The organism is Sphingomonas mangrovi, assembly GCF_047975845.1.
Taxonomy (GTDB): domain Bacteria; phylum Pseudomonadota; class Alphaproteobacteria; order Sphingomonadales; family Sphingomonadaceae; genus Sphingomonas.
The window spans coordinates 1-46,256 of record NZ_JBIUCZ010000029.1 but is presented as its reverse complement, the minus strand read 5'-3'; the positions used below and the strand labels follow the sequence as shown (position 1 = coordinate 46,256).

The 46,256-nt window shown below is 69.1% G+C and carries 49 protein-coding genes, 1 tRNA gene and 1 pseudogene; 23 read left to right on the top strand and 28 right to left on the bottom strand.

Annotated features, from left to right (window positions below; genetic code table 11):
- The first annotated feature begins 299 nt into the window (after window positions 1–299).
- A complete protein-coding gene (locus tag ACBY01_RS13465) occupies window positions 300–1,040 on the top strand; it encodes an SDR family oxidoreductase (protein WP_416461413.1) in 741 nt (246 codons plus the stop codon).
- A 217-nt stretch (window positions 1,041–1,257) separates the two neighbouring features.
- On the opposite strand, the gene uvrC is transcribed toward ACBY01_RS13465, so the two are convergent.
- The 7 genes from uvrC to ACBY01_RS13430 form a co-directional block, all read right to left on the bottom strand.
- Window positions 1,258–3,183: an excinuclease ABC subunit UvrC gene (uvrC, locus tag ACBY01_RS13460; RefSeq protein ID WP_416461412.1), complete on the bottom strand. Its 1,926-nt coding sequence runs from the start codon at window positions 3,181–3,183 to the stop codon at window positions 1,258–1,260.
- Between the two features lie 199 nt (window positions 3,184–3,382).
- A complete protein-coding gene (locus tag ACBY01_RS13455; RefSeq protein ID WP_416461410.1) occupies window positions 3,383–3,703 on the bottom strand; it encodes a DMT family transporter in 321 nt (106 codons plus the stop codon).
- A 94-nt stretch (window positions 3,704–3,797) separates the two neighbouring features.
- Window positions 3,798–4,457 (bottom strand): F0F1 ATP synthase subunit B family protein, encoded by a 660-nt coding sequence (locus ACBY01_RS13450; RefSeq protein ID WP_416461409.1) that lies wholly within the window; start codon window positions 4,455–4,457, stop codon window positions 3,798–3,800.
- Complete coding sequence (locus ACBY01_RS13445; protein ID WP_416461408.1) at window positions 4,450–4,944, bottom strand: F0F1 ATP synthase subunit B family protein; 495 nt, start codon at window positions 4,942–4,944, stop codon at window positions 4,450–4,452. The genes ACBY01_RS13450 and ACBY01_RS13445 overlap by 8 nt, the downstream gene beginning before the upstream one ends.
- A 79-nt stretch (window positions 4,945–5,023) precedes the next feature.
- The gene (locus ACBY01_RS13440; RefSeq protein WP_055927075.1) at window positions 5,024–5,251 is read right to left on the bottom strand and encodes a F0F1 ATP synthase subunit C; all 228 of its coding nucleotides are present in this window, start codon (window positions 5,249–5,251) and stop codon (window positions 5,024–5,026) included.
- A 37-nt stretch (window positions 5,252–5,288) separates the two neighbouring features.
- Window positions 5,289–6,080, bottom strand: a complete 792-nt coding sequence (locus ACBY01_RS13435) for a F0F1 ATP synthase subunit A (protein WP_416461407.1) — start codon at window positions 6,078–6,080, stop codon at window positions 5,289–5,291.
- Window positions 6,081–6,114: 34 nt separating this feature from the next.
- Window positions 6,115–6,435, bottom strand: a complete 321-nt coding sequence (locus ACBY01_RS13430; protein WP_416461406.1) for an AtpZ/AtpI family protein — start codon at window positions 6,433–6,435, stop codon at window positions 6,115–6,117.
- A 238-nt stretch (window positions 6,436–6,673) separates the two neighbouring features.
- Between ACBY01_RS13430 and ACBY01_RS13425 the strand changes: the two genes are divergently transcribed.
- Window positions 6,674–7,075, top strand: a complete 402-nt coding sequence (locus ACBY01_RS13425; protein WP_416461405.1) for a hypothetical protein — start codon at window positions 6,674–6,676, stop codon at window positions 7,073–7,075.
- 6 nt (window positions 7,076–7,081) lie between these two features.
- Here ACBY01_RS13425 and ACBY01_RS13420 read toward each other — a convergent pair whose 3' ends face one another.
- On the bottom strand, window positions 7,082–8,386 hold the full coding sequence (locus ACBY01_RS13420) for a cation:proton antiporter (RefSeq protein WP_416461403.1): 1,305 nt from the start codon (window positions 8,384–8,386) through the stop codon (window positions 7,082–7,084).
- A 355-nt stretch (window positions 8,387–8,741) separates the two neighbouring features.
- Here ACBY01_RS13420 and ACBY01_RS13415 point away from each other — a divergent pair, with 355 nt between their 5' ends.
- Window positions 8,742–9,053 (top strand): hypothetical protein, encoded by a 312-nt coding sequence (locus ACBY01_RS13415; protein WP_416461402.1) that lies wholly within the window; start codon window positions 8,742–8,744, stop codon window positions 9,051–9,053.
- Window positions 9,054–9,080: 27 nt separating this feature from the next.
- On the opposite strand, the gene ACBY01_RS13410 is transcribed toward ACBY01_RS13415, so the two are convergent.
- The 3 genes from ACBY01_RS13410 to ACBY01_RS13400 are packed head-to-tail and all read right to left on the bottom strand — an operon-like array spanning window position 9,081 to window position 12,877.
- On the bottom strand, window positions 9,081–9,464 hold the full coding sequence (locus ACBY01_RS13410; protein ID WP_416461401.1) for a YdbL family probable chaperone protein: 384 nt from the start codon (window positions 9,462–9,464) through the stop codon (window positions 9,081–9,083).
- Window positions 9,464–9,649, bottom strand: coding sequence for a YnbE family lipoprotein (locus tag ACBY01_RS13405; RefSeq protein WP_416461400.1), 186 nt, complete (start codon window positions 9,647–9,649; stop codon window positions 9,464–9,466). Before ACBY01_RS13405 ends, ACBY01_RS13410 begins: the two co-directional genes overlap by 1 nt.
- 21 nt (window positions 9,650–9,670) lie before the next feature.
- Window positions 9,671–12,877 carry an intermembrane phospholipid transport YdbH family protein gene (locus ACBY01_RS13400; protein ID WP_416461399.1) on the bottom strand — a complete coding sequence of 1,069 codons (3,207 nt, stop codon included), beginning with the start codon at window positions 12,875–12,877 and terminating at the stop codon, window positions 9,671–9,673.
- A 102-nt stretch (window positions 12,878–12,979) separates the two neighbouring features.
- Between ACBY01_RS13400 and radC the strand changes: the two genes are divergently transcribed.
- Window positions 12,980–13,678: a RadC family protein gene (gene radC / locus ACBY01_RS13395; protein ID WP_416461398.1), complete on the top strand. Its 699-nt coding sequence runs from the start codon at window positions 12,980–12,982 to the stop codon at window positions 13,676–13,678.
- Window positions 13,679–13,905: 227 nt separating this feature from the next.
- Here the strand turns inward: radC and ACBY01_RS13390 are convergent, their stop codons facing one another.
- Window positions 13,906–14,334, bottom strand: coding sequence for a hypothetical protein (locus ACBY01_RS13390; RefSeq protein ID WP_416461396.1), 429 nt, complete (start codon window positions 14,332–14,334; stop codon window positions 13,906–13,908).
- A gap of 234 nt (window positions 14,335–14,568) precedes the next feature.
- Here ACBY01_RS13390 and purB point away from each other — a divergent pair, with 234 nt between their 5' ends.
- Both purB and ACBY01_RS13380 read left to right on the top strand, forming a co-directional pair.
- Window positions 14,569–15,885 (top strand): adenylosuccinate lyase, encoded by a 1,317-nt coding sequence (gene purB / locus ACBY01_RS13385; protein WP_416461395.1) that lies wholly within the window; start codon window positions 14,569–14,571, stop codon window positions 15,883–15,885.
- A gap of 132 nt (window positions 15,886–16,017) precedes the next feature.
- Window positions 16,018–18,189, top strand: coding sequence for a putative bifunctional diguanylate cyclase/phosphodiesterase (locus tag ACBY01_RS13380; RefSeq protein WP_416461393.1), 2,172 nt, complete (start codon window positions 16,018–16,020; stop codon window positions 18,187–18,189).
- Between the two features lie 21 nt (window positions 18,190–18,210).
- On the opposite strand, the gene ACBY01_RS13375 is transcribed toward ACBY01_RS13380, so the two are convergent.
- Window positions 18,211–18,681, bottom strand: coding sequence for a hypothetical protein (locus ACBY01_RS13375; protein ID WP_416461392.1), 471 nt, complete (start codon window positions 18,679–18,681; stop codon window positions 18,211–18,213).
- A 136-nt stretch (window positions 18,682–18,817) separates the two neighbouring features.
- On the opposite strand from ACBY01_RS13375, the gene ACBY01_RS13370 reads away from it, so the two are divergent.
- The 6 genes from ACBY01_RS13370 to ACBY01_RS13345 all read left to right on the top strand — a co-directional run bounded on the left by ACBY01_RS13370 (window position 18,818) and on the right by ACBY01_RS13345 (window position 23,630).
- Window positions 18,818–20,155, top strand: a complete 1,338-nt coding sequence (locus ACBY01_RS13370; protein WP_416461391.1) for a glycoside hydrolase family 27 protein — start codon at window positions 18,818–18,820, stop codon at window positions 20,153–20,155.
- 197 nt (window positions 20,156–20,352) lie between these two features.
- Window positions 20,353–20,604, top strand: a complete 252-nt coding sequence (locus tag ACBY01_RS13365; RefSeq protein ID WP_416461390.1) for a hypothetical protein — start codon at window positions 20,353–20,355, stop codon at window positions 20,602–20,604.
- Between the two features lie 44 nt (window positions 20,605–20,648).
- Complete coding sequence (locus tag ACBY01_RS13360; RefSeq protein WP_416461389.1) at window positions 20,649–22,022, top strand: L,D-transpeptidase family protein; 1,374 nt, start codon at window positions 20,649–20,651, stop codon at window positions 22,020–22,022.
- A gap of 378 nt (window positions 22,023–22,400) precedes the next feature.
- Window positions 22,401–22,832, top strand: coding sequence for a hypothetical protein (locus ACBY01_RS13355; protein WP_416461388.1), 432 nt, complete (start codon window positions 22,401–22,403; stop codon window positions 22,830–22,832).
- Window positions 22,833–22,888: 56 nt separating this feature from the next.
- Entirely contained in the window at window positions 22,889–23,374 is a 486-nt protein-coding gene (locus ACBY01_RS13350; RefSeq protein ID WP_416461387.1) for a hypothetical protein, read from the top strand.
- A 79-nt stretch (window positions 23,375–23,453) separates the two neighbouring features.
- A complete protein-coding gene (locus ACBY01_RS13345) occupies window positions 23,454–23,630 on the top strand; it encodes a hypothetical protein (RefSeq protein ID WP_416461386.1) in 177 nt (58 codons plus the stop codon).
- Window positions 23,631–23,652: 22 nt separating this feature from the next.
- On the opposite strand, the gene ACBY01_RS13340 is transcribed toward ACBY01_RS13345, so the two are convergent.
- The 3 genes from ACBY01_RS13340 to dnaK all read right to left on the bottom strand — a co-directional run bounded on the left by ACBY01_RS13340 (window position 23,653) and on the right by dnaK (window position 28,111).
- Entirely contained in the window at window positions 23,653–24,693 is a 1,041-nt protein-coding gene (locus ACBY01_RS13340; protein ID WP_416461385.1) for a glycoside hydrolase family protein, read from the bottom strand.
- 190 nt (window positions 24,694–24,883) lie between these two features.
- Window positions 24,884–26,002 (bottom strand): molecular chaperone DnaJ, encoded by a 1,119-nt coding sequence (gene dnaJ, locus ACBY01_RS13335; RefSeq protein WP_416461384.1) that lies wholly within the window; start codon window positions 26,000–26,002, stop codon window positions 24,884–24,886.
- A 201-nt stretch (window positions 26,003–26,203) separates the two neighbouring features.
- Window positions 26,204–28,111: a molecular chaperone DnaK gene (dnaK, locus tag ACBY01_RS13330; protein WP_416461383.1), complete on the bottom strand. Its 1,908-nt coding sequence runs from the start codon at window positions 28,109–28,111 to the stop codon at window positions 26,204–26,206.
- 190 nt (window positions 28,112–28,301) lie between these two features.
- Between dnaK and ACBY01_RS13325 the strand changes: the two genes are divergently transcribed.
- Entirely contained in the window at window positions 28,302–28,862 is a 561-nt protein-coding gene (locus tag ACBY01_RS13325) for a copper chaperone PCu(A)C (RefSeq protein ID WP_416461382.1), read from the top strand.
- Window positions 28,863–28,866: 4 nt separating this feature from the next.
- Here the strand turns inward: ACBY01_RS13325 and ACBY01_RS13320 are convergent, their stop codons facing one another.
- From ACBY01_RS13320 to ACBY01_RS13295, 6 genes are all read right to left on the bottom strand, one after another.
- Window positions 28,867–28,998 carry a hypothetical protein gene (locus tag ACBY01_RS13320; protein ID WP_416461381.1) on the bottom strand — a complete coding sequence of 44 codons (132 nt, stop codon included), beginning with the start codon at window positions 28,996–28,998 and terminating at the stop codon, window positions 28,867–28,869.
- Window positions 28,998–29,687 (bottom strand): helix-turn-helix domain-containing protein, encoded by a 690-nt coding sequence (locus tag ACBY01_RS13315; protein ID WP_416461379.1) that lies wholly within the window; start codon window positions 29,685–29,687, stop codon window positions 28,998–29,000. The genes ACBY01_RS13320 and ACBY01_RS13315 overlap by 1 nt, the downstream gene beginning before the upstream one ends.
- A 453-nt stretch (window positions 29,688–30,140) precedes the next feature.
- Window positions 30,141–30,479 (bottom strand): type II toxin-antitoxin system PemK/MazF family toxin, encoded by a 339-nt coding sequence (locus ACBY01_RS13310; protein WP_416461378.1) that lies wholly within the window; start codon window positions 30,477–30,479, stop codon window positions 30,141–30,143.
- Window positions 30,466–30,675 carry an AbrB/MazE/SpoVT family DNA-binding domain-containing protein gene (locus ACBY01_RS13305; RefSeq protein WP_416461377.1) on the bottom strand — a complete coding sequence of 70 codons (210 nt, stop codon included), beginning with the start codon at window positions 30,673–30,675 and terminating at the stop codon, window positions 30,466–30,468. Before ACBY01_RS13305 ends, ACBY01_RS13310 begins: the two co-directional genes overlap by 14 nt.
- A gap of 42 nt (window positions 30,676–30,717) precedes the next feature.
- Entirely contained in the window at window positions 30,718–31,017 is a 300-nt protein-coding gene (locus ACBY01_RS13300; protein ID WP_416461376.1) for a hypothetical protein, read from the bottom strand.
- A gap of 167 nt (window positions 31,018–31,184) precedes the next feature.
- Complete coding sequence (locus ACBY01_RS13295; RefSeq protein ID WP_416461375.1) at window positions 31,185–31,781, bottom strand: hypothetical protein; 597 nt, start codon at window positions 31,779–31,781, stop codon at window positions 31,185–31,187.
- 218 nt (window positions 31,782–31,999) lie between these two features.
- Here ACBY01_RS13295 and uvrA point away from each other — a divergent pair, with 218 nt between their 5' ends.
- Entirely contained in the window at window positions 32,000–35,020 is a 3,021-nt protein-coding gene (gene uvrA / locus ACBY01_RS13290) for an excinuclease ABC subunit UvrA (protein WP_416461374.1), read from the top strand.
- Between the two features lie 58 nt (window positions 35,021–35,078).
- Window positions 35,079–36,722: a P-loop ATPase, Sll1717 family gene (locus ACBY01_RS13285; RefSeq protein WP_416461373.1), complete on the top strand. Its 1,644-nt coding sequence runs from the start codon at window positions 35,079–35,081 to the stop codon at window positions 36,720–36,722.
- A gap of 85 nt (window positions 36,723–36,807) precedes the next feature.
- Here the strand turns inward: ACBY01_RS13285 and ACBY01_RS13280 are convergent, their stop codons facing one another.
- Entirely contained in the window at window positions 36,808–37,044 is a 237-nt protein-coding gene (locus ACBY01_RS13280; RefSeq protein ID WP_416461371.1) for a hypothetical protein, read from the bottom strand.
- A 246-nt stretch (window positions 37,045–37,290) separates the two neighbouring features.
- On the opposite strand from ACBY01_RS13280, the gene ACBY01_RS13275 reads away from it, so the two are divergent.
- The 6 genes from ACBY01_RS13275 to aat all read left to right on the top strand — a co-directional run bounded on the left by ACBY01_RS13275 (window position 37,291) and on the right by aat (window position 41,260).
- Window positions 37,291–37,443, top strand: a complete 153-nt coding sequence (locus ACBY01_RS13275; protein WP_416461370.1) for a hypothetical protein — start codon at window positions 37,291–37,293, stop codon at window positions 37,441–37,443.
- A gap of 168 nt (window positions 37,444–37,611) precedes the next feature.
- On the top strand, window positions 37,612–37,818 hold the full coding sequence (locus ACBY01_RS13270) for a hypothetical protein (RefSeq protein WP_416461369.1): 207 nt from the start codon (window positions 37,612–37,614) through the stop codon (window positions 37,816–37,818).
- On the top strand, window positions 37,815–39,425 hold the full coding sequence (locus tag ACBY01_RS13265; protein ID WP_416461368.1) for a DUF3597 domain-containing protein: 1,611 nt from the start codon (window positions 37,815–37,817) through the stop codon (window positions 39,423–39,425). Before ACBY01_RS13270 ends, ACBY01_RS13265 begins: the two co-directional genes overlap by 4 nt.
- Before the next feature lie 137 nt (window positions 39,426–39,562).
- Window positions 39,563–39,910: a hypothetical protein gene (locus ACBY01_RS13260; protein ID WP_416461367.1), complete on the top strand. Its 348-nt coding sequence runs from the start codon at window positions 39,563–39,565 to the stop codon at window positions 39,908–39,910.
- 134 nt (window positions 39,911–40,044) lie between these two features.
- Window positions 40,045–40,428 (top strand): hypothetical protein, encoded by a 384-nt coding sequence (locus ACBY01_RS13255; protein WP_416461366.1) that lies wholly within the window; start codon window positions 40,045–40,047, stop codon window positions 40,426–40,428.
- A 109-nt stretch (window positions 40,429–40,537) separates the two neighbouring features.
- Window positions 40,538–41,260: a leucyl/phenylalanyl-tRNA--protein transferase gene (gene aat / locus ACBY01_RS13250; RefSeq protein WP_416461365.1), complete on the top strand. Its 723-nt coding sequence runs from the start codon at window positions 40,538–40,540 to the stop codon at window positions 41,258–41,260.
- Window positions 41,261–41,295: 35 nt separating this feature from the next.
- Here aat and ACBY01_RS13245 read toward each other — a convergent pair.
- From ACBY01_RS13245 to ACBY01_RS13225, 5 genes and pseudogenes are all read right to left on the bottom strand, one after another.
- Window positions 41,296–41,463: pseudogene (locus tag ACBY01_RS13245) on the bottom strand (DUF2155 domain-containing protein); the annotation flags it as partial.
- A 278-nt stretch (window positions 41,464–41,741) separates the two neighbouring features.
- Window positions 41,742–42,134: an NADH:ubiquinone oxidoreductase subunit NDUFA12 gene (locus tag ACBY01_RS13240; RefSeq protein WP_416461364.1), complete on the bottom strand. Its 393-nt coding sequence runs from the start codon at window positions 42,132–42,134 to the stop codon at window positions 41,742–41,744.
- 63 nt (window positions 42,135–42,197) lie between these two features.
- Window positions 42,198–42,695, bottom strand: coding sequence for a DUF192 domain-containing protein (locus ACBY01_RS13235; protein ID WP_416461363.1), 498 nt, complete (start codon window positions 42,693–42,695; stop codon window positions 42,198–42,200).
- Window positions 42,692–43,282: a cold-shock protein gene (locus tag ACBY01_RS13230; RefSeq protein WP_416461362.1), complete on the bottom strand. Its 591-nt coding sequence runs from the start codon at window positions 43,280–43,282 to the stop codon at window positions 42,692–42,694. Before ACBY01_RS13230 ends, ACBY01_RS13235 begins: the two co-directional genes overlap by 4 nt.
- A 27-nt stretch (window positions 43,283–43,309) precedes the next feature.
- Window positions 43,310–43,891: a regulatory protein RecX gene (locus ACBY01_RS13225; RefSeq protein ID WP_416461361.1), complete on the bottom strand. Its 582-nt coding sequence runs from the start codon at window positions 43,889–43,891 to the stop codon at window positions 43,310–43,312.
- Window positions 43,892–44,011: 120 nt separating this feature from the next.
- On the opposite strand from ACBY01_RS13225, the gene ACBY01_RS13220 reads away from it, so the two are divergent.
- Window positions 44,012–45,757, top strand: a complete 1,746-nt coding sequence (locus tag ACBY01_RS13220; protein ID WP_416461360.1) for a fatty acyl-AMP ligase — start codon at window positions 44,012–44,014, stop codon at window positions 45,755–45,757.
- 171 nt (window positions 45,758–45,928) lie between these two features.
- Window positions 45,929–46,004 (top strand) — tRNA-Trp (locus ACBY01_RS13215).
- Window positions 46,005–46,256 lie beyond the last annotated feature (252 nt).

Sequence of the window (46,256 nt, the reverse complement as noted above, 5' to 3'; positions counted from 1 at the left end):
CCGGGCAATCGCACACCGTTCCGCATACGAGAGCTGTCGGTACCTGGTTCCCATCGCAACACCTCAACCTGGTGTTGCACTTCGTTTGTGAACTCGGGGGATCTCGTGCCGCAAGCGCGCCGCCCGCGGCAGGAGATCCCAGCTTCCGCTGGGATGACGGATGGGGAAGACGATCCACCGCCCCCGCCCCTCTGGCGTCGTCCAAACGCAAGCCGGCCCGTCCCACCGCAGGCGAAGTCCCTTCCGGCCCCGCCCCTCGCCCGGCTATGGCCCGCCGGGACCGGACGAGGAACACCACCATGATCGAAGGCAGAACCGCGCTGGTGACCGGCGCCGCGGGCGGGTTGGGGCTCGCGATCACGCGCGGGCTCGCCGCGGCGGGCGCGCACGTGCTGCTCCACGGCCGGCGCGCCGAACCGCTCGACGCGCTCGTCGCCGCCATCGCCGAGGCCGGCGGATCGGCCGAGCCGCTGGTCGCCGACCTGGCCGACGCCGCGGCCCTCGCCGCCGCCCTCACCACCGCGCTCGGCGCCCGCGCGATCGACATCCTCGTCAACAACGCCGGCCACCGCGACCGGCGGCCGCTCGCCGAGCTCGACCGGGCGGCGGTGCGGCGGATGCTCGAGATCAACCTCGTCGCGCCGTTCGACCTCGCCCGACTGGTCGCACCGCGCATGGCGGACGGCGGACGGATCATCAACGTGACCTCGATCGCCGGCCAGATCGCGCGCGGCGGGGACGCCGCCTACACCGCGTCGAAGGGCGGGCTCGACGCGCTCACCCGCGCGCTCGCCGCCGAGCTCGGTCCGCGCGGCATCACCGTCAATGCGGTCGCGCCCGGCTTCTTCGCGACCGAGGCAAACGCCGCGATGGTGGCGGACCCCGCGATCGCCGCGCATCTCGCCACGCGGACGTCGCTCGGCCGCTGGGGCCAGCCGGAGGAGATCGTCGGCCCGGTGCTGTTCCTCGCCTCTCCCGCGGCGTCCTACGTCACCGGCCAGGTGCTCGCGGTCGACGGTGGCTATACGGCGCATTTCTGAGAGGGCGCACAACTGCGCCCCTGCGCTTTGTACGGGTTGGGAGGGCTCTCCAAGATTCCTCGTCATCCTGACGGAAGTCAGGATCCATTGCCGCTCCGGCCGAAAGCGCGAGCGTTGCGCGAATGGATGCCAGCCTTCGCTGGCATGACGACGGGGCGGGGTGCCGCAGATTTCCGGCCTTATCGCACCTGGACGCGAGAAACCCCGACCGAACCCCTCACCGCGCGTGGTAGAAGTCGTACACCTGCTGCGCGACCGCCGCCGACACGCCCGGCGCCTTCTGCAGGTCCGCCAGGCTCGCGCCGCGCACCGCCTTCGCCGTGCCGAAGTGCATCAGCAGCGCCTTCTTGCGTGCGGGGCCGATGCCCGGCACCTCGTCGAGCGGGCTCGCGCCCATCGCCTTGGCGCGCTTCTGCCGGTGCGCGCCGATCGCGAAGCGGTGGACCTCGTCGCGCAGCCGCTGGAGGTAGAACAGCACCGGCGCGTTGACCGGCAGGGTGAACTCGCGCCCGTCCATCAGGTGGAACACCTCGCGCCCTTCGCGGCCGTGGTGCGGCCCCTTGGCGACGCCGACCAGGCACACGTCCTCGATCCCCAGATCCTCCAGCACTGCACGCGCGGCGTTCAGCTGCCCGCGGCCGCCGTCGATCAGCACCAGGTCGGGCCATTCGCCCGAATCGCGATCGGGGTCCTCCGCCTGCGCCCGGCCGAAGCGGCGGGCGAACACCTCGCGCATCATGCCGAAGTCGTCGCCGGGGATCGTCTCCTTGTTGCGGATGTTGAACTTGCGATACTGGCCCTTGCGGAACCCCTCCGGCCCCGCGACCACCATCGCGCCCAGCGCATTGGTGCCCTGGATATGGCTGTTGTCGTAGACCTCGATGCGGTCGGGCGGCTCGGCCAGCTCGAACAGGTCGGCGACCTCGCGCAGCAGCTTGGCCTGGGTCGTCGATTCGGCATTGCGCCGCTCGAGTGCCTCGACCGCGTTGCGCGTCGCCTGCTCCAGCAGCCGCCGACGCGGGCCCCGCTGCGGCACCGACAGCGCCACCTTGTGCCCGGCGCGCTCGGCCAGCGCCTCGCCCAGCAGCTCGGCCTCGGCGAGGTCGCGGTCGACGAACACGTTCCGCGGCGGCGGCACCTCCTCGTAGAACTGCATCAGGAAGCTCGCGAGCACTTCCTCCTCCGGCACGTCGCTGGTGTGCTGCGGGAAGAAGCTGCGGTGGCCCCAGTTCTGCCCGCCGCGGATGAAGAACGCCTGGATGCCGATCGTCCCCTCGCGGCACGCCAGCGCGAAGACGTCTGCGTCGCCCACGCCGTCGGCGTTGATCGCCTGACTGCCCTGGATGAAGGTCAGCGCCTTCAGCCGGTCGCGCAGCACCGCCGCGAGCTCGAAGTCCATGTTCTCGGCCGCGAGCGTCATCTGCTCGCCCAGCTTCGCCTGCACCTTGGTCGACTTGCCGGCCAGGAAGTCCTTGGCGTCGCTCACCAGCTCGGCATAGCCAGCCTCGTCGATCCGCCCGACACAGGGCGCCGAGCAGCGCTTGATCTGGTGGAGCAGGCACGGGCGGTCGCGCGTCCGGAAGAAGCTGTCGGTGCAGCTGCGCAGCAGGAACAGCTTCTGGAGCGCGTTGAGCGTCTGCGTCACCGACCCCGCGCTTGCGAACGGGCCGTAATAGTTGCCCTTCGCCCGCCGGGCGCCGCGATGCTTCTGGATGCGCGGAAACTCGTGGTCGGCGCGCAGCAGGATGAAGGGGAAGCTTTTGTCGTCGCGCAGCAGCACGTTGTACGGCGGGCGGTAGCGCTTGATCAGCTGCGCCTCGAGCAGCAGCGCCTCCGCCTCGTTGTTGGTGGTGACGATCGTCATCGACCGCGTCTGCGCCACCATGCGCTGCAGCCGCTTCGACAGCCGCGACACCTGGGTATAGTTCGCCACGCGGTTCTTCAGCGCGCGCGCCTTGCCGACATACAGCACGTCGCCGCGCGCATCGTGCATGCGGTAGACGCCGGGCCGCACCGGCAGCGTCTTGAGCACGTTGCGGATCGCCGCGACCCCCGCCTCCAGGTCCGGCGCATCGGCACCGCCGCGCACGGTATAGGCGGCCTTGTCTTCGTTGAATCGCGTAGGGGAATTGGGTTCGGACATTGCGTGTCGATCTAGGGAGTCCCGCCCGCTCCCGCCAGCATTGAGGTCCGGCAAGCCAACCAACCGCCGACCAACCGTACCCCGGCGAAGGCCGGGGCCCAGTCGGGAAGGCCTTCGTGAGGTTCCGCACCCTCGCTTCCCTCCCCCAACTGGGCCCCGGCCTTCGCCGGGGTACATAGAGGGAGACGGAGGCGCGCGGTCAAACCCGCGCGAAAATCTTGGTACCGACGACGCCGATCACGATCAGCGCCATGAAGAACGCCTGCATCGGTCCGATGCGGTCGCCGAACAGCATCGCGCCGCCGACGATCACGCCCACCGCGCCCAGCCCGGTCCACACCGCATAGGCGGTGCCGGCGGGAATGCCGCGCATCGCCAGCGCCAGCAGCCCCATGTTCACGAACGACAGCGCGATCGGCACCGCCGATGCGGCGACGGTCGCCTGCGTCCCCGCCCATTTCAGGCTCAGCGCCCAGCAGATTTCGGTGACGACGGCGATCCCCAGGATGATCCAGGCCATGAAGACTTCTCCTGGGCTCTGGAAACGGAAAAGGGCGCCGCCGGAAACCCGAGAAGCGGCGCCCTTGTCAGGGTATCGAGGACGTGTCCCGCGATCAGTGCGGGCGGCTCGCCCCCGTGCCGAGCCCGGCGATGGTGCGGTCGATCAGCGCGCGGTCGCCCTGGCTGTCGAGCCGGTCGGCGATCAGCACCGCCGCCGCCTTGGTCGCGGCGTCGGCCGCCTTGGCACGCACCTCGGCGATCGCCTGGCGCTCGGCCGCGGCGATGCGGTCCTCGGCCATGCGCGCGCGGCGCTGGGTCAGTTCCTCGGCGTCGGCTTCGGCCTTGGCGACGATCGCCGCCGCCTCGGCATGGGCGTGCTCGCGCATCGCCGCCGCTTCGGCCTCGGCCTCGGTCGCCTTGCTGGCGTATTCCGCCTTCAGCGCCTCGGCTTCGGCACGCAGCCGCTTGGCTTCGTCGAGCTGGCTGCGGATCGTCGCGATCCGGGCGTCGAGCGTCCCGGCGATGCCCTTGTGCGCGCGCCGCCACACCAGCAGCAGGATCGTCAGCAGCGCCGCGACGGCGACCCAGCCGGTCGAATCCATGCCCCAGGCGGTGGGGCTCACCGCGTGATGCTCGTCCGCGACGGCGGTGCCGTGCAGCGGCTCGGCCGGCAGCCCGTCCCGGCCGCGGATCGGCGTCTTTTCCAGCGGCTCCAGCGCCGCGGCATGATCCAGTCGTTCGGCCACGATGCTCGATCCGTTTGCGTTAGCCATGCGCGACCACCTTGCGGACGGCAGCGTCGGCGGCGTCGCGGCTCACCTCGATCCCGGCCAGCTTGGCGACGATTCCCTGTGCGGCATCGGCCGCGACGGCTTCCAGGCTGGCGAGCGCGCTGGCCCGCGCTTGGTCGACCTCGGCCTCGGCCGCGGCGAGCCGGGCCTGCATCGCCGCATTGGCGGTCTTGGCGCGGTCGGCGGCGTCGGCGGTGGCCTTCGCCTTGGCGGCGTTGGTCTCGGCAAGCGCTGCCTGGCGAGCCTCCGCCATGCGGGTGCGCCATGCCTCTTCGGTCGCGTCGGCTTCCTGGCCGGCGCGCGTGGCGGCGGCGAGGTCCTCGGCGATCTGCGCGTCGCGCTTCTCGACGGTGCCCTGGATCCTCGGCACCATGCCGCGCCCGATCCCGAAATAGATCAGGCCGAACACGATCAAGAGCCAGAAGATCTGCGAGGCGTAGGTCGCAGCGATCTGTTCGATTTGCGGCATGGCGGTTCCCGTCCGTTCGCGTGGAGCTTTCCGTCACCGCCCCCGCCCTAAAGGCGGAGGCCGGTCACGAAAGGCCAGGTTACGCGACGAAGATCAGCAGCACCGCGACGACGAACGCGAGCAGGCCCAGAAGCTCGGCGGCGGCGAAGCCGATGAACAGGCGGCCCTGCTGGCCGTCGGCGGCACCCGGGTTGCGCAGCGCGCCTTCGAGGAACTTGGCGAAGACGTTGCCCACACCGAGGGCGGCAAGGCCCGCACCGATCGCGGCCAGACCGGCACCGAGCAGCTTTGCGGCTTCTGCGTCCATGATAAAACTCCCGTTGGAAAAATCGTTGGTGGAAAGATCAGTGCAGGTTGACGGCGTCGTTCAGGTAGAGCGACGTCAACAGCGCGAAGACATAAGCCTGGATGGCGCACACCAGCAGTTCGAGCAGGGTGATGCCGATCATCAGGATGAAGCTGGGAATCGCCACCAGCGGCGCGACCCAGAGCGCTTCCGCGTTCAAACCGTTGATGACGAAGCCGGCCAGCACCTTCAGCAGGATGTGGCCCGCGGTCATCGCGACGAACAGTCGCAGGCCGAGGCTGAACGGACGCACCAGGAACGAGAAGAGCTCGACGACCGGGATCAGCCACAGCAGCCACCACGGCGTGCCGTGCGGCACGAACAGCGAGAAGAAGTGCAGGCCGTGGCGCGAGAAGCCGACGATCAGCACCAGCGCGAAGCTGATGATCGCCAGCACGCCGGTGACGGTCAGGTGGCTGGTGACGGTGAACGGGTGGACGCCCGGGACCAGGCCGAACGGCAGCAGGCCCAGGATGTTCGCGATCAGGATGAACATGAACAGCGAGAACACGTACGGCAGGAAGCGCTTGCCCTCCGGCCCGATGTTCGCCGTCAGCATGTCGCCGATGAAGCCGGTGAAGCTCTCCACCGCCATCTGCCAGCGGCCGGGGATGGTCTGCCCCTTCATGCCGCCGAGCATGAACAGCCACAGCACGACCAGCGTCGCGACCATCCACAGCGCGGAGTTGGTGAAGGCAATGTTGTAGCCGAACAGATTCCAGCCCTGACCGAACACGGGTTCGATCAGAAACTGATGCATCGGGTCGATCTTGGATCCGCCTTGCGCCACGTGTCTTCCAACCGCCAATACGACGAACGCCCGGTTATTCCGGGCGCTCGCCAGCCATCCTGATGATGTTCCTGAACCCGGCGCCTACCCCCAGGGCAAGCAGCGTGAGCAGGAGCCACGGGGACGTTCCGAACCAGCGGTCGAGCAACCAGCCGATCAGCGCGCCGCCAGCAAGAGACCCGAGGAGCGTCGCGAGCACGCGGTTGCCGAGCGAATAGTTCCGATCGACCCCCGCCTTCGCACGCCCCGTCCGCACGGCTTCCGCCTGATTCGCTTGTTTGAGCCGCTGTTCGAGCGACACGAGGCGCGAATCCTCGGTACCGTAGGGGTCCTGCCCGGGGTCGTTTTCCGCCATGCGCCGTCCACTCCAAAATCGCTGTCGGGGGAAGGAACGCATGTACGGCGAGCAACCCCGCCAAGGCGGCGCCCGTTTAGGAAGGGGTCGCTTTCAAGTCAACCTTTGTAACAGGTTCGCATAGCCTCACGCGGCACGGGTGCAGCATCGCCGCCACAGGCCCCGCAACCGCTGGGGCGTTGCCAAGGCAGCGCCTTCGGGCGATGCTGCGCAACGGGAAACAGGGGGGAGGCACGCCGTGCGCAAACTCGCCAGGCATCTGTTCGACGGCGCCCGCATGACCGACGCGGAATATCGGGCCAACCTCAACGGGATCAACATCTTCTTCGGGGCGGTGCTGGGCTTCGTGCTGGCGGGCACCGAGACGCTGGAGACCGCCGGCTTCACGCTCGTGCTGGTTCTGTGCTCGGCGATCGTGATCAGCATCCTCTATATCTCGTCGAGCCGGCGGCGGCTCGTCTATTTCCTCTACACCGCGCTCGGGATCGCCTGCCTGCCGCAGGTCGTGACGCTGATCGGTCCGGCGGGCACGACGCTGCCGCCCAAGCTGATCCCGACGCTTGCCGTCTGGACGGCGATGACCGCGTTCGTGGAGTTCGCGCCGCGCGTCCAGCCGGAGGGTACCACCCGCCGGCCGTGATCGGAATCAGCGCGCGGTGACCGCCTCGCGCGCGCTGATGCCCTCTTCCTCGACGAGGGTGCCCAGCGCGCCTTCTCGTCGAGCACGCCGGCCATAGACCAGCTCGAACAGCGGCGACGCCATCAGCGTGGTCAGGATCGCCATCAGCACCAGGATCGCGAACAGCGCCGGGCCGATGATGCCGCGCTGCAGGCCGATGTTGATGATGATCAGCTCCATCAGCCCGCGCGCGTTCATCAGCGCACCGATGCCCAGCGCGGTGGCATTGTCCTGCCCCGTCAGCCGCGCCGCCACCCAGCAGGCGCCGCCCTTGGCCAGCACCGACGCGGCGAGGATCGCCAGCGTCACCCCCAGCAGGCCCAGGTTGTCGACCAGCGTCAACTGGGTGTTGAGGCCCGAAAAGACGAAGAACATCGGCAGCAGCAGCACCACCGTGATCGGCTCCAGCTGCCGCCGCAGCCCGTCGGCAAAGGCACCCCGCGGCATCACCGTGCCGAGCAGGAAGCCGCCGAACACCGCGTGCATCCCCACCGCATCCATCGCGAAGGCGGCGAACAGAAACAGCATCAGCGCGACCGCCAGCTCCCCCTGGCCGATCCCGCCGCGCTCGGCCGCACGCCGGCCGAGCGGCGCGAGCAGTCGAGGTCCCGCCCCCAGCACCAGCGCGGCGAACAGGATCGCGCCGCCGATCGCCTTCACCGCCACCCACGGCCCGTCGCCGAAGGTCGCGAGCACGACCGCCAGCACCGTCCACGCGCCAGCATCGTCGATCGCGCCCGCCGACAGCGACAGCGTGCCGAGCGGCGATCCCGCCAGCCCGCGCTCGTGGATGATCCGCGCCAGCATCGGGAACGCGGTGATCGCGATGCACGCGCCCAGGAACAGCGTCGCCTGCACCGGGGTGACGCCCGCACCGAACAGGCCGGGCACGCCGAGCAGCAGGGGGGTGATCGCCACCGCGACCAGGAAGGGCGCCGCCATTCCCGACAGCGACACCGCGGCGGCGCTCCCCGCCTGGCGGCGGAAATGATCGCCGCGGAACTGGAGCCCGACCAGGAACATGTAGAGCCCGACGCCGAGCTGCGCGCCGACGTAGAGCATGCCGCGCGCCTCCTTGGGGAACAGCGCGGCCTGGAGCTCGGGCGCGAGCAGCCCGAACAGCGAGGGGCCGAGGATCACGCCGGCGATCATCTCGCCCACCACCTGCGGCTGCCCCAGGAAGCGCCGCGCGAGCCACCCGACGCCGCGCGCCACCGCCACGATCGCGAACAGCTCCAGAAAGAAGATCACGCTCAACTGCGCCGGTGCCATGCCCCCTCCCCCGCGGCCCGACGCGGCGGCTGCGCCCCGGACGGCGCGAAGCCTAGAAGCTACCGCCAGCGGCGACAATGGGGAGGGCGAGCGGAAGCAGCCCGGCAAGCTCTCCGGCACTCCCGCCTCCCCCAAACGTCATCCCAGCGAAAGCTGGGATCTCCCGGTTATGTCACGCAACGTCGCCCCAGCGGCACGAGATCCTGACTTTCGTCAGGATGACGGCCGGTCTCAAGGACAGCAGGAGTTCGGGGACGTCCGACCAGGTCCTAACGATCCGGTTGCAGCCCGCCGTGGCATCCTGGACAATGGCCAGCCGGTCGTCGGTCGCGTACGCTTCACCAGGAAGAGCACCATGCAGGTCATCGATCACGCGCCCTACAGCTGGTTCCTGCTCGCTGCCGGCGACGCGCTGCTCTTCGACGCCTACTGCAACCACAGCGCGCTCGGCTATTCCTGGCTGATCGAGCTGAACGCGCAGGAGCGGCAGGCCTATGCGCGCGGCGGCCGCGCGTATCTGGACCGGCTGGCGCAGGACATCCACAACGGCGTGCCGATCCTGAAGATCAGCACCTCCCCATACCGGACCCGCAACCGCGAGGCCGAGTTCGCGGATGCCGTCACCCAGGCCATCCGAGCCTGGCGCGCGGACGCGCGCGAGGGGTGAGGGCCGGGTATCCGACCCGCCCCCCCCTCAAACGCAGCGCGGGTCGCGCTCCGGTGCGCCGCCGCCGCGGGTCTTCCAGCTGCCGTCGGGGCCCTTGTACTTCTCGCCCGGCTTGGTCTTGGCGATCAGGTTGCAGCCCGACACGAACGCGAACTGCTCGATCGTCGCGCCGTTGCCGGCACCGCGGGTATAGGCGGCCTTGCGCTGAATGTTGATGTTGGCGACCAGCGCGCGCAGCTCCGGCGTGGCGTCACCGACGATGCCGAGATAGCCGTCGGGCTGCTCGCCGACCTTGCCTGCGGCGCGCGCCGCCTCATAGGCCGGGTCGCGCTGCGCCCAGGCGGCGCCCGCGATTCCGGTGACGGCGACCGCCGCTGCGGCCGCGAACACGAACTTCATTGCCTTGCGCATCAGAATATCCCCGGGTTCTGCTGGATCAGGCTCTTCGCCTCTCCGTCCAGACGATACACCACTTCCTGCGTGATGTTGATGTTGAGGTTGATCTCGATCGGCTTGTCGGGCGCGGTCACGTTCACGCATCCGCCGCTCGCCGTCACGATCGCGGCACCGAGCGCCGCCGAAATCCACCTACGCATCTGCACGCCTCACGCTGTTGGTCATGGCCTATCCTCGCTTACCGGGGGCTGAACGGGCTTTGGGGTCGCCGCTGCGGGCGGCACCGTCGCTGGCGCGCCCTGCTGCCGCTCGCGCGCTTCCTGCGCGTCCATCAGCGCGGGCAGGTTGCGCTGAATCAGCCGGCTCGGGTCGTAATAGCTCTGCACCGAATCGATCAGCTGGCGGAAGGGCGCCTTGATCCGCACGTTGAACACGAACGGCAGCCGCGCCAGCCGGCGGATCAGGAAGTTGGAGCTCGTACCCTCGCCCTGGCTCACCCCGGCGAAGCGGATCGCGGTCACCATCTCGCCCGCCAGCGGCCCGTCCATCTCGATCGTCAGGTTCCGGTAGTCGAGGCTCTTCAGCGCCTGGAACGCCAGATTGCCCCAGACGCCGATGTCCTCCTTCGTCACCTCGCCGACATAGGCCAGGTTGCCGCCGCCCTCGCGCGCGACCAGCCGCCCGCCCTCGATCCGCCCGCCGCGCGCGTCGAACACCATCGGCAGCACCCCGTCGAAGGTGCCGCTGGCGTTGAGGTTCTCGAACGCGAACTCCTGGAGGAACAGCCCGGCGTCGACGCCGGTGACGCGGAAGGTCATCCGCCGTTCGGTCTGCGGCGCGAAGTCGAGCACCGTCGGCTCCAGCACCATCTCGCCGCCGGCGAGCGGCCAGCGCCCGCCCTCGATCTGGATGCGCTGACCCGCGATCAGCCGATAGCGCAGCTGCCCGTCCTTGAACGGGATGCCTGGATTCGCCTCGGCGATGGTGAGCAGCTGGTTGGGCGCGGTCACCAGCCCCAGCAGGTCGGTGAAGCGCACCTCGCCCGAAATGCCGGTGGCAGGGCCGAACGCCGCCGCCAGGTCGGTGCCGGCGGTGCGGAACACGCCACCGCTGGTCACGCCTTGCGCATTCCACGCGATCCGCCCCTCGCCCGACACGCTGCCCTTCACGTCGGCGATCACGCCGAAGGTCAGCGGGGTCAGTTCGTTGGGCTGGAAATCGGGGCCGAAGGCGATGCCCGGCACCTTCAGCTCGGCCTCGCCCGCGCCGCTGCCGAGTTCGTGCGCGATCCGCACCGTCGCGACGGTCACGCCCTTGGCCGGGTGCTTGAGCGTCCCGGTCGCGGCGATGGCGTTGCCCGCCAGCGTCAGCGCGACGTCGTCGCTCGCCAGCGTCTCGAACCGGCGCGACTCGGTCTGCGCGTCGTCGACCTTGAGCCCGCCGGTCAGCCGCAGCGTGCCGCCCGCAAACCGCCAGTCGCCCGCCGCGCCCGACAGCAGCAGCGGCACGTTGGCGATCTGACCCGCCCCGTCGGCGAAGCGCCCGCCGACGCCGCCGCCCGCGATCCGCCCCTCCAGCCGGCCGATGTCGAGCCGGCTCACCCGCTCCGCCGCGCCCAGCCGGGTCTCGACTCCGTCGAGCGCGAAACCGAAGTCCGCCAGCCCGAACCGACCGCCGCGCATCGCCAGCGTCACCGGCGTGCTTCCCAGCGTGCCGCCCAGCCGCGTCGCGCCCAGCCGCGCGCCGCCGGAGAGGCCGCCGCGCCCGACCGACACGAGCGCGCCGCCGGTGGGGCACAGCCGCAGCCGCGCGGCGTCGAGCACCAGCGACGACACCGCCAGCCGCTGCCAGCCGACGCCGACGCATTCCGGGTTCACCACCACGCCGGCGCGCCCGTCCCAGCGGCCCGACAGCGGCACGCGCAAGCCCTCGACCCGCCCGTCGCCCAGCGGCCCGCTCAGCGTCGCCTGCGTGTCGAAGCGCGTGCTGCCGTCGCGGGCGCGGGTGAAGGCGACCGGCGTCAGCGCCAGCCGCGCCCCGCCCGCCGCATAAGGCCGCAAGATCGCGCTGCCCGTTACCGCCCCGCCCGGCTGCGCCTGCGCCAGCTGCACCACCGCCTCGGGCAATCCGCCGCCGCCGATCGTCAGCGTGCCGTTGAGGCGCGCGGCACCGTCGGGCCAATCATAGGCCACGCCCTCGCCGGCCAGCACCACCGACGCGCCGCTCGCCGCATCCGCGCTCAGCCGGCGGACGAGCAGCCGCCCGCCCTCGCCACCGTTGGCGACGTCCAGCTGCGCGGCCGCGTCGAACCGCCGCCCCGCCGCGACCCCGGCGTTGGCGAGCGCCGCCATCAGCGGTCCGACCGGCGATCCCGCACCCGTGCTGCCGAGCTCCGCGACCTGCCGCAGCATCGCTTCGGGCAGCGCCACGCCGGTTGCACTGGCGGTGCCGGCGAACGCCTGCCGGGCGCCGATCCGATAGCGGCCGTCGATCGCCAGCCCCGCGCCGCCGACCCCGGCCGCCGCGAAGGCGCCGCTTTCGAGCGACGCGCTGCCCTGCGTGTCGCGCGCGCTGCCGGTGAAGTCGACGCGGCCTTTGAGCCCACGCACCCGCGCGCCCGCCCCGGCGGCATCGGCCACCGCCAGCTGGGCGTTCCCCTGCCAGCGGTCGAGCCGCTCGCCGAGCGTCACGTCGAGCCGGGTCGCGAGCCCCGCGGCCCGCGTGTCGCCGCACGCCAGCGACGCGGCGCGCACCGGTCCGGCGATGCTCGGCCGCGCGTCGGTGATGCGGATCGCCACCGCCGCCTGCAGCTTCGCGACGGCGCAGCCGCTGCCGACCGCCAGCCGCTCCGACACCGCCGCCAGATCGCCCGAGAAGCCGTCGTCGAGCCGGCCGCTGCCGCTGAGCTTGAGGCCGACCACCCCGCCGGGCGTCTCCAGTCGCATCCGCGCGTCGCCGATCCGCGCGTCGAGCGCCGGCAGCGCGAACGGCTTGCCCGACGGAGCCGGCAGCAGCCTGTCGATCGCACCCAGCGAGACGGTGCCGTCGACCAGCCGCCCGCGCAGCCGCACCCGGCCGACGCGCACCCCCGTCACCTCCGGCCCGGCGAGCGTCACCCGCGTGCGCAGCTCGGCCCAGTCGGCGACCAGATCGGGATTGCGCGGGTCGCCGATCACCACGTCGGTCAGCCGCTGGCGCCCGAAGCTCAGTTCCTCGATCCTGTAGCGGGCGGGCACCCCGCGGTCGGCGAGCGCGCGGCGCACATAGCTGTCGGCGATCGGCCGGCGGGCGAGCCACAGCGCGATCAGCGCCAGCAGCAGGACGAGCGCCACCCCCAGCGCGGCGCGCCGGCGGCGCGACCAGCGCCGCCGCCCCGGAATCCCGTCGGGCGTGGGGCCATCCGGCGTGTCGATAGTCTCAGACGTCACGCCGTGCACCATTCTCCCATCCGGCGATCGTTACGATACCCGTCCGGCGGGTCAAGCGTCGCGATTGCATGGCCCGTCTGCACCGCCTAGCCTCTACCCTGCATGAACGCCTCCGCGCCCGATGGACCGAGCACCGACGGCACCGGCCATCGCGCGCGGCTGCGCGGACGGCTGCTCGACGGCGGCGGCGAGGCGCTGCTCGATCACGAGCTCATCGAATATCTGCTGGCGCTCGCCATCCCGCGCCGCGACACCAAGCCACTGGCGAAGGCGCTGCTCCACGAGTTCGGCGGGCTGGGCGGGCTGCTCTCGGCCGATCCCCGCGCGATCGCGCGGGTGCCCGGCATGGGCGACACCGCGGTCGCCGCGCTCAAGATCGCGCACGCCGCCGCGATCCGGATGCTGCAGGGCGAGATCGCGGCGCGACCGGTCCTGTCCAACTGGCAGGCGGTGCTCGACTATCTCCACGCCGAAATGGCCTATCACACGATCGAGCGGGTGCGCGTCCTCCACCTCAACGCGCGCAACATGCTCGTCCGCGACGAGTTGGTCGCAGAAGGCTCGGTCGACCAGGCGCCGATCTACGCACGCGAAGTGATCCGCCGCGCGATCGAGCTCGGCTCGGCGGCGCTGATCCTGGTCCACAACCACCCGAGCGGCGACCCCACCCCCAGCCGCGCCGACATCGACCTCACCCGCATCGTCATCCAGGCGGCCAAGCACCTCGACATCGCCGTCCACGACCACGTCATCATCGGCACCAGCGGCCACACGAGCCTGCGCGCCAAGGGGCTGATGTAGGAGTTGGCATACCCTACCCTCGTGTCCCCGCGCAGGCGGGGACCCAGGGTCAAGCGGAACAACCGTCCGCGGCGCATGGGGCCCTGGGCTCCCGCCTTCGCGGGAGCACTAAAGAGCCCCTCCCCCAAACGAAAACGGCCGCCGGAACGAACCGGCGGCCGGGTCCGGCCCGGGGACGGAGGCCGGAGTTCGGAAACTTGGCGACCGCTTGCGCGGCCGGCGCTGCGTCAGCCGCTCGCCTTGGTCAGGAACGCGGTCAGCTCCGCCTTGGACACCGACTTCGACTTGTCTGTATCCGCCTGGGCGAAGGCCTGGGTGATCCAGCTCTTCATCTCCGGGCTCTCGGCGGTCGCGCTGGGATCGCTCGCCGATCGCAGCGACGCCATCCATGCGCCGAACTGCGTCTGGGTCAGCGTGTCCTTGCCGCCGGAGTATTTCGGAAACTCCTGCTCGACGATGTCGGCGATCTGCGTCGGCGTCGCCGGCTGCGCGGTGGTCGCCGTGGAGGGTTGCGCGGTGCTCGGCGTCGTGCTCTGCGGCGCGCCCTGAGTTGTCGCCGTCGGCGGAAAGCTCTGCGGCTGGGTCTGGGGCGAGCCCATCGACCCGGAGGGCGAACCCGTCATGTCCTGCGCCATCGCCGGCGCAGCAACGCTCATGGCTCCGACCAGAAGAATCTGCTTCAACATTTCCAGCCTCCATTTCTGTACTTGCGAACCCGTCGGATAGTCGGCGGGACGCTGCTGGTTATGAACAGGATATAGGCACGATGTCTTGGGATGCACCACCCTGCCACCGCCGCCAAACCTGCAACCCATCGGCTTTTCCGCTCGACTCGGGGGCCAAGCGTTGGCATTCGGCGGCCAACCGACCCTCCAGACAGGCAGACCCGCATGGTTCCCCGCTACGCCCGCCCCGAGATGACCGCGATCTGGTCGCCCGAGACCCGTTTCGCGATCTGGTTCGAGATCGAGGCGCACGCCACCGACGCGCTCGCCGAACTGGGCGTGGTGCCCAAGGAAGCGGCCGAAAAGATCTGGGCCGCCAACGAGGCCGCCGGCCCCTTCGACATCGCCCGCATCGATGCGATCGAGGCGGAGACCAAGCACGACGTCATCGCCTTCCTCACCCATGTGTCGGAGCGGACCGGGCCGGAGGCGCGCTTCCTCCACCAGGGCATGACCTCGTCCGACGTGCTCGACACCTGTCTGGCGGTGCAGCTCGCCCGCGCCTCCGACATCCTGCTCGCCGATCTCGACCGGCTGCTCGAGGTGCTCAAGCGCCGCGCCTATGAGCACAAGCTCACGCCGACGATCGGCCGCAGCCACGGCATCCATGCCGAGCCGGTGACCTTCGGCCTCAAGATGGCCGAGGCCTATGCCGAATTCGCCCGCAACCGCGCCCGCCTCGTCGCCGCGCGCGCCGACGTCGCCACCTGCGCGATCTCGGGCGCGGTCGGCACCTTCGCCAACATCGACCCGCGCGTCGAGCAGCACGTCGCCGACAAGCTCGGCCTCGTCGTCGAGCCGGTGTCGACGCAGGTGATCCCGCGCGATCGCCACGCGATGTTCTTCGCGACGCTGGGCGTCATCGCCTCGTCGATCGAGCGGCTCGCCACCGAAGTCCGCCACCTCCAGCGCACCGAGGTGCTGGAAGCCGAGGAATATTTCTCGCCCGGGCAGAAGGGCTCGTCGGCGATGCCGCACAAGCGCAACCCGGTGCTGACCGAGAACCTGACCGGCCTCGCCCGCATGGTGCGCAGCGCCACCATCCCGGCGATGGAGAACGTGGCCCTGTGGCACGAGCGCGACATCTCGCACTCTTCGGTGGAGCGCTACATCGGCCCGGACGCGACCATCACCCTCGACTTCGCGCTGGCACGGCTGACCGGCGTGATGGACAAGCTGCTCGTCTACCCCGAGCGGATGCAGAAGAACCTCGACCGCATGGGCGGGCTGGTCCACTCGCAGCGCGTGCTGCTGGCGCTGACCCAGGCCGGCGTGAGCCGCGAGGACGCCTATCGCCTCGTCCAGCGCAACGCGATGAAGGTGTGGGAATCGGACGGCGCGCTGTCGCTGCTCGACCTGCTCAAGGCCGACGGCGAAGTCACCGCCGCGCTTTCGCCGGAGGAGATCGAGGCGCGCTTCGACCTCGACTACCACTACAAGAACGTCGACACGATCTTCGCCCGCGTGTTCGGCGACGCCTGAGCTGAAACGGGCCGGTCGGCGCCCCGCGCCACCGGCCGCCCCGCCGCGCGCGCCTGCCCCGCGGCAGGCTCTAACCAAAACTTAGACAATTCCGCCGCATAGCGACTCCGATCTGGGTCTTTCGGAGATCGCATGCGCCTGCCCCCGCTCCTCCCCAACGAGGATGAACGCCTGGAGGCGCTCGCCCAGTATCAGGCGCTCGATCCCGCGGTCGACCTGGGCCTCGGCGAGCTGACCCGGCTCGCGTCGCGAATCTTCGACAGCGCGATCGCCACCGTCTCCTTCGTCGCCGCGGACGAGCAGTTCTTCCGCGCCGCGGTCGGCACCGACCTCGATGGGACGTCGCGCGCGGTGTCGTTCTGCGCTCATGCGCTCGCCGAGGAGGAGGTGTTCGTCGTGCTCGACGCGACGATGGACGCGCGCTTCGCCGACAATCCGCTGGTGATCGCCCCGCCCGGCATCCGCTTCTACGCCGGCGCGCCGCTGCGCACGCCGGAGGGCCATCCGATCGGCACGCTGTGCGTGATCGACACCCGCCCGCGCAGCCGCTTCACCGCCGCCGATGCCGAGAATCTGCGCGCCCTCGCCGACATCGTGATGGACCGACTGGAGGTGCGCCGCCTCGATCTCGCGCGCCGCATCGGCCAGTCGCGCTTCCGCAACATCGCCGCCACCTCCCCCGACGCGATCGTCTGCGCCGACCATCACGGCCGCATCCGCTTCTGGAACGCCGGGGCAGAGGCGATGTTCGGCTTCCCCGCCGACCAGGTCGAGGGCTACGGCATCGACATCATCGTGCCGCCGCGGATGCGCGGCGGGCACGACGGCGGGCTGCTGCGCGTCGCGAACGGCGGGGCGCCGCGGCTGGTCGGGCGCAAGGTCGAGCTCACCGCGATGCACCACGACGGTCGCGAGTTTCCGATCGAGCTCTCGCTGTCGATGTGGTTCGAAGGGCCGCACGCCGCCTTCGGCGCGATCATGCGCGACCTGTCGGAACGCCGCGCGACCGAGGACCGGCTGTTCCGCATGGCGCATCTCGACCATCTCACCGAACTGCCCAACCGTGCCGCGCTGCTCACCCGCACCGCCGCGCTGGTCGAGCGGGCGACGCCGTTCGCGCTGCTGATGCTCGACCTGGACGGGTTCAAGGACGTCAACGACACGCTCGGCCATTCCTCGGGCGACGCGGTGCTGCGCACGATCGCCGCGCGGCTGCTCGACTGCGTCCGCCCGCTCGATACGGTCGCCCGGCTCGGCGGCGACGAGTTCGCGATCCTGCTGACCGGCGAGGAGCCGCGCGAGCATGCGGTGGACATCGCCGAGCGGCTCGCCGCCGCCGTCGCCGCCGCGGTGCCGCTGGAGACCCAGGAGGTGCACGTCAGCGCCAGCGTCGGGCTCGCGCTCTTTCCCGGCGACGGCGTCGATGCCGAGGACCTGCTCTCCGCCGCCGACCTCGCCATGTATCAGGCGAAAAGCGAGGGCCGCCACTGCCACCGCTTCTACACGCCCGAGCTGCGCAGCGCCGCGATCCACCGCCGCGCGTTCGAGGGCGAGCTGCGCGACGCGCTCGCGCAAGGCCAGTTCCGCCTCCACTACCAGCCGCAGGTGCGCCTGCCCGATCGCGCGCTGCTCGGCGCCGAGGCGCTGCTGCGCTGGCAGCATCCCGAGCGCGGGCTGCTTTCGCCCGGCGCCTTCCTCCCCGCGCTCGAATCGGGCGGGCTCGCGCACGACGTCGGCCAGTGGGTGCTGGAGACCGCCTGCGCCCAGGCCGCCGTCTGGCGCGCCCGCGCGCCGCATCTGGTGATGGGGATCAACCTGTTCGGCGCGCAGTTCCGCGACGGCGGCATCGCCGAACGCGTCCGCGCCGCGCTCGACCGCCACGGCCTGCCGCCCACCGCGCTCGAGCTCGAGGTGACGGAGAACATCATCCTGCGCGAGGACGAGACGATGCTCGCCCCGCTGCGCGCGCTGCGCGATCAGGGCGCGGGCGTCGCGCTCGACGATTTCGGCACCGGCTACGCCTCGCTGAGCGTGCTCAAATCCTACCCGATCAGCCGCATCAAGATCGATCGCAGCTTCATCCGCGACATCGTCGACGACACCGCCGACGCCGCGGTGGTGACCGCGATGGCGTTCCTCGGCAGCATGCTCGGCATCGACGTGATCGCCGAGGGCGTCGAGACCCCCGCCCAGGGCGACGCCCTGGCCAAGTGCGGCTGCACCGTCGCCCAAGGCTATCTCTACGGCCGCCCCATGCCCGTCGAAGCCTTCAACGCCCTGCTGACGCAGAGCGCAGCCGCCTGAGGGTGCGGCCCGTCTGAACCGCTACAGCGGAATCGGAATCCGTTCGCGCTTGTCCTTCTTGCGGCCGATCTTCTTCACGCCGCGGCCGATGTCGCGCACCAGCAGGCCGACGCTGGTCGCCTCGCCCGGCTCCTCGCAGCAGCTGCCCGGATCGATCAGCTTGCCGACGCCGCGAACCAGCGCCACGCCCATGCTGCCCAGGTCGATCCCGCTCGGGCAGCCGCCCGACAGCGTCGCGCACGGCGGCGCCGACGCCTGCAGCGCGCCGATGCCGGTGAGCTCCGGATTGGAGGCCACCGGCCGGTCGGGCGGCCCGCGCTCGTCGGGGAGCGGCAGCCGCGGGGTCGGCGCGACGCGGGCGCACACCACGATGTCCTCGTCCCGCGTCCGCGCGCTCGCGCACGGCTCGGTAAGGATCGACCAGCGCGTCGGCGCCTCGGCGGGCGGCGCGGCGGCCTGGAGGGCCAGGGCGATCAACGGTGCGGCGAGCATCGGCAGGCTCCTTCGGAAACGCGCGCAGGCTCGCATCGTCCGCGCCCGCCGCCAAGCGCAAATGTCGCGCGCCGCGCCTTGGTCGCGGTAGTCGCCGCTGCTATCGCTGCGGCCTGGCGACGGGAGAGGCGAGACGATGCGGATCAATCGACGCGAGCTGCTGGCGGCGGGCTCGGCCGGAGGCGCCGCGCTGCTCGCGCCCGCCGTCCCCGCCGCAGCGGCGCCGGCGACGCTCGCCCCCACGCCGCCGATGGGGTGGAACAGCTGGAACAGCTTCGCCACCACCATCACCGAGGCGCAGGCGCGCGAGACCGCGCAGATCCTGGCCGACCGGCTGCTGCCGTTCGGCTACGACGTCTTCACCGTCGACATCCAGTGGTACGAGCCGGAGGCGTCGAGCTACACCTACAACGCCGCGCCGGTGCCGACGCTCGACGGCCACGGACGGCTGCTGCCCGCACCCAACCGCTTCCCTTCCAGCGCCGGCGGCAAGGGGTTCGCGCCGCTCGCCGCGGCGGTGCACGCGCTGGGGCTGAAGTTCGGCATCCACCTGATGCGCGGCATCCCGCGGCTGGCGGTGGAGCGCAACCTGCCGATCCTGGGCACGCGCTACCGTGCCGCCGACATCGCCGACCGGACCAGCATCTGCGCGTGGAACCCGGACATGTACGGCGTCGACATGCGCCGCCCCGGCGCACAGGCCTATTACGACAGCGTCTTCCGGCTCTATGCCGACTGGGGCGTCGACTTCGTCAAGATGGACGACATGAGCCGCCCCTACGATGCCCACGCGCCGGAGATCGAGGCGGCGCACCACGCCATCCGCGCCACCGGCCGGCCGATGGTGCTCAGCCTCTCGCCCGGCGAGACGCCGGTCGTGCGCGGCGATCACGTCCGTCGATACGCGCAGATGTGGCGGATCAGCGACGATTTCTGGGACGAATGGCCGCTGCTGGAGGCGCAGTTCGTCCGGCTGGAGAACTGGAGCCCCTGGGCGCGTCCCGGCAGCTGGCCGGATGCCGACATGCTGCCGCTCGGCCGGCTGGCGCTGGGCGCGCGCGACAGCCGCTTCACCCCCGACGAGCAGCGCACGCTGATGACGCTGTGGTCGATCGCGCGGTCGCCGCTGATCATGGGCGGCGACCTGCGCCACCTCGACGCGCCGACGCTGGCGCTGCTCACCAACCGGGCGGTGCTGGCGGTCAACCAGGCGAGTACCGACAACCGCCCGCACTTCGTCGCCGACGGCGCGCGCATCTGGTCGGCGCGCCCGCAGGACGGTGCCGGCCGCTACGTCGCCCTGTTCAACACCGGCGACGCCCCGCGCGAGGTTTCGATCGCGCTGCGGGACCTGGGGCTTTCCGGCACCCGCTCGGTGCGCGACCTGTGGACCGGCGCCACCCTGCCCCCCGTCACCGACCGCCTCGCCCGCACGATTCCGCCGCACGGCGCCGAGCTCCACCTGCTGCGGTGAGCCGCCGTGGCCGCCCCCCACTCTGCAACACCGTCGCACCGTCGCGCCTGCGCAACGATTGGCCGCTGCGCCCGGCGCACAGGCTTCCCCTTTCGTTCGGCCGCGGCGTAGCCATCTGCGGGCTCCGCTCGTTCGCGAGGGGAGCAGCACGGCCGGCGCACGTACGCGTCGGCCGGTCCTTTGAAGGGAGGATGAAGATGCGTATCCGTTCCATGATTCTCTTGGCCGCCGGCGCTGCGTCGCTCGGCGCCTGCGCCAAGAAGCCGCCTGTCGCCACCGTGCCGCCGCCCCCGCCGGGCGCCGTCTCCGGCAGCGTCGCCGCCGATCGCGATGGCGACGGCATCATCGACGGCTATTACACCGCGGACGGCATCTACCACCCGCTGGCACCGCCGGCCCCGCCGCCCCCGCCGCCGCCTGCGCCCACCCCGCTGGGAGAACGCGGCTGATCCCGTTCGCTTCGGGGATGCGGTCCTGCCGCATCCCCGCCCTGGTGCTGCTGATTGCCGCCGTCGGAACCGGGCTCGCCGGGTCCGACGGCGCGCGCGCGTTCGCCCAGAAGAAAGCCGCCGCCGCGAAGAAGGCGCCGGTCCGCAAGGCCGCTGCCAAAAAGCCACCCGCCAGGAAAGCCGCCGCCAAGCCCAAGGCGCCCGAGTCGACCCCCGCCACCCGCGCGGTCGCGGTGCAACTGCGCGAACAGGCCGGCGGCAAGGTGAAGGGCTTCTACGCCGACCGCGGCTTCTGGCCGATCTGGGCGGCGGACGGCACGCTCGGTCCGGAGGCCGACGCGTTCGTGGCGATGGTCGAGTCCGCCGATCTCGACGGGCTCAAGCCCGGCAGCTACGGCCCCGAATCGCTGCGCAAGGCGATCCGCCAGGCCAAGGGCGGGGATCCCGCCGCGGTCGCCCATGCCGAGCTGGAGCTGTCGCGCGCGCTCGTCGACTATGTCGCCGACGTCCGCCGCCCGCGCGACGTCGGCATGACCTACCTCGACGACGAGGTGAAGCCGCGCAAGCTCCGCCCGGACGACGTGCTGCGCGCCGCGGTGCTCACCAAGCAGTTCGGCAGCTACATCGCCGACATGGGCTGGATGAGCCCGCAGTACGTCCGCCTGCGCAAGCTCGCCGCCGACAAGTGGCTGAGCGGCGAGGACCGCGCGCGGCTGCGCCTCAATCTCGATCGCGCGCGGCTGCTGCCCGGCCCCTGGACGCGGCACATCGTCGTCGACGCCGCCTCGGCGCGGCTGTTTTTCTACCAGGGCGGCAAGCAGGTGGGGACGATGCGCGTCGTCGTCGGCACGCCGGAGACGCAGACGCCGATGCTCGCGGGCATGGTGCGCTACGCGATCCTCAACCCCTATTGGAACGTGCCGACCGACCTAGTGCAGAAGAAGATCGCGCCGCGCGTGCTCGGCGGCAAGTCGCTGGCGGGCATGCGCTACGAGGCGCTGTCCGACTGGAGCGCGGACGCGACCAAGCTCGATGGCAAGGCGATCGACTGGCACGCGGTGGCCGACGGCACGCAGGAACTGCGCGTGCGCCAGCTGCCCGGCCCCGGCAATTCGATGGGCCGGGTCAAGTTCATGTTCCCGAACAACCAGGGCATCTACCTGCACGACACCAACGAAAAGGCGCTGATGCAGAAGCCCGACCGCCACTTCAGCAACGGCTGCGTCCGGCTGGAGGATGCGCCGGGGCTCGGCAAGTGGCTGCTCGGCAAGCCGATCACCGCCTTCGCCAAGCAGCCGGAACAGGGCGTGCCCCTGCCCCAAGCGGTGCCGGTGTTCCTCACCTATTTCACCGCCACGCCCACCGCCAAAGGCGTGGGTTTCCTCAAGGACGTCTACGGCCGCGACACCCGCGCATGAGGCGAGGCCGGGGCGACCCGGCCTCGTTGTTCATCACGGTTTCGACTCCCGAAGATGAACTTGTCCATCGCTCGAACTTTCTTGCCAAGCTCTAGACGCCGGACAGTCGCACGCTGGAACAGCGCACACGCCTTCGGAAAAGTTGCAAAGCTCTTCAGGAGCTTGGGCGACGAGAAGCGCTTATTCTCGCGAATCTCTTGCAAAAGAACAGCCGGTTTAACTACGGTGTCAGCTGAAACTTCCTTCGCAAGGGCAGAGCACGCAATGCGGCGAGTCAGTTTGAAGGTCGGGGGAACACCAGTCGGGAAGGCAAGTACCTGGGCATACCCCAAGGGTCAGCATCTCGGCACGTTTCAGATACCGACCTACCGGATGACCGTGAGCGGGACGAACGGCGCCGGCCGCCGTGTTTCGACCGACTTCGAAGTGTTCCGGTTCGGTGTCTCTTGCAAGGATGGGCGGACTGCAAACGTAGTCGGATTAGCGGACCAGCAGACGCACGTCGTGAAGGCGTGGATCCCGACGTACCGGGTGCACAGCGCCAACTCGCCGGAAAACGGCGGATGGCAGGTCTATGGCAACTTCCTGATCCACGACGGTCCGGACAACGACACGGAGTTGTTCGCGTCCATCGGCTGCATTGAAGTCATGGGTCGGCGCGGCTTCGTTCGCTTCAACGACCTTCTCATCGCGCTGTCTGGCGTGAACGGCAGGAACCGCGACGAGCAGCTTCACCAGATCGCGCGGTCGCGTTCTCTGATCATTACCTATGATCGTGCGGCTCGACCGCCACTGGTGGCAGAACCATGAAGTTGTCGCGACACATTGCCGTAATAGCGGCTGGAGCGCTGGCGCTTGGTGCCGTCTTGGAGTTCGCGCCGCAACGCCGCGCGGTCGCGCATGCCAGCGAAGCGACAGCAGCGGTTGGAGCCGCCACGTTGCTGCGCGAGCAGATCGCCGAAGCCTATGCGCTCGCCAACGCTGCCACTGCCTTCACGACGAGCGAACACAGCGCGGCAGACCTGCGGCAGCTCCTCCGCGAGCGCGTGGACGCCAATGTGCTGGACGGCGCCCGCGCGCTGCGTGGCAGCGACCACCGCTTCAGCCCGGCCGACGGCAAGCCGCGCCACGCCGGTGTGATCGAGATTCGCTACGCCGACGCCAGGGTCGCTGCGGCCCGCGTCCGCCCGTTGCTGGGCGAGCGGCGCTTCTTTCGCGGGACGCAGATCCTCACGCCGATGGTCGCTGCGGCGCACGGCGACACCGTCGTCCTGTTCTTCACCGAAAGCGCCGGCGACGCGAAACTGCGCGCCACGCTCGCCGCCGCCGCCGCCCGCCTCCGCGACCGCTGACCGCGCGCGCCTGGCCGCGCGCGCCTGGCCGCACCGATGCGGTGGCGGTCTAACGCGGTTTGCGGCTAGGGTGTCGCCGATGGTCGCGCTCGGCTGCCTCTCGCTCCTGATCCTGCCGCTGCTCGGCCTAGTGGCGGGCGCCCTCCTCGGCGGTCCGCAGCTCGCCCGCTGGGGCGCACTCGTCGGGCTGATCGCCGGCGCCGCGATCAGCGGGGTCATGGCCTATGCGCTGGTGAAGGCGGGACGCCGCCGCTAGCCCTCCTATCCGGCCTCGACGCTCAATCGCCGTCGAACGCGGCCCGCAGCGCGTCATACGCTTGGCGGCTGATCTCCAGCATCGATCCGTGCCGCACCCCCGCCGGCATCTCGAACCGGTTCCACGCGGCGACGCCGGTGTTGCCCGACACCTGGTACCACGGCCCCTGCAGCGTCGGCGCCATCGACAGGCCATAGCTCGTGCCGGCATATTGCTCGTAATAAAGCAGCCAATCGAGCCCGTTGGGCGCGCGCACCAGCGTCGGCGCCTCGCGGAAATTGGGGCTCAGCGGCGCGCCGGGCAGCGGATAGGGGCCCAGCAGCTGCGCCGCGCAGCTCATCCGGATCGTCTTGCCGGTGGTCCACTGGTACGACGGATAGCGCTCATCCTTGACGATCGCGCAGTAGCCGCCGCGCGGATCGGGCTGCAAGACCGTGTCGATCGTCGCCATGTCCCAGCTGAACAGCCGGCGCGGCTTGCCCTCGAACGTCCGCAGGTCCTTCGACCGGACGTAGAGCGTGCGCTGGCTCGCCCAATAGCGTTCGGGGTCCCGCGCGTCGCCGTTCTCGTTGGGCGTGTGCCAGGTCAGCAGGAACGTTCCCGAGGGCGTGTCGAAGGTGAGCTTGGGCGCCCCGATCCGCTGCAGCGCATGGGGATGGCCGGGAATGTCCTTCAGGTCCGGGCGATAGGTGCCGAACGGCGCCCAGCGCACCAGGTCGTCCGAGACCCAGAAGCGGATCAGCGGATCCTCGTCGCTGTTGTTGCCGACCAGATAATAGCGCCCGTCGCCGCCGCGCGCGATCGAGGCATGGCCGTGATAGGCGTCGAACACCGGCTTGCCGCCGTTGAGCCGCGTCCAGTGCAGCCCGTCGAGGCTGACCGAATAATGGAGCACGCCGTAGCGCTCCTTGGTCATGTGCGCGAACAGATACGCCTTGGCCGGATCGACATAGGGCGTGACCGGCCCGCCGGGCACCTCTTGCGCCGTCACCGGCGCTGCTCCGGCCGCGACCAACGCGACAAGCACCAGCGCCACGCCGCGCGTCCATCGGAAGATTGCCATATTCCGCTCCCCTGTTGGGGGGAGCCTATCGACGCGCACCGATGGCCGCAATCACGCTGCAGCCGGTGCCCGTCACGGCGTTCGCAGGGGCGAGGATTGCCGCTACCGTGCTCCTGCGCCGGCAGGAGCCCAGAGTCACGGGCGCTGCGATCCGCAACCTGGGCTCCTGCCGGCGCAGGAGCGCAAGGCTTTATCCCAGCGCCGCCTTCAGCTTCGCGAAGAAGCCCTGGCTCTCCGGACATTCGTCGCCGGTCTCGGTCTCGCGGAACGCCTCGAGCAGTTCGCGCTGCTTGGCCGAGAGCCGCGTCGGCGTCTCGACCTCGACGCGCACCACCATGTCGCCGTGGCCGCGGCCCTGCAGCACCGGCATGCCGGCACCGCGCTGGCGCAGTTCGCGACCGGACTGGATGCCCGCCGGGATGCGGATCGGGTGGACGTCGCCGTCCAGCCCCGGGATCTCGATCTGCCCGCCCAGCGCCGCGGTGGTGAAGCTGATCGGCGCGCGCGCATACAGCGTCGTGCCGTCGCGTTCGAACAGCGCGTGGCGCTTGACGTGGAGGAAGATGTAGAGGTCGCCGGCAGGCGCCCCGCGCGCGCCCGCCTCGCCCTCGCCGGCCAGCCGGATGCGGGTGCCCTCGTCGACGCCGGGCGGCACGTTGACCGACAGCGTCTTGGTCTGGTCGACGCGGCCCTCGCCGTGGCACGCCGGGCACGGATCGGCGATCACCTGGCCCGCGCCGTGGCAGGTCGGGCAGGCGCGCTCGACCACGAAGAAGCCCTGCTGCGCGCGCACCTTGCCGTGGCCGGCGCAGGTGGTGCAGGTCTTGGCCGCGGTGCCCGGCTTGGCGCCGGTGCCGCCGCAGGGGCCGCAGGCGCTGGAGACGTCGACGGTGATCTCGGTCGCCTTGCCGTGGAACGCCTCGTCCAGGCTGATCTCCATGTCGTAGCGCAGGTCCGCGCCCCGTCGGGGCCCGGCACGCCCGCCGCCGCCGCGGCCGCCCATGAACTCGCCGAACACGCTCTCGAAGATGTCGGAAAAGCCGCCGAAGTCCTGCGGGCCCGCCCCGCCGCCGCCACCCTGGCGGAACGCGGCATGGCCGTAGCGGTCGTAGGCCGCGCGCTTCTGCGGGTCCTTCAGCACCTCATAGGCTTCGGATACGGCCTTGAACTTGGCCTCCGAATCCTTGCAGCCCGCGTTGCGGTCCGGATGGTACTTCATCGCCAGCTTGCGATAGGACGACTTGATCGTCCCCGCGTCGGCGGTCCGCTCGCATTCGAGCAGCTCGTAATAGTCGACTTCGGTGGTCATGCCGCTTCCATCTGCCGCCGGTCGCCGCCGGAGGTGCGCATTCCGCCGGCCGTACCCCCGCGCAGGCGGGGGTCCAGGGCCACGAACGCTGCCGCCTGTTGCTCTGGACCCCCGCCTTCGCGGGGGTACGCAGGGGCCGGGGCGCTCGCCGCGCCCACCCGCCGGACGACAGGGTGGAAGCAGGAGCGCCCCGGCATCGTCTTACGCCTTGTTGTCGTCGACCTCGGAGAATTCCGCGTCGACCACGTCCTCGGCACCGGCCGCGGCACCGCCGGCCTGCGCGTCGGGCGACGCTTCGGCCTGCTGCTGCTTCTCGTAGATCGCCTGGCCGAGCTTCATCGCCACCTGCGCGAGCGCCTGCGACTTCTCGGTCATCTGGTCGGCGTCGCCGCTCTCGACCGCGGTCTTGGCCTCGGCGACCGCCCCCTCGATCTCGGCCTTCAGGCTCGCGTCGACCTTGTCGCCGTTGTCGGCAAGCTGGCGCTCGGTGGTGTGGATCAGGCTCTCGGCGTTGTTCTTGGCTTCCGCCGCGGCACGCCGCTTCTTGTCGTCCTCGGCGAAGCTCTCGGCGTCGCGCACCATCTGGTCGATGTCGCTGTCCGACAGGCCGCCGGAGGCCTGGATGCGGATCTGCTGCTCCTTGCCGGTGCCCTTGTCCTTGGCGGAAACGTTGACGATGCCGTTGGCGTCGATGTCGAAGGTGACCTCGATCTGCGGCACGCCGCGCGGCGCCGGCGGAATGCCGACCAGGTCGAACTGGCCCAGCATCTTGTTGTCCTGCGCCATCTCGCGCTCGCCCTGGAACACGCGGATCGTCACCGCACCCTGGTTGTCGTCGGCGGTCGAATAGACCTGCGACTTCTTCGTCGGGATGGTGGTGTTGCGGTCGATCATCTTGGTCATGATCCCGCCCAGCGTCTCGATGCCCAGCGACAGCGGCGTCACGTCGAGCAGCAGCACGTCCTTGACGTCGCCCTGCAGCACGCCCGCCTGGATCGCCGCGCCGATCGCGACGACCTCGTCCGGGTTCACCCCGGTGTGCGGCTCCTTGCCGAAGAAGTCCTTCACCACCTGGCGCACGCGCGGCATGCGCGTCATGCCGCCGACGAGCACGACCTCGTCGATCGCGCTCGCCTTCAGGCCGGCATCGGCCAGCGCCTTGCGGCACGGCTCGAGCGTGCGGTTGATCAACTCCTCGACCAGCCGCTCCAGGTCGGCGCGGGTGATCGTCTTGACCAGGTGCTTCGGCCCGTTCTGGTCGGCGGTGATGAAGGGCAGGTTGACCTCGGTCGACGCCGCCGAGGAGAGCTCGATCTTCGCCTTCTCGGCCGCTTCCTTCAGCCGCTGCAGCGCCAGCTTGTCCTTGGTAAGGTCGATGCCCTCCGCCTTCTTGAACTCGTCGGCCAGGAACTGCACGACCTTCGAATCGAAGTCCTCGCCGCCCAGGAAGGTGTCGCCGTTGGTGGCCTTCACCTCGAACACGCCGTCGCCGATCTCCAGCACCGAGATGTCGAAGGTGCCGCCGCCCAGGTCATAGACCGCGATGGTCTTGTTGTTGTCCTTATCGAGGCCATAGGCGAGCGCGGCCGCGGTCGGCTCGTTGATGATGCGCAGCACTTCGAGACCCGCAATCTTGCCGGCGTCCTTGGTCGCCTGGCGCTGCGCGTCGTTGAAGTACGCCGGCACCGTGATCACCGCCTGGGTGACGGTCTCGCCCAGATAGCTCTCGGCCGTCTCCTTCATCTTCTGCAGCGTGAAGGCGCTGATCTGCGACGGCGAATATTCCTCGCCGCCCGCCTTCACCCACGCGTCGCCGTTCGGCCCGCGTGCGATGCTGTACGGGACCAGCTCGGTGTCCTTCTTGGTGATCGGGTCGTCGAAGCGGCGGCCGATCAGGCGCTTCACCGCGAACACGGTATTGTCGGGGTTCGTCACCGCCTGGCGCTTGGCCGGCTGGCCGATCAGCCGCTCGCCGTCCTTGGCGAAGGCGACGATCGACGGCGTGGTGCGCGCGCCTTCCGCATTCTCGATCACCTTGGGGCTGCCGCCCTCCATCACTGCCACGCAGCTGTTGGTGGTGCCCAGATCGATCCCGATTACTTTAGCCATATTCCCTCGTTGGCCCCCGCAGTTGAGTTCAAAGCCTTGGAAACGCGCCCCGTCGGTGGCGACGCGTCGTTACGCTGGCGCATATAGGTGGGGTTCGGCTTGCCGCAAGATTGTGCGGAACCTATCCCGTTCGCCGAGGGAACCGAAGCGGAGCGGACCCGCCGCCCGCCCGAGCCCCAGGGGAACCGCCATGTCCGCAGCCCAAGCCCGTCCCGCCGCCCCCCGCCACCCCGAATGCCGCCCCGTCCAGCGCCTCGCTGGCCGCCTCCGCCGGGTCTGCCGGGCCGCCCCGCTCCTCGCCCTTCCCCTGCTCGCCGCCTGCAGCCCCACCGACCTAGAAGTGCACGACGCCTGGGTCCGCCTCCCCGCCGTGCCCGGTCGCCCGGCGGCGGGCTATCTGACGCTGGTCGGCGGCCAGACCGATGCGACGCTGGTCGCCGTCACCACCCCCGCCGCCGCCCGCACCGAGCTGCACGAGACGATGAAGACGGCGGACGCGGGCCACGCAGCGATGCCCGGCATGGCCGGCCGCGCGAGCGCCGCCACCACCATGCGCCCGCTCGAAGCCCTCCCCCTTCCCGCCGGCCGGACGGTGAAGCTCGCCCCCGGCGCCCGCCACCTGATGCTGTTCGACGTGGACGCGAAGGTAACACCCGGCGCGAGCGTGCCGCTGCGGCTGGAGTTCGCCGACGGGCGGACGCTGGAGACGCAGGCGAAGGCGGTCGCGGCCGGGGATGCGGGGGTGGAGTAGAAGGCTAGAGCGCTAAAGAAGATAATAGCAGGCCGAGCATCAACGTGATGCCAGCGGCGCAAGCACGCGCCGACCAGCGCCCCATTTCTTCAGCGAAGCTATCCATAAAGCGCTTCCCGGAGGAACGAATATCCATCAGTCGCCCCTCTTGCTGAATGCTTCATAAGCCGCTTGCATGTCGATGGTGGCTAAGGCCATCATTTGCTTGATGGCTCCCGCGGCAGGGTTCTTCTCCCGTGACCGAACAGCAACCACCCCAACGCGGACGATGTCGTTAGAACACATGCTGGATTTTGCTTCGTAAGTGCCGATCAAACAAACCGCTTTATGAGCGCGCTCGACCTCCCTCGCCGCCTCGATAACGTCCTTATATAACCGGCGAAGTGAAAAGGAACGCTCGCGCTTCGGAAAGACTACTCCATTCTCGGCGCGGACGAAGCTCGTCAGGTCCAGATACTCACGCAGATCCTCAACTGCACAGTCAGCTTCATTGCCCTGCAAGTCCGATGTAACGACGGCGACCTCAGTATCGGCCATGGCACGCAACTGAGCCTCATGCCGCAGAGGAGACACGTTCACGGGAACGGTGTCCAAGATCCACGAAAAGCTCTGCACGAACGCAGCCAGTGCCTCCGCTTCGGACAGAGGCACCCGCTTGGCGGTGAAGGCCTCGGGCGGCTGGTTCAGTGCAAGTGCTAGCTTCTCAAGACTTGACGTGCGGACATGCTCACCCCGCTCGACGCGCTCAACGGTTGAGATCGAAACACCAGCCATCGCGGCCAGCGTATCGCGCTTCCAGCCGTAGAAGGCGCGCTGCACTTTCACGAATGCAGCGATAGCGTCGGTTGGGGGCGTACGAGGGGCAGGCGACTGATCCATACCCGGAGTATGGCTCAACCCCTTTGTAAAATGCAGAGCCTTCCGCCCTTCAGTTTGGGCCGTACGCCTAGAGCGCAGAGGTTGCGGGCGCCCAAGCCTCCTCTTACTCAAACCAGTAGAGTGCGTTTAAAGCGCGCAGGCTCGCAAATCAGTGGGAAGTCGCCTAATAGTATGATTCCCAACGATGGGAGTCGATCATGCGGCGCAAACCTTCACCGCCAGTCACGTTTGAGATGGCAGAGCAAATCCGAGCGTTGAAGTCTCAAGGCTTGTACCATCACCAGATCGCAGCACTTCTGGAAATCAACCAAGGCCGCGTGTCGGAGGTGATGACGGGCAAGCTGCATCCCCGAGAAGGGCCGACTCAACCATCCCTGGACCTGTAAGCGGCGAATTTTCTCAGGCTGCCAGCCGCTCCGCTAGCACCGTCCGAACCTCCACCATCCGCGCATCATCTAGCCGTCCCAGCGCATCCGCCACCCGCGCCTCGATGGTCGCGATCTTGGCGGTGCGCACCAGCGACGGTGCCGGCAAGCCGCACTCGGCATGCCCCTGCTCGATCGCTACGTCATCCGGCCAGCGCCGGTTGGCCGCGCTGGTAATCATCAGCACCCACAGCAACGCGCCATCCGGGCCCACGTCGCCCGCCACCACCAGAGCCGGTCGCCGCTGCCGCGTCTCCCGGTCGGTATAGGGAAACGGCACCCGCACGATCGTGCCCGGTTCAAAGCTTGGCATAGGCCTCCGCGTCGGCGGCACTCGCCCATTCGGTGAAGGTCGCGAACGGATCGTCTACCGCATCGGCGCGCGTCAGGATCACCCGATCGCCCTCGATCTCATAGGCGACGCGGTCGCCTTCCTTCAGCCCCAGCGCGGTTCGCACCGCACGGGGGATGGTCGTCTGCGCCTTGCTGGTCAGCCTCGAGTGGATCATGCCAGTAAGGTAAGGAACCTCCTTACCGCCGACAACCACCAGCTACTCCGAACCGGCCGCTTCCGCCCAATACTGGATCTGGCACAGCGTCGCGTCCGTATCGCGATCCGCCGCCGGTTTGGCCGTGCCGCGGAAGAAGGCGATCTCCAGCACGCGCCGCCCCTCCTGCTCTTGCACCGCAAGCTGCGCGGTCTGCGGCAGTTCGCCTCCCACGCACAGCGGGATCTCGGGGCGCTTAGGCGTCTCCCACTGAACCGAGACATAGCCGTCCTGCGGCGTCACCGCAGCGGTACCCGCGTGCGTAAACACGACGCGCGAGGAGTCGATGGTCGCGTCCCCCATTACGATCGCGCCCTTCGAGCGGGCACCCCAAGTCCCTGTAGGAAGCGGTGCGGGTGCAGTCGGTGTCGCCGCAACTGTGTCGTTCGCGGCAACCACGGCTTCGCTGCGCGACGCCTCCGGCTGGCAAGCGAGCAAGGAAAGGCTCGCGAGAGCGAGTACCGCCAACTTCATGGTTTGGTCACCTTCGATGCGCCGATAAAAAGATCATATACTTCACGGTTGCGCTGCGCGGATAGTTGCGGACGGTTCGACTGCTTCGCTACCGCTACCCAGTCGGGCCCTCCCCGCTGGTTCACAGCACGTGTGAAATTCCTGAAGACGGTATGGATACGATTGCCGAGGTTGTACGCCATATCGAGCATGGCGACCTGCGCATCCTCGGGAAACTTATCGAATCCTGGATAATTCGCACGCAACATCGTTAGAAATCCGTTCAGCTTCAGGTCGAAAAGCCGCTCCGCCTCCCCTCTCAACATGATGAGACTGGCGTGGCGTTGAAATGCCTGCGCCGTGAGGTTGTTGGCGCTCCCAGCGGCACTCAAAGCGCGGATGGCTTGCCACTCGTCTGCTTTCTCCTTCGCTGTCGCGATCTTCTGAGTCCGAGCGACGAGCATCTCTATGGAAGCGGTTGATGCGGCATTTGGCAGCATGGTGCCATATCCGACGGTTACCTGACTTACCGTGTCCAAATAGAAGTGCGCAATGAAACCCTCGCTGCTGAAGATGATTCCACGCGCTCTGGCCTTGGCATTTGCAACGCTCATACCACCATCCCATACCGTCAGAGTGCAGCCGCCTGATAGTCTAAACAGCCGCACTCCTCCACTTGCGTGAGAGTTTCGCCGTTGTGAGCGCAGCGTACGAAGCCTCAGTGCGCCAGGCAACCCAACGCGTGACGCCCCCCCCACCCTCGCAACCGCCTCCCCCGCTTCCTATCTCCCGCCTCTGGCATCCCGCACAGAACGGAAGTAGAACGCACTCCATGAGTCTGACCCACATCTCCGTCCGCGGCGCGCGGGAACACAACCTCAAGGGCGTCGACATCGACATCCCGCGCGATACGCTGACGGTGATCACCGGCCTGTCGGGATCGGGCAAGTCCTCCCTCGCCTTCGACACCATCTATGCAGAGGGGCAGCGCCGCTACGTGGAGTCGCTCTCCGCCTATGCGCGCCAGTTCCTGGAGATGATGCAGAAGCCCGATGTCGAGCATATCGAGGGCCTCTCCCCCGCGATCTCGATCGAGCAGAAGACGACCAGCCGCAACCCGCGCTCCACGGTCGCCACCGTGACCGAGATCTACGACTATATGCGCCTGTTGTGGGCGCGGATCGGCATCCCCTATTCGCCCGCGACCGGCCTTCCGATCGCGGCGCAGACCGTCAGCCAGATGGTCGATCGCGTGCTGGCCCTGCCCGACGGCACCCGCCTGCTGCTGCTCGCCCCGGTCGTGCGCGGGCGCAAGGGCGAGTATCGCAAGGAGCTCGCCGAGTGGCAGAAGGCCGGCTTCCAGCGCGTCCGCATCGATGGTGAGGTCCATCTGATCGAGGACGCCCCCGCGCTCGACAAGAAGTACAAGCATGACATCGAGGTGGTGGTCGATCGCCTGGTGACCGGCGGCGACATCGCTACGCGCCTGGCCGACAGCTTCGAAACCGCGCTGAAGCTCGCCGACGGCCTCGCCTATGTCGACCTGGTCGACGCGGTGGTGCCGCCGATGGCCGGCACCCAGCCCAACCCCGTCATCCCAGCGCAGGCTGGGATCTCCCCCGATGGCGCGGAACAGGCGCCGCACGAGACCCCAGCCTCCGCCGGGGTGACGAAGACGGCGGCGAGCGACCGCAAGATGAAGGGCGCCGGCGTGCCCGCCAACCGCATCGTCTTTTCCGAACGCTTCGCCTGCCCCGTCTCCGGCTTTACCATTGCCGAGATCGAGCCGCGGCTGTTCTCGTTCAACGCCCCCCAAGGCGCCTGCCCGGCCTGCGACGGCCTGGGCGAAAAGCTCGAGTTCGACGAAGACCTCGTCGTTCCCAACCACGATCTCACGATCAAGAAGGGGGCGATCGTCCCCTGGGCCAAGTCCAACCCGCCCTCGCCCTACTACCTGCAGGTGCTCGGCAGCCTCGCGCGCGCGTTCGACTTCAGCCTCGACACGCCGTGGACCGACCTGCCGCCGGAGGTCCAGCGCACCATCCTCCACGGCACCGCGGGCAAGCCCGTCACCCTCACCTTCGTCGACGGCAAGAAGTCGTACGACGTCAAGAAGCCGTTCGAGGGCGTGCTCGGCAACCTCAACCGCCGCATGCTCCAGACCGAGAGCGCCTGGATGCGCGAGGAGCTGTCGAAGTACCAGGCCAGCCACCCCTGCGAGACCTGCGGCGGCGCCCGGCTGAAGCCCGAGGCGCTGGCGGTGAAGGTCGCGGGCGAGGACATCGCCCACGCCACCCACCTCTCGGTGGTGGACGCGCTCGCCTGGTTCCAGGCGCTCCCCGCCCAGCTGAACGACCAGCACCGCGCCATCGCCACCGCGATCCTGAAGGAGATCGACGAGCGCCTCGGCTTCCTCAACAACGTCGGGCTCGACTATCTCAACCTCAACCGCACCTCCGGCACGCTGTCGGGCGGCGAGAGCCAGCGCATCCGCCTCGCCTCCCAGATCGGCTCGGGCCTCTCGGGCGTCCTCTACGTCCTCGACGAGCCCTCGATCGGGCTGCATCAGCGCGACAACGACATGCTGCTCGCCACCCTCCGGCGTCTCCGCGACCTCGGCAACACCGTGCTGGTGGTCGAGCATGACGAGGACGCGATCCGCACCGCCGACTATGTGATCGACATGGGGCCGGGCGCCGGCGTCCACGGCGGCGCGGTCGTCGCCGCCGGTACGCTGCCGGAGGTGCTCGCGACCGAAGGCTCGGTCACCGCCGACTATCTCAACGGCACCCGCGAGGTGCCGCTCCCGGCCAAGCGCCGCAAGGGCACGGGCAAGAAGCTTACCGTCCACAACGCCACCGCCAACAACCTGACCGGCGTCACCGCCGCGATCCCGCTCGGCACCTTCACCTGCATCACCGGCGTCTCGGGCTCGGGCAAGTCGAGCTTCACCATCGACACGCTCTTCGCCGCCGCCGCGCGCCAGCTGAACGGCGCGCGCGTGCTCGCGGGCAAGCACGACAAGATCACCGGCCTCCAGCACCTCGACAAGGTCATCGACATCGACCAGTCGCCGATCGGCCGCACCCCGCGCTCGAACCCGGCCACCTACACCGGCGCCTTCACCCAGATCCGCGACTGGTTCGCCGGCCTCCCCGAAGCGCAGGCGCGCGGCTACAAGCCCGGCCGCTTCTCCTTCAACGTCAAGGGCGGCCGCTGCGAGGCGTGCCAGGGCGACGGCGTGCTCAAGATCGAGATGCACTTCCTCCCCGACGTCTATGTCGAGTGCGACGTCTGCCACGGCGCCCGCTACAACCGCGAGACGCTGGAGGTGAAGTTCAAGGGCAAGTCCATCGCCGACGTGCTCGACATGACGGTCGAGGACGCGCACGAGTTCTTCAAGGCGGTGCCCCCGATCCGCGACAAGATGGCGATGCTCGCCGAAGTGGGCCTCGGCTACGTCAAGGTCGGCCAGCAGGCGACGACGCTGTCGGGCGGCGAGGCGCAGCGCGTCAAGCTCGCCAAGGAGCTCGCCCGCCGCGCCACCGGCAACACCCTCTACATCCTCGACGAGCCCACCACCGGCCTGCATTTCGAGGACGTGCGCAAGCTCCTGGAAGTGCTCCACGCGCTGGTCGAGCAGGGCAACACCGTGGTCGTGATCGAGCACAACCTCGACGTCATCAAGACCGCCGACTGGATCCTAGACCTGGGGCCCGAGGGCGGCGTCAAGGGCGGCGAGATCGTCGCCGAAGGCACGCCCGAGCAGGTGGCGAAGGAACCGCGGAGTTATACGGGGCGGTATCTGGCGCCGTTGCTGAAGCCCAGGAAGGTGGCGCAGGCGGCGGAGTGAGGGTGAGGTTCCGAAAGCCGTTGCGCATGCAGCCGTTTGAGGTACTTTCCTGTCAGAGATGGCGATAGGGGACGGAAGCGTGGCGCGACAATTACGGAACATTCACCTCGGGATGGTGGACGGGAAGTTCGAGTACGTCACACCACAAGATGATCGCGATAACAGTTTTTACGACGCCTTCTTAATCCCAGAGAATGTTGACATTTCTTCGCTTAACAATCGAAGACAGTACTTCGTAGAGGGTTTCCGGGGCACAGGAAAGACCTCTTTGCTTCGCTGGCTTGCGGAAATGAAGCGACGGGATGGAGCACTAACGGAGTTTGTACTCTTCAAGTCAGATCTTCCTGAAGAAAAACGTGAGGGCCTATCGAGTCAAGTTGGAATAACTTGGCTCGAAACCGATCGAAATAAGATGGAGTTTTCTCAAGACTTTAAAACGTCTTGGACATGGTTCATACTCCACAAAATCGGAGAAATTGTACAGCGCCATCCAACCGCGAGCACTACGGCATGCTGTTCCGACTTTATGCGACTTCTCGGACTTAGGAACAATGCATTCAAGAAAGTTATGGGCTTTCTTCCTAAGCTCGAGAAGCTTTCGGTAGAGATTAGCTCAGATTTCGACTTTTTCTCCGCAAAACTGGGCGCAGAGTTTACAGGAAACCCAAAAGAAAAGCGCTTCACTACTCTTTCTGCATTAAACGCAGCCTTAATAGCAGAGCTCAAGCAGTTTCCGCGTGATTTCTACGCTTATCTGTTTTTTGACGAGCTCGAAGTATTCTACGACGAAAAGTCAAAGTATGATCGTGACCAAAGGATGGTGCGCGATCTTCTTTTTAGTGTTAGCAAGATCAATGAAGTTGTCTCAAGCGAAGGCATACCGATTCACATTCTTGCAGCCGTTCGCTCGGAAGTGCTAGATGGGTTTGGAGCACTTGGACAGGAAGTCGACCGCGTAGTACACGATCGGGGCTTGAAGCTGGCGTGGCACTTCGGCAATCGAAACCTCGATCATCCGTTGTTCAAAATTGTAGCCCGCAAGATAAAGCAGTCTGACGAAGAAATGCGTCAGGTTCAAGACGCCGAAATCATCCGGGAGTACTTTCCAGCTGAGACGAGGGGCCACTCTATCGAGAAATATCTTCTCGACAGGTCTTTTTACAAGCCAAGAGACCTAATTTGGCGCCTAACGATAGTCCAAAAGCAGTTTCCAAATGAAGTTGGCTTCACGGAAAGAGCCTTGCTGGATACCGAAGGTGATTTCTCGGCGGTTATGTGGGATGAGATCAAATATGAACTCACCGCTAACTACTCTCCGCAAGAAATAGATGTGATTGAGACAGCTTTCTCTGGCTTTCGAACCGAGTTCTTTTTCGATGAGTTCGAAAGTAGGATGGCTGCGCTTGGAAGGGCTAGCGCACATGCTCGTTCTTTCATGCAAAAGCATGGTTTGTATGACGTACTAAGTGATCTTTATCGATTGGGCGCAATCGGGAATTTCTTCCGCGAAGGACCTAAGTCTTCCCAGATTAGAAACAGGTGGGCCTTTCGTGGGGACCCGACTCTCCTGTTTGATAAGAAACTTACTATTAACCCTAGTCTGACAAAACGTCTTTCGCTTGTCGCACCGCATCAGCGCAGCGCGCAACGTCGGCAGCGCCGCGCCGTACAATCAGATGCACCGCGCGACGAGGTCAGGTAGAATATGGGGAAGGCGGCGGCACTTCACCCCCAACGCCGCCGCCTTCCGCAGCACCTTGTTCATCCGCCACTACCGCTCCGGCCCACTAGGTGCGGAACCGCTCAATCGCGTCCGGGCCCATCGCAGCGTAACCTACTGCTTGGCCGCACGCCGCGACGGGGGGGCGGCCGCGCACCACGCCATGCGGGCCGAGGTAGCCCGTCGCCGGCCGGATCACCTTGTCGCCGATGCGGAACTCGGCGACGTCGAACATTTCGTCGGTCCACTCCGGCAGGTCCGGATCATCCCACTCTGGCGGCAAAACGGGCTTGCTCTCGCTCATGGCACTTCCTCAATCTAATCGCAGGCTGCGCCGCTGCACCCCGCCCGGCAAGCGGTTTCCCCTCCACCCTTGCACCCCCGTCCCCCACACCCCACATCCAACTTCAGGCGCTGACCCGTTCCGCATCCGGAACTTTCGCGCCGCTCCCGTCTTTTCCCCATCCCGCGCCGCGATCCGGCGCACTCAGGAACCGGCGGCTGCCGTCCCTCCGGGCGGCGCTTTCTCGAAAACCACAACAGGAACACCATGAACTTCATCGAAGCCATTCAGCAGACCCAGATTACCTCGCCCGCGAACGAGCCGTTCGCCGCCTTCGTGCCGCTGCATCGGCGCCTCTTCGCCGTCGGCCAGACCCCGCGTGAGATTGCGCGCGCTGCCGTTCGCGAGGTGCTCGGCTAAGGGTCCTTCCCGCCGCGGCAAAGCCGCGGCGTCGGTCGGCGCTCGCCGCGCCGCCGTCCGGGCGTGCTGTCGACGCTCGTCGTAGCTTCGCTACGCCTCGCACAGCACGCTGTCCTACAACCCCCGACTTGCGATAGATGGCCGGTCCGCCTGTTGAAGGAGGACGCCATGCCCCGCGCTTTCCCGCCCGCCCCGCCGCCGCGCCCGCTGCTCGCCCGCGCCGTCCGCGCTCCCGATCCCGACACGCCCGCCGGCCGCCGCTGGGCCGCGCACCTGGACGCCGGCCGCATCGGCACGCCGGTCGCGCCCGCACCCGTCGCCGCCCGCGGGGCTGCCACCGCGCAGTTCCGCCGCTGGACGGAGGCCCGCCCGTGACCGACGACACCACCGAAGCGGCGCTGTTCGAGGCGTTCGCCGCGCTCCACCCCGCGCCCGAGGCATCTCCCGCCCGCATCCGCCACGACGGCTGGACGCCCGATCGCCAGCGCCGCTTCCTCGAAGCCGTGGCCGAGGGCCACACCGTCGACGACGCCTGCGCCATCGTCGGCATGTCCGCCGCCTCCGCCTATGCCTTCCGCCGCCGCGCGGCCGGCGCCGGCTTCGCGCTCGGCTGGCACGGCGCCAACCTGCTCGCGCGCGATCGCATCGCCGACACGCTGCTCGCCCGCGCGCTCCAGGGCCAGACCGAGCACGGCACCCGCCCCGACGGCGGCAGCTGGAGCCGCCACCGCTACGACAACAATCTCGCCAGCCGCATGCTCGCCCGGCTCGACGCCCAGGCCGACGATCCCGCCGCCGCCGCCGCCCACCACGCCGCGCGCATCGTCGCGCAGGAGTTCGACGGCTTCCTCGACCTGCTCGATCGCGACGCCGGCCCCGCGCGCGCCGCGCTGTTCCTCGCTGCGCGCGGAGAGGATCGCCCCGACGTCGAGCGCGTCGTCGCGCTCGCCCGCGCCGATCGCTTCCTCCAGGGCGGCGGCGGGCTGCCGGACGAGGTCGACGTGTCCGACTGCGATCCCGCCCGCCGCGCGCACTGGACGCTCGACCAGTGGCGCCGGGCCGAGGCCGCCGGCCTGCTCCGCCTCGCCGAGCCGGAACCGCCCGCCCCGCCGCCGCCGCCACCACCCGCACCTCGCCCCCTGCCCCCGTTCCCGTCCACCGCCGACGCGGGTCAACTTCCTCAACTTTGCGAGCGCTACGGCCCGGTGTGGTGGGATGAGGAGGCCGACGAATGGCGCACGTCCTTCCCGCCGCCGCGCGATTTCGACGGCGAGAGCTTCGGCCGCTACGGCGACGACTACGAGCGGACGTTGAGCTTCGCGGAGGAGGAGCAGATCCGCCTCGCGCAGGAACGCGCCGGCGAACGCGCCGCGCCGGAGCGCGACGCCTGGTTCGCCGACCTCCTCGCCTCGGCGCAGCCGGCCGCGGCCGACGACGCGCGCGACACCGTCCCCGGCGACGATGAACCAGCCCCGCTCCCGCACGTTGAGCCCCCGAACCACCACGACAGGGACGACTCGATGAGCATCTTCGGCAAGATCAAGACGGCCATTTTCGGCAAGGACGGCGGCCCGTTCGGCGACGGCTACATCGGCCACAAGGGCGGCGACGCGGCGAAGGACGCCCCCGTCACCCAGACCAAGACCGTGCCCGTCCACATCCCCGATCCGGTGCCCGGCGCGAACACCCCGCCGCAGACCTTCGACGCGGAACCGACCAGCAACCGTCCGACCGACGTCGAGGCGGTGCTCAAGGCGCGCGAGGCGAAGCATCCGGGCCTCAACTGGCGCACCTCGATCGTCGATCTCATGAAGCTGCTCGACCTCGATTCGAGCCTGGAGAACCGCAAGGAGCTCGCCACCGAGCTCGGCTACACCGGTGCCAAGGACGGGTCGGCCGAAATGAACATCTGGCTGCACAAGGCGGTGATGCGCGAGCTCGCCGCCAACGGCGGGACGGTCCCCGCCGACCTGCGCGACTGACGCGCCGCCCGGCCACGCCCATCCCGGGCTGGCCGGGCCCGATGGGGCGGCCGGCGGTCGGCGCCGGCGCGCGCCGCTTCCGGAACCCGCTCCGATCCTCGGCGGTTCTCCGCCCATCCCTTTCCGAAAGGACCCTCATGGCCACGCCTTCCCGCACCGACACTCCCGCCCGCAGCCGGCTGGTCACCGCCGGCATCGGCCTGCTCGGCGTGGCGCTGGGGCTGGGCGGCTGGCTGCTCGCGCGGCGGGCCGATCCGGCGCGCACCGGCGGCGTGGGAAGTGGCGAGCACGTTCCCGTCGACCTCGCGCTCGACAAGCCGCGCCCGGGTGCCGACGATCGCGCACCCGACGCCTTCCGCCCCGATCCGACCGCGCCGGTCCCCGCCGGCGAGCGCGACGCGCTGCGTCCCGCGACCGGTCCGGCGCCGACGCTGGTCGAGGATCGCGGCGGCATGCGCAGCCAGACCGGCAGCAGCAACGCCTGAACGCCGGCTCGGGGCGGGTGCGCCCGCCCCGGATCGTTTCGGCACCGGTGTCATGCTGCGGCACGGAATCCACAGTGTGTTGTACCATAGCTCAGCTTGACGCGGCGTACCGCATGCGCGAAGCCAATCATCCTATGAAACGCTCCCTCCTCCCCACTGCCGCCGCCGCCCTCGCCTTCGTCCTCGTGGCGGGCTGCGACCAGAAGACCGAGACCGTCGACGCGCGCGCGCCCGACCCGATGGCCTCCCAGCTCGCCAACGCCGCCCCGGTGGAACTGCCCCCGGCGGTCAAGGCGACCAGCACCTTCCGCTGCAAGGACAACAGCCTCGTCTACGTCGACTTCTTCGCGGGCGACAAGCTGGCCAACCTGCGCACCGAAAAGGGCGGCACCCCCGTCGCGCTGAAGGCCGAGAAGGCCGGCGATCCGCTCACGGCCGAGGGCTATTCGCTGACCGGCGATGCCAAGGCGATCACCCTCACCCAGCCGGGCAAGGGCGCGCAGAGCTGCAAGGCCTGATCCGGCCGCCGTTCCGTTGAACCCATCCAGGGGCCGGTGGCACGCGCCGCCGGCCCCTTTTGCTTGGGGCCCTTTTCCTCGAACGGGCCGAACGGCTAGGCTGGCGGCCATGACCGACGCCGCCCCCCTCGATCCGCAGACGGTGCTGCGCGCCTATGCGATGGGCGTCTTCCCGATGGCCGACGCCCGCGACGCCGAGTCGATCTACTGGGTCGAGCCCAAGCGCCGCGGCATCCTGCCGCTCGACGCATTTCACTGCGGCCGCTCGCTGCGCCGGACGATCGCCGCCGATCGCTTCCGCGTCACCGCCGACGCCGCCTTCCCGCAGATCCTCGCGCTCTGCGCCGAATCGGCCGCCGACCGGCCGGACACCTGGATCAACGGCACGATCGAGCAGGTCTTCCTCCAGCTTCACGCGCTGGGCTTCGCCCATTCGGTCGAATGCTGGGACGGCGATCGCCTCGCCGGCGGGCTCTACGGCCTGGCGCTCGGCGGTGCCTTCTTCGGCGAGAGCATGGTCAGCCGCGCCACCGACGCGTCGAAGGTCGCGCTCGCCTGGCTGGTCGCGCGGCTGCGCGTCGGCGGCTTCCGCCTGCTCGACTGCCAGTTCCAGACCGACCACCTCGCCAGCCTGGGCGCGGTGGAGATCGACCGGGCGGATTATTCGGTGCTGTTGTCCGCCGCGCTGGCCGCCGGTGCCGGGGAAGGCGACGGCGCCGGCGCCGTGCCCGAGTTCCGCGCGCTCGACCGGCTCGCCCCGGATCCTGCCGGCACCGTGTCCGGCCCGGTTTCGGGGAAGCGCATCGTGCAGCTCTTGGGCCAGACGTCGTAGATCGGGTGCTGGACGACGTTCAGCGTCGGCCGTTCCTTGAACAGCCAGCCCGAGAACGCCCGCCGCCAATGACGATCGGTGCCGCGCACGTCCAGCTGGACGAACGCGCCGGTATACTGCTCCTGCTCCCACGGCGCGGTGCGCTCGCAGGCGCGCAGCCGCACCACCGCATCACCGATGCGCCGTGCCTCGCCCGGCTTCATCGTCAGGTCGCGGGTCTCGCCGTTGCGCTTGTTGAGGAAGCCGACCACCGCGACGCGCTCCGCCATCGGCGTGGTCCCCGCAACGGCAGCCGCATCGCTGTTCGCCTCGACGGTGACGACCTCACCGGCAGGCGCACCGCGCTCGGCGGCTTCGAACGCCACGGCAGGGTCTTCGGGCGCGTCGACAGCCCGATCGGCGCCCGGCTTCAGGAGCAGCCAGGCTCCGATCGCGACCAGCACCGCCAGCACCAGCCCCCCGATCAGGGCCAGGCGACGGTTCACGCGTCCGGGCTCCACGCCTCATAGTCGCCGGTGGCGCGCACCCGCTGCCCGCCCGCATCGAGCGCGCCCGGCGGACGCCACGCCAGCGGCGTGCCGGTCTGGTTGGCGATCGCGGGCTTTTCCCAGCTGCGCACCGGCGGCAGCGAATCGTCGGGCGCGCCGTCGATCTGATGGTGCAGCCAGCTGAACCATTCGGGCGGGACCCGGCTGGCATCGTTGCTGCCGGCGTAGATCACCCAGCGGCGCGGCTGGCCGCTCGTGTCGCGGCCGCCCTGGTAATAGACGTTGCCGAGCCCGTCGGTGCCCACCTTCGTCCTGCCGCGCAGCGCAAGCGTGGTGCCGATGGTGGCGCCTTCCCACCAGGTGAAGATCGATTTGAGCATGCCCATGCGCTGCCGCTTACCCTCGCCAGCGTCCGCCAGCAACCGCGTTCGCGCGTCCGCCGCCCGCGATTACTTGACCGCGTCCTTCCAGCGGACCGTGTCGCCCTCGGCGATGCCGAGCTCGGCCGCGCGACCGCCGCGCAGTTCGAGCACCGCGCTCACCGGCTCGCGCGACGACACCGGCGCCTCGGAGAAGGGGATGGTGTTCTCCGCCAGCGTCGCGACGGTGCCGTCGGGACGGATGAAGAGGATGTCGAGCGGCGACGGCGTGTTCTTCATCCAGAAGCTCGCCACCCGCGGCGCACCGCCGCCCGCGGGATAGGGCGCGAACAACATGCCGCCGTTCTCGGGGATGTTCGTGCGGTACATCAGCCCGTTCGCCTGCTCCGCCGCCGAGCGCGCGACCTCCACGTCGAAACGGTGGGCGCCGGTCGCGCTCTCCACCGTCACTTGCGTGCGCGGCAGCACCGCCGCCGCGTTGGTCGAGCTCGAGCCGTTGCTGGTGCACGCTCCCGACAAGGCGACCGCCGCCGCGATCAGCACCACCCGCACGCTCTTGTTGATCACTCGTCGATCCTTTCGACCACCACCGCGAGCGGCCCGCGCTCGCCGTCCACCACCCGCGCCTGCATCGCCTGGCCGGGCTCGACCTCCTCGATCCCGCCGCGGCGCAGCGTCTCCATATGCACGAACACGTCGAGCCCGTCGCGTTCGCGCACCAGGAAGCCATAGCCCTTCAGGCGGTTGAACCACTTGACCGCCACCGGCTCGAACGCGCCCGCCGTGGCGATCAGGCCGACGCGGTCGGGACGCACCGGGGTGCGCGCGCGCCGTTCCTCCACCGCTTCGGACAGGTCGATCGCGACGATCTCGCGCGCCTGCATCCCGCGGTGGCGCCGGGTGGCGAGGCATTCGACCCGCGCGCCTTCGGGCAGGGTCCGCCGCCCGTGCGGCTGCAACACCGAAAAATGCACCAGCACGTCGCCGTGCGCGGGATCGTCCGACACCACGAAGCCGAACCCCCGCGTCACGTCGAACCACTTCACCACGCCGGAAACGGCGACGGCCGCATCGGCGGCGCCGGTCGTATCCTCCATATCTTCGCGCGCCTCACCTTCGCGGTCGAGGTCTGCGCGCTGCGGTTCCGCACGCATCGATATCGTTCCCCCGGCGACGATGTATCACAGCTCCCAATCCGATGGCGACGGTTTGTTTCGCCCCCCGTCCTCGATCAGGACGCTCGGGTCGGCACCGGGCGCGAGCCGCGCGATCGTCCAGGCGATCGACGGCGCATGGCCGGCGCGGACGAACGCGGCGACCTGGCGGCGCAGCAGGTCCGGATCGGCGGCGCTGGCGGAAAACGGCCCGATTCTCCGCCGCTTGGCGAAGCGCAGCGCGCTCTCCACCGCATCTTCGGCGCTGTCGGCGGCAACCGCCTCGCGATCCGCTTCCTGGACCCCGGCATGGCGCAGCGCCTCCCCGACGCGGCGCGCGCCGAGGCCGCGCCGGCCCATCGCCGCCGCCTTGCTCTCGGCGAAGGCGCGGTCGTCGACGTAGCGAAGCTCGGCCATCCGCTCCGCCAGCGAATCGACCGGCGGCGGCTCGGCACCTTCCCAGCCGCGCTCGCGCAGCTTACGGGCGAGATACTGGCGCAGCCGCGCGCGGGTGGTCGCGTACCGCTCGACGTAGCGCAGCGCCAACCGTTCGAGCGCCTCGGCATCGAGCGGTTTGGGCGGGCTGGTGGCGCGGCGGGCGTAGGACATGCGCCATGTTTGTGCCACAGTGCCCGGCGATTTTGAACGGGATTGCCGTGACGCTGGCCGTCGCGCGTGCGCGCGCTGGACAGAGCGAGCCGTCGCCGCAGGGAGGACGCTTTTTTGACGATGAACACCGATATGGAAGCAACGGCAGCCGGCGGGACGCCGACGATGGACACGCTGCCGCGGCGCTTCGCCGATTTCGAGACGCTGGGCGAAGCGCTGGACTATGCGGCCTCGGGTGTTCGCGGGCTCAACTTCCACGACGCGCGCGGCACGCTGGTGCGCGCCTATCCTTATGCCGAGCTGCGGGAGGACGCGCTGGCGCAGGCGCGCCGGCTGATCGCCGCCGGCGTGCGCCCGCAGGACCGCATCGCCCTGGTCGCCGAGACCGGCGCGGAGTTCGCCAGCCTGTTCTTCGGCGTGGTCTATGCCGGCGCTTGGCCGGTGCCGCTGCCGTTGCCTACCTCGTTCGGCGGCCGTGAGGCCTATGTCGAGCAGCTGCGCGTCCAGCTTTCGAGCTGCGATCCCAAGATGCTGATCTTCCCGCCCGAGCTCGCGCAGATGGCGGGCGAGGCCGCGCGCATCGCGGGCGTCGAGGGAATCGACTGGTCCGAGTTCGCGACCCGCGACGCGGCCGAGGTCGAACTGCCGGCCGCCCGCGGCGACGACATCGCCTATCTGCAATATTCGAGCGGCTCGACGCGGTTTCCGCACGGCGTCGCCATCACCCACCACGCGCTGCTCAACAACCTGGCCGCGCACAGCCACGGCATGGAACTGGTCGGCACCGACCGCTGCGTGTCCTGGCTGCCCTGGTACCACGACATGGGGCTGGTCGGCTGCTTCCTGTCGCCGGTCGCCAACCAGGTTTCGACCGACTATCTCAAGACCGAGGATTTCGCGCGGCGCCCGCTCGCCTGGCTCGACCTCATCAGCCGCAACACCGGCACCACCCTCTCCTATTCGCCGACCTTCGGCTACGACATCTGCGCACGCCGCATGTCGTCGCAGACCAAGGCGTCGGACCGCTTCGACCTGTCGCGCTGGCGCGTGGCGGGCAACGGCGCCGACATGATCCGCCCGGACGTGATGCAGAGCTTCGTCGACGCGTTCGGCGACGCGGGCTTCCAGGCCTCCGCCTTCCTGCCGAGCTACGGCCTGGCCGAGGCGACGCTCGCCGTGTCGATCATGCCGCCGGGCGAGGGCATCCAGGTCGAGCTGGTCGAGGAAACCGAGCTGTCGGGCGGCGACCGCCGCGGCGACCGGCCGCAGCGCTTCCGCGCGATCGTCAACTGCGGCAAGCCGGTGCGCGACATGACCGTCGAGATCCGCGAGGAGGACGGCACCCCGCTGCCCGAGCGCGCGATCGGCAAGGTATGGTGCAAGGGGCCGTCGGTGATGGTCGGCTATTTCCGCGACGATGCCGCGACCGAGGCGTGCATGGCCGACGGTTGGTTGGATACCGGGGACATGGGGTATCTATCGGACGGCTATGTCTACATCGTCGGCCGCGCCAAGGACATGATCATCGTCAACGGCCGCAACCACTGGCCGCAGGACATCGAGTGGGCGGTCGAGCAGCTGCCCGGCTTCAAGGCCGGCGACATCGCCGCCTTCGCGATCACCACGCCGGGTGGCGAGGAGACGCCGGCGGTACTGGTGCAGTGCCGCGCCTCCGACGACGACGAGCGCCAGCGGCTGCGCGAGGAGATCCGCGAGCGGGTGCGTGCCGTCACCGGCATGAACTGCGTGATCGAACTGGTGCCGCCGCGCACGCTGCCGCGCACCAGCTCGGGCAAGCTCAGCCGCGCCAAGGCACGCAACCTCTACCTCAACGGCGAGATCAAGCCCTACGCCATCGCCGCCTGATCGCTCCGGCTGCCGAGCGGCAGCCGGCATTTTCCGCTTTCCTACTCCGCGCCGCGCCGGCAGGGCTCTCCCGCCGCGCGGTGCTCGTAAAAGCGATCGGAACGTCCCGGTCATTTTGCATGCGCACGGCCCTTGCCCCCGACGAAAACGGCGGATAGAGGGCGGGGCAATAGGAGTGTAGCTCAGTTGGTAGAGCATCGGTCTCCAAAACCGAGGGCCGTGGGTTCGAGTCCCTCCACTCCTGCCAGCCCTTCCCGCCGCCTCGCCTGAGGCGGCGGCAAGGCGCCTCCTTCCAACATCGTCGCACCTGGCGCCCGGATCGCACCCGACCGTCATCCTGACGAAAGTCAGGATCTCGTGCCGCGAGGACGGAGCCTGTGGCACGAGATCCCAGCTTTCGCGGGACCTTTGCATAAAGCTGGGGATGTGATTCTCTTCGCTGGGTATCGGAGAGATGAGATGCGCAAGCAGACGAGGCCGGCGTCCTTTGCGGACCTGT

Coding starts and splice junctions, on each gene's coding strand:
- ACBY01_RS13465 (WP_416461413.1), top strand. CDS start 300: ATGATCGAAGGCAGAACCGCGCTGGTGACCGGCGCCGCGGGCGGGTTG.
- uvrC (WP_416461412.1), bottom strand. CDS start 3,183: ATGTCCGAACCCAATTCCCCTACGCGATTCAACGAAGACAAGGCCGCC.
- ACBY01_RS13455 (WP_416461410.1), bottom strand. CDS start 3,703: ATGGCCTGGATCATCCTGGGGATCGCCGTCGTCACCGAAATCTGCTGG.
- ACBY01_RS13450 (WP_416461409.1), bottom strand. CDS start 4,457: ATGGCTAACGCAAACGGATCGAGCATCGTGGCCGAACGACTGGATCAT.
- ACBY01_RS13445 (WP_416461408.1), bottom strand. CDS start 4,944: ATGCCGCAAATCGAACAGATCGCTGCGACCTACGCCTCGCAGATCTTC.
- ACBY01_RS13440 (WP_055927075.1), bottom strand. CDS start 5,251: ATGGACGCAGAAGCCGCAAAGCTGCTCGGTGCCGGTCTGGCCGCGATC.
- ACBY01_RS13430 (WP_416461406.1), bottom strand. CDS start 6,435: ATGGCGGAAAACGACCCCGGGCAGGACCCCTACGGTACCGAGGATTCG.
- ACBY01_RS13420 (WP_416461403.1), bottom strand. CDS start 8,386: ATGGCACCGGCGCAGTTGAGCGTGATCTTCTTTCTGGAGCTGTTCGCG.
- ACBY01_RS13415 (WP_416461402.1), top strand. CDS start 8,742: ATGCAGGTCATCGATCACGCGCCCTACAGCTGGTTCCTGCTCGCTGCC.
- ACBY01_RS13410 (WP_416461401.1), bottom strand. CDS start 9,464: ATGCGCAAGGCAATGAAGTTCGTGTTCGCGGCCGCAGCGGCGGTCGCC.
- ACBY01_RS13405 (WP_416461400.1), bottom strand. CDS start 9,649: ATGCGTAGGTGGATTTCGGCGGCGCTCGGTGCCGCGATCGTGACGGCG.
- radC (WP_416461398.1), top strand. CDS start 12,980: ATGAACGCCTCCGCGCCCGATGGACCGAGCACCGACGGCACCGGCCAT.
- ACBY01_RS13390 (WP_416461396.1), bottom strand. CDS start 14,334: ATGAGCGTTGCTGCGCCGGCGATGGCGCAGGACATGACGGGTTCGCCC.
- purB (WP_416461395.1), top strand. CDS start 14,569: ATGGTTCCCCGCTACGCCCGCCCCGAGATGACCGCGATCTGGTCGCCC.
- ACBY01_RS13380 (WP_416461393.1), top strand. CDS start 16,018: ATGCGCCTGCCCCCGCTCCTCCCCAACGAGGATGAACGCCTGGAGGCG.
- ACBY01_RS13375 (WP_416461392.1), bottom strand. CDS start 18,681: ATGCTCGCCGCACCGTTGATCGCCCTGGCCCTCCAGGCCGCCGCGCCG.
- ACBY01_RS13370 (WP_416461391.1), top strand. CDS start 18,818: ATGCGGATCAATCGACGCGAGCTGCTGGCGGCGGGCTCGGCCGGAGGC.
- ACBY01_RS13365 (WP_416461390.1), top strand. CDS start 20,353: ATGCGTATCCGTTCCATGATTCTCTTGGCCGCCGGCGCTGCGTCGCTC.
- ACBY01_RS13345 (WP_416461386.1), top strand. CDS start 23,454: ATGGTCGCGCTCGGCTGCCTCTCGCTCCTGATCCTGCCGCTGCTCGGC.
- ACBY01_RS13340 (WP_416461385.1), bottom strand. CDS start 24,693: ATGGCAATCTTCCGATGGACGCGCGGCGTGGCGCTGGTGCTTGTCGCG.
- dnaJ (WP_416461384.1), bottom strand. CDS start 26,002: ATGACCACCGAAGTCGACTATTACGAGCTGCTCGAATGCGAGCGGACC.
- dnaK (WP_416461383.1), bottom strand. CDS start 28,111: ATGGCTAAAGTAATCGGGATCGATCTGGGCACCACCAACAGCTGCGTG.
- ACBY01_RS13325 (WP_416461382.1), top strand. CDS start 28,302: ATGTCCGCAGCCCAAGCCCGTCCCGCCGCCCCCCGCCACCCCGAATGC.
- ACBY01_RS13320 (WP_416461381.1), bottom strand. CDS start 28,998: ATGGATATTCGTTCCTCCGGGAAGCGCTTTATGGATAGCTTCGCTGAA.
- ACBY01_RS13310 (WP_416461378.1), bottom strand. CDS start 30,479: ATGCCAAGCTTTGAACCGGGCACGATCGTGCGGGTGCCGTTTCCCTAT.
- ACBY01_RS13305 (WP_416461377.1), bottom strand. CDS start 30,675: ATGATCCACTCGAGGCTGACCAGCAAGGCGCAGACGACCATCCCCCGT.
- ACBY01_RS13300 (WP_416461376.1), bottom strand. CDS start 31,017: ATGGGGGACGCGACCATCGACTCCTCGCGCGTCGTGTTTACGCACGCG.
- ACBY01_RS13295 (WP_416461375.1), bottom strand. CDS start 31,781: ATGAGCGTTGCAAATGCCAAGGCCAGAGCGCGTGGAATCATCTTCAGC.
- uvrA (WP_416461374.1), top strand. CDS start 32,000: ATGAGTCTGACCCACATCTCCGTCCGCGGCGCGCGGGAACACAACCTC.
- ACBY01_RS13285 (WP_416461373.1), top strand. CDS start 35,079: ATGGCGATAGGGGACGGAAGCGTGGCGCGACAATTACGGAACATTCAC.
- ACBY01_RS13280 (WP_416461371.1), bottom strand. CDS start 37,044: ATGAGCGAGAGCAAGCCCGTTTTGCCGCCAGAGTGGGATGATCCGGAC.
- ACBY01_RS13275 (WP_416461370.1), top strand. CDS start 37,291: ATGAACTTCATCGAAGCCATTCAGCAGACCCAGATTACCTCGCCCGCG.
- ACBY01_RS13270 (WP_416461369.1), top strand. CDS start 37,612: ATGCCCCGCGCTTTCCCGCCCGCCCCGCCGCCGCGCCCGCTGCTCGCC.
- ACBY01_RS13260 (WP_416461367.1), top strand. CDS start 39,563: ATGGCCACGCCTTCCCGCACCGACACTCCCGCCCGCAGCCGGCTGGTC.
- ACBY01_RS13255 (WP_416461366.1), top strand. CDS start 40,045: ATGAAACGCTCCCTCCTCCCCACTGCCGCCGCCGCCCTCGCCTTCGTC.
- aat (WP_416461365.1), top strand. CDS start 40,538: ATGACCGACGCCGCCCCCCTCGATCCGCAGACGGTGCTGCGCGCCTAT.
- ACBY01_RS13240 (WP_416461364.1), bottom strand. CDS start 42,134: ATGGGCATGCTCAAATCGATCTTCACCTGGTGGGAAGGCGCCACCATC.
- ACBY01_RS13230 (WP_416461362.1), bottom strand. CDS start 43,282: ATGCGTGCGGAACCGCAGCGCGCAGACCTCGACCGCGAAGGTGAGGCG.
- ACBY01_RS13225 (WP_416461361.1), bottom strand. CDS start 43,891: ATGTCCTACGCCCGCCGCGCCACCAGCCCGCCCAAACCGCTCGATGCC.
- ACBY01_RS13220 (WP_416461360.1), top strand. CDS start 44,012: ATGAACACCGATATGGAAGCAACGGCAGCCGGCGGGACGCCGACGATG.